Origin of the sequence: Pantoea sp. R13S299, assembly GCF_048515925.1 — a bacterium.
In the GTDB taxonomy this organism is placed as follows: domain Bacteria; phylum Pseudomonadota; class Gammaproteobacteria; order Enterobacterales; family Enterobacteriaceae; genus Pantoea.
On record NZ_JBLYEF010000003.1, the window covers coordinates 341,457 to 396,906 of the forward strand.

58 protein-coding genes and 6 pseudogenes (2 of these 64 only partly in view) are annotated in these 55,450 nt (G+C 51.4%); 36 read left to right on the top strand and 28 right to left on the bottom strand.

The features are described from left to right. The 3 genes from ACN1CO_RS15995 to ACN1CO_RS16005 all read left to right on the top strand — a co-directional run. A protein-coding gene (locus ACN1CO_RS15995; RefSeq protein ID WP_419139991.1) for a hypothetical protein crosses the window boundary here: on the top strand, positions 1-357 show its 3' portion. The gene continues 324 nt to the left of window position 1, outside the view; only the last 357 of its 681 coding nucleotides appear in the window; its start codon lies beyond the left edge, outside the window; it ends in the stop codon at positions 355-357. A 185-nt stretch (positions 358-542) separates the two neighbouring features. Next, positions 543-980, top strand: a complete 438-nt coding sequence (locus tag ACN1CO_RS16000) for a GNAT family N-acetyltransferase (protein WP_064690675.1) — start codon at positions 543-545, stop codon at positions 978-980. Between the two features lie 253 nt (positions 981-1,233). Continuing rightward, positions 1,234-2,442: a type II restriction endonuclease gene (locus ACN1CO_RS16005; protein WP_154182335.1), complete on the top strand. Its 1,209-nt coding sequence runs from the start codon at positions 1,234-1,236 to the stop codon at positions 2,440-2,442. A gap of 34 nt (positions 2,443-2,476) precedes the next feature. On the opposite strand, the gene ACN1CO_RS16010 is transcribed toward ACN1CO_RS16005, so the two are convergent. Further along, positions 2,477-3,910 (bottom strand): DNA cytosine methyltransferase, encoded by a 1,434-nt coding sequence (locus ACN1CO_RS16010; protein ID WP_154182333.1) that lies wholly within the window; start codon positions 3,908-3,910, stop codon positions 2,477-2,479. A gap of 601 nt (positions 3,911-4,511) precedes the next feature. Between ACN1CO_RS16010 and ACN1CO_RS16015 the strand changes: the two genes are divergently transcribed. Further along, positions 4,512-5,129 carry a TetR/AcrR family transcriptional regulator gene (locus ACN1CO_RS16015; protein ID WP_419139797.1) on the top strand — a complete coding sequence of 206 codons (618 nt, stop codon included), beginning with the start codon at positions 4,512-4,514 and terminating at the stop codon, positions 5,127-5,129. 320 nt (positions 5,130-5,449) lie between these two features. On the opposite strand, the gene ACN1CO_RS16020 is transcribed toward ACN1CO_RS16015, so the two are convergent. The 3 genes from ACN1CO_RS16020 to ACN1CO_RS16030 form a co-directional block, all read right to left on the bottom strand. Further along, positions 5,450-5,767 (bottom strand): hypothetical protein, encoded by a 318-nt coding sequence (locus ACN1CO_RS16020; protein WP_419139798.1) that lies wholly within the window; start codon positions 5,765-5,767, stop codon positions 5,450-5,452. Positions 5,768-5,836: 69 nt separating this feature from the next. Next, entirely contained in the window at positions 5,837-6,127 is a 291-nt protein-coding gene (locus ACN1CO_RS16025) for a hypothetical protein (RefSeq protein ID WP_187495416.1), read from the bottom strand. Between the two features lie 82 nt (positions 6,128-6,209). After that, complete coding sequence (locus tag ACN1CO_RS16030; protein WP_258992449.1) at positions 6,210-6,695, bottom strand: hypothetical protein; 486 nt, start codon at positions 6,693-6,695, stop codon at positions 6,210-6,212. Positions 6,696-6,815: 120 nt separating this feature from the next. On the opposite strand from ACN1CO_RS16030, the gene ACN1CO_RS16035 reads away from it, so the two are divergent. The 5 genes from ACN1CO_RS16035 to ACN1CO_RS16055 all read left to right on the top strand — a co-directional run bounded on the left by ACN1CO_RS16035 (position 6,816) and on the right by ACN1CO_RS16055 (position 10,081). After that, entirely contained in the window at positions 6,816-7,496 is a 681-nt protein-coding gene (locus tag ACN1CO_RS16035; protein WP_419139799.1) for a DUF3313 domain-containing protein, read from the top strand. A gap of 903 nt (positions 7,497-8,399) precedes the next feature. Continuing rightward, a complete protein-coding gene (locus ACN1CO_RS16040; RefSeq protein WP_419139800.1) occupies positions 8,400-8,654 on the top strand; it encodes an EexN family lipoprotein in 255 nt (84 codons plus the stop codon). A gap of 134 nt (positions 8,655-8,788) precedes the next feature. Continuing rightward, a complete protein-coding gene (locus ACN1CO_RS16045; protein WP_419139801.1) occupies positions 8,789-9,274 on the top strand; it encodes a DUF2778 domain-containing protein in 486 nt (161 codons plus the stop codon). A gap of 2 nt (positions 9,275-9,276) precedes the next feature. Next, positions 9,277-9,504, top strand: a complete 228-nt coding sequence (locus tag ACN1CO_RS16050) for a hypothetical protein (protein ID WP_419139802.1) — start codon at positions 9,277-9,279, stop codon at positions 9,502-9,504. A gap of 136 nt (positions 9,505-9,640) precedes the next feature. Then, positions 9,641-10,081: a hypothetical protein gene (locus tag ACN1CO_RS16055; RefSeq protein ID WP_419139803.1), complete on the top strand. Its 441-nt coding sequence runs from the start codon at positions 9,641-9,643 to the stop codon at positions 10,079-10,081. A 234-nt stretch (positions 10,082-10,315) separates the two neighbouring features. Here ACN1CO_RS16055 and ACN1CO_RS16060 read toward each other — a convergent pair whose 3' ends face one another. Then, positions 10,316-10,606 (bottom strand): Bor family protein, encoded by a 291-nt coding sequence (locus ACN1CO_RS16060; RefSeq protein ID WP_136198939.1) that lies wholly within the window; start codon positions 10,604-10,606, stop codon positions 10,316-10,318. Between the two features lie 201 nt (positions 10,607-10,807). After that, positions 10,808-10,942: pseudogene (locus ACN1CO_RS16065) on the bottom strand (molecular chaperone DnaJ); the annotation flags it as partial. A 123-nt stretch (positions 10,943-11,065) separates the two neighbouring features. Between ACN1CO_RS16065 and ACN1CO_RS16070 the strand changes: the two are divergent. Further along, positions 11,066-11,584: a GNAT family N-acetyltransferase gene (locus tag ACN1CO_RS16070; RefSeq protein ID WP_419139804.1), complete on the top strand. Its 519-nt coding sequence runs from the start codon at positions 11,066-11,068 to the stop codon at positions 11,582-11,584. A gap of 61 nt (positions 11,585-11,645) precedes the next feature. Here ACN1CO_RS16070 and ACN1CO_RS16075 read toward each other — a convergent pair whose 3' ends face one another. The 3 genes from ACN1CO_RS16075 to ACN1CO_RS16085 form a co-directional block, all read right to left on the bottom strand. Continuing rightward, positions 11,646-12,266: a LysE family translocator gene (locus tag ACN1CO_RS16075; protein ID WP_419139805.1), complete on the bottom strand. Its 621-nt coding sequence runs from the start codon at positions 12,264-12,266 to the stop codon at positions 11,646-11,648. Between the two features lie 252 nt (positions 12,267-12,518). After that, positions 12,519-13,223 carry a PIG-L deacetylase family protein gene (locus tag ACN1CO_RS16080; protein ID WP_419139806.1) on the bottom strand — a complete coding sequence of 235 codons (705 nt, stop codon included), beginning with the start codon at positions 13,221-13,223 and terminating at the stop codon, positions 12,519-12,521. Positions 13,224-13,225: 2 nt separating this feature from the next. Next, positions 13,226-13,819, bottom strand: a complete 594-nt coding sequence (locus ACN1CO_RS16085; protein WP_419139807.1) for a sugar transferase — start codon at positions 13,817-13,819, stop codon at positions 13,226-13,228. A gap of 574 nt (positions 13,820-14,393) precedes the next feature. Here ACN1CO_RS16085 and ACN1CO_RS16090 point away from each other — a divergent pair. The 4 genes from ACN1CO_RS16090 to ACN1CO_RS16105 all read left to right on the top strand — a co-directional run bounded on the left by ACN1CO_RS16090 (position 14,394) and on the right by ACN1CO_RS16105 (position 19,129). Next, positions 14,394-15,014, top strand: coding sequence for a protein phosphatase CheZ (locus tag ACN1CO_RS16090; protein WP_419139808.1), 621 nt, complete (start codon positions 14,394-14,396; stop codon positions 15,012-15,014). Between the two features lie 284 nt (positions 15,015-15,298). Continuing rightward, on the top strand, positions 15,299-17,227 hold the full coding sequence (locus ACN1CO_RS16095) for a methyl-accepting chemotaxis protein (RefSeq protein WP_419139809.1): 1,929 nt from the start codon (positions 15,299-15,301) through the stop codon (positions 17,225-17,227). Between the two features lie 408 nt (positions 17,228-17,635). Further along, the gene (locus tag ACN1CO_RS16100) at positions 17,636-18,340 is read left to right on the top strand and encodes a glutathione S-transferase family protein (RefSeq protein ID WP_419139810.1); all 705 of its coding nucleotides are present in this window, start codon (positions 17,636-17,638) and stop codon (positions 18,338-18,340) included. A gap of 225 nt (positions 18,341-18,565) precedes the next feature. Further along, complete coding sequence (locus ACN1CO_RS16105) at positions 18,566-19,129, top strand: TetR/AcrR family transcriptional regulator (RefSeq protein WP_419139811.1); 564 nt, start codon at positions 18,566-18,568, stop codon at positions 19,127-19,129. Between the two features lie 192 nt (positions 19,130-19,321). Here ACN1CO_RS16105 and ACN1CO_RS16110 read toward each other — a convergent pair whose 3' ends face one another. Next, on the bottom strand, positions 19,322-20,680 hold the full coding sequence (locus ACN1CO_RS16110) for an esterase-like activity of phytase family protein (protein ID WP_419139812.1): 1,359 nt from the start codon (positions 20,678-20,680) through the stop codon (positions 19,322-19,324). Between the two features lie 117 nt (positions 20,681-20,797). Between ACN1CO_RS16110 and ACN1CO_RS16115 the strand changes: the two are divergent. Together ACN1CO_RS16115 and ACN1CO_RS16120 are read left to right on the top strand one after the other, a co-directional pair. After that, positions 20,798-21,153: pseudogene (locus ACN1CO_RS16115) on the top strand (phage tail protein). Next, on the top strand, positions 21,146-21,595 hold the full coding sequence (locus ACN1CO_RS16120) for a phage virion morphogenesis protein (RefSeq protein WP_419139813.1): 450 nt from the start codon (positions 21,146-21,148) through the stop codon (positions 21,593-21,595). Before ACN1CO_RS16115 ends, ACN1CO_RS16120 begins: the two are co-directional and overlap by 8 nt. A gap of 37 nt (positions 21,596-21,632) precedes the next feature. On the opposite strand, the gene ACN1CO_RS16125 is transcribed toward ACN1CO_RS16120, so the two are convergent. Continuing rightward, a complete protein-coding gene (locus ACN1CO_RS16125; RefSeq protein ID WP_419139814.1) occupies positions 21,633-22,658 on the bottom strand; it encodes a DUF5677 domain-containing protein in 1,026 nt (341 codons plus the stop codon). Positions 22,659-22,746: 88 nt separating this feature from the next. Here ACN1CO_RS16125 and ACN1CO_RS16130 point away from each other — a divergent pair. The 3 genes and pseudogenes from ACN1CO_RS16130 (at position 22,747) to ACN1CO_RS16140 (ending at position 24,425) form a co-directional block, all read left to right on the top strand. After that, positions 22,747-23,321 (top strand): annotated as a pseudogene (locus tag ACN1CO_RS16130) (phage baseplate assembly protein V). A 328-nt stretch (positions 23,322-23,649) separates the two neighbouring features. Further along, positions 23,650-24,105, top strand: coding sequence for an STM2901 family protein (locus ACN1CO_RS16135; protein WP_419139815.1), 456 nt, complete (start codon positions 23,650-23,652; stop codon positions 24,103-24,105). Then, positions 24,102-24,425, top strand: a complete 324-nt coding sequence (locus ACN1CO_RS16140) for a DUF1493 family protein (protein ID WP_419139816.1) — start codon at positions 24,102-24,104, stop codon at positions 24,423-24,425. Before ACN1CO_RS16135 ends, ACN1CO_RS16140 begins: the two co-directional genes overlap by 4 nt. 4 nt (positions 24,426-24,429) lie before the next feature. On the opposite strand, the gene ACN1CO_RS16145 is transcribed toward ACN1CO_RS16140, so the two are convergent. Continuing rightward, positions 24,430-24,726 (bottom strand): hypothetical protein, encoded by a 297-nt coding sequence (locus ACN1CO_RS16145; RefSeq protein ID WP_419139817.1) that lies wholly within the window; start codon positions 24,724-24,726, stop codon positions 24,430-24,432. Between the two features lie 141 nt (positions 24,727-24,867). Here ACN1CO_RS16145 and ACN1CO_RS16150 point away from each other — a divergent pair, with 141 nt between their 5' ends. Both ACN1CO_RS16150 and ACN1CO_RS16155 read left to right on the top strand, forming a co-directional pair. Next, positions 24,868-27,075: a DUF4401 domain-containing protein gene (locus ACN1CO_RS16150; protein ID WP_419139818.1), complete on the top strand. Its 2,208-nt coding sequence runs from the start codon at positions 24,868-24,870 to the stop codon at positions 27,073-27,075. Then, the gene (locus ACN1CO_RS16155; RefSeq protein ID WP_419139819.1) at positions 27,068-27,598 is read left to right on the top strand and encodes a GDYXXLXY domain-containing protein; all 531 of its coding nucleotides are present in this window, start codon (positions 27,068-27,070) and stop codon (positions 27,596-27,598) included. Before ACN1CO_RS16150 ends, ACN1CO_RS16155 begins: the two co-directional genes overlap by 8 nt. A 152-nt stretch (positions 27,599-27,750) precedes the next feature. On the opposite strand, the gene ACN1CO_RS16160 is transcribed toward ACN1CO_RS16155, so the two are convergent. Then, positions 27,751-29,187, bottom strand: coding sequence for an MFS transporter (locus ACN1CO_RS16160; RefSeq protein ID WP_419139820.1), 1,437 nt, complete (start codon positions 29,185-29,187; stop codon positions 27,751-27,753). Positions 29,188-29,316: 129 nt separating this feature from the next. Between ACN1CO_RS16160 and ACN1CO_RS16165 the strand changes: the two genes are divergently transcribed. The 6 genes and pseudogenes from ACN1CO_RS16165 to eptA all read left to right on the top strand — a co-directional run bounded on the left by ACN1CO_RS16165 (position 29,317) and on the right by eptA (position 35,596). Further along, positions 29,317-29,673 (top strand): ArsR/SmtB family transcription factor, encoded by a 357-nt coding sequence (locus tag ACN1CO_RS16165; protein ID WP_419139821.1) that lies wholly within the window; start codon positions 29,317-29,319, stop codon positions 29,671-29,673. Between the two features lie 316 nt (positions 29,674-29,989). Next, positions 29,990-30,316, top strand: coding sequence for an NIPSNAP family protein (locus ACN1CO_RS16170; protein ID WP_419139822.1), 327 nt, complete (start codon positions 29,990-29,992; stop codon positions 30,314-30,316). 241 nt (positions 30,317-30,557) lie between these two features. Continuing rightward, a pseudogene (locus ACN1CO_RS16175) lies at positions 30,558-31,078 on the top strand (GNAT family N-acetyltransferase). A 263-nt stretch (positions 31,079-31,341) separates the two neighbouring features. Next, a complete protein-coding gene (locus ACN1CO_RS16180) occupies positions 31,342-31,950 on the top strand; it encodes a dTMP kinase (RefSeq protein ID WP_419139823.1) in 609 nt (202 codons plus the stop codon). Positions 31,951-32,114: 164 nt separating this feature from the next. Beyond that, positions 32,115-33,428: an NAD(P)/FAD-dependent oxidoreductase gene (locus ACN1CO_RS16185; protein ID WP_419139824.1), complete on the top strand. Its 1,314-nt coding sequence runs from the start codon at positions 32,115-32,117 to the stop codon at positions 33,426-33,428. A 518-nt stretch (positions 33,429-33,946) separates the two neighbouring features. Further along, on the top strand, positions 33,947-35,596 hold the full coding sequence (eptA, locus tag ACN1CO_RS16190) for a phosphoethanolamine transferase EptA (RefSeq protein WP_419139825.1): 1,650 nt from the start codon (positions 33,947-33,949) through the stop codon (positions 35,594-35,596). A gap of 44 nt (positions 35,597-35,640) precedes the next feature. Here eptA and ACN1CO_RS16195 read toward each other — a convergent pair whose 3' ends face one another. Next, complete coding sequence (locus ACN1CO_RS16195) at positions 35,641-36,399, bottom strand: NADPH-dependent F420 reductase (protein WP_419139826.1); 759 nt, start codon at positions 36,397-36,399, stop codon at positions 35,641-35,643. 100 nt (positions 36,400-36,499) lie between these two features. Here ACN1CO_RS16195 and ACN1CO_RS16200 point away from each other — a divergent pair, with 100 nt between their 5' ends. Then, positions 36,500-36,868, top strand: a complete 369-nt coding sequence (locus tag ACN1CO_RS16200; protein WP_419139827.1) for a winged helix-turn-helix transcriptional regulator — start codon at positions 36,500-36,502, stop codon at positions 36,866-36,868. 61 nt (positions 36,869-36,929) lie between these two features. On the opposite strand, the gene ACN1CO_RS16205 is transcribed toward ACN1CO_RS16200, so the two are convergent. Both ACN1CO_RS16205 and ACN1CO_RS16210 read right to left on the bottom strand, forming a co-directional pair. Further along, a complete protein-coding gene (locus tag ACN1CO_RS16205; RefSeq protein WP_419139828.1) occupies positions 36,930-37,496 on the bottom strand; it encodes a DUF4142 domain-containing protein in 567 nt (188 codons plus the stop codon). Positions 37,497-37,733: 237 nt separating this feature from the next. Beyond that, entirely contained in the window at positions 37,734-37,919 is a 186-nt protein-coding gene (locus ACN1CO_RS16210; protein WP_419139829.1) for a general stress protein, read from the bottom strand. Positions 37,920-38,302: 383 nt separating this feature from the next. Here ACN1CO_RS16210 and ACN1CO_RS16215 point away from each other — a divergent pair, with 383 nt between their 5' ends. Next, a complete protein-coding gene (locus ACN1CO_RS16215) occupies positions 38,303-38,800 on the top strand; it encodes an anti-virulence regulator CigR family protein (RefSeq protein WP_419139830.1) in 498 nt (165 codons plus the stop codon). A gap of 85 nt (positions 38,801-38,885) precedes the next feature. Here the strand turns inward: ACN1CO_RS16215 and ACN1CO_RS16220 are convergent, their stop codons facing one another. Next, positions 38,886-39,788: a LysR substrate-binding domain-containing protein gene (locus ACN1CO_RS16220; RefSeq protein WP_419139831.1), complete on the bottom strand. Its 903-nt coding sequence runs from the start codon at positions 39,786-39,788 to the stop codon at positions 38,886-38,888. Between the two features lie 89 nt (positions 39,789-39,877). Between ACN1CO_RS16220 and ACN1CO_RS16225 the strand changes: the two genes are divergently transcribed. Then, positions 39,878-40,894 carry an NADP-dependent oxidoreductase gene (locus tag ACN1CO_RS16225; protein WP_419139832.1) on the top strand — a complete coding sequence of 339 codons (1,017 nt, stop codon included), beginning with the start codon at positions 39,878-39,880 and terminating at the stop codon, positions 40,892-40,894. A gap of 331 nt (positions 40,895-41,225) precedes the next feature. On the opposite strand, the gene ACN1CO_RS16230 is transcribed toward ACN1CO_RS16225, so the two are convergent. Beyond that, positions 41,226-41,618, bottom strand: coding sequence for a RidA family protein (locus ACN1CO_RS16230; RefSeq protein WP_419139833.1), 393 nt, complete (start codon positions 41,616-41,618; stop codon positions 41,226-41,228). Between the two features lie 141 nt (positions 41,619-41,759). Between ACN1CO_RS16230 and ACN1CO_RS16235 the strand changes: the two genes are divergently transcribed. After that, on the top strand, positions 41,760-42,353 hold the full coding sequence (locus ACN1CO_RS16235; RefSeq protein ID WP_419139834.1) for a TetR/AcrR family transcriptional regulator: 594 nt from the start codon (positions 41,760-41,762) through the stop codon (positions 42,351-42,353). Positions 42,354-42,420: 67 nt separating this feature from the next. Here ACN1CO_RS16235 and ACN1CO_RS16240 read toward each other — a convergent pair whose 3' ends face one another. Continuing rightward, the gene (locus tag ACN1CO_RS16240; RefSeq protein WP_419139835.1) at positions 42,421-42,990 is read right to left on the bottom strand and encodes a TetR/AcrR family transcriptional regulator; all 570 of its coding nucleotides are present in this window, start codon (positions 42,988-42,990) and stop codon (positions 42,421-42,423) included. Positions 42,991-43,126: 136 nt separating this feature from the next. On the opposite strand from ACN1CO_RS16240, the gene ACN1CO_RS16245 reads away from it, so the two are divergent. Continuing rightward, the gene (locus tag ACN1CO_RS16245; RefSeq protein WP_419139836.1) at positions 43,127-43,834 is read left to right on the top strand and encodes a glutathione S-transferase; all 708 of its coding nucleotides are present in this window, start codon (positions 43,127-43,129) and stop codon (positions 43,832-43,834) included. Positions 43,835-43,970: 136 nt separating this feature from the next. On the opposite strand, the gene ACN1CO_RS16250 is transcribed toward ACN1CO_RS16245, so the two are convergent. The 8 genes and pseudogenes from ACN1CO_RS16250 to ACN1CO_RS16285 all read right to left on the bottom strand — a co-directional run bounded on the left by ACN1CO_RS16250 (position 43,971) and on the right by ACN1CO_RS16285 (position 49,590). Further along, on the bottom strand, positions 43,971-44,750 hold the full coding sequence (locus ACN1CO_RS16250) for an ABC transporter ATP-binding protein (protein WP_419139837.1): 780 nt from the start codon (positions 44,748-44,750) through the stop codon (positions 43,971-43,973). Next, positions 44,747-45,433 (bottom strand): ABC transporter permease, encoded by a 687-nt coding sequence (locus tag ACN1CO_RS16255; protein WP_419139838.1) that lies wholly within the window; start codon positions 45,431-45,433, stop codon positions 44,747-44,749. Before ACN1CO_RS16255 ends, ACN1CO_RS16250 begins: the two co-directional genes overlap by 4 nt. Before the next feature lie 9 nt (positions 45,434-45,442). Further along, positions 45,443-46,168, bottom strand: a complete 726-nt coding sequence (locus ACN1CO_RS16260; protein WP_419139839.1) for an ABC transporter permease — start codon at positions 46,166-46,168, stop codon at positions 45,443-45,445. 6 nt (positions 46,169-46,174) lie between these two features. Further along, complete coding sequence (locus tag ACN1CO_RS16265) at positions 46,175-47,023, bottom strand: substrate-binding periplasmic protein (RefSeq protein WP_419139840.1); 849 nt, start codon at positions 47,021-47,023, stop codon at positions 46,175-46,177. 21 nt (positions 47,024-47,044) lie between these two features. After that, positions 47,045-48,232 (bottom strand): M20 metallopeptidase family protein, encoded by a 1,188-nt coding sequence (locus ACN1CO_RS16270; RefSeq protein WP_419139841.1) that lies wholly within the window; start codon positions 48,230-48,232, stop codon positions 47,045-47,047. Between the two features lie 260 nt (positions 48,233-48,492). Continuing rightward, a pseudogene (locus tag ACN1CO_RS16275) lies at positions 48,493-48,768 on the bottom strand (alpha/beta fold hydrolase); the annotation flags it as partial. Positions 48,769-48,796: 28 nt separating this feature from the next. Continuing rightward, positions 48,797-48,925 (bottom strand): hypothetical protein, encoded by a 129-nt coding sequence (locus ACN1CO_RS16280; RefSeq protein ID WP_419139842.1) that lies wholly within the window; start codon positions 48,923-48,925, stop codon positions 48,797-48,799. 50 nt (positions 48,926-48,975) lie between these two features. Continuing rightward, positions 48,976-49,590: pseudogene (locus ACN1CO_RS16285) on the bottom strand (TetR/AcrR family transcriptional regulator). Between the two features lie 147 nt (positions 49,591-49,737). On the opposite strand from ACN1CO_RS16285, the gene ACN1CO_RS16290 reads away from it, so the two are divergent. The 3 genes from ACN1CO_RS16290 (at position 49,738) to ACN1CO_RS16300 (ending at position 51,862) form a co-directional block, all read left to right on the top strand. Further along, a complete protein-coding gene (locus tag ACN1CO_RS16290) occupies positions 49,738-50,181 on the top strand; it encodes an antitoxin Xre/MbcA/ParS toxin-binding domain-containing protein (RefSeq protein ID WP_419139843.1) in 444 nt (147 codons plus the stop codon). Then, positions 50,178-50,648: an RES family NAD+ phosphorylase gene (locus tag ACN1CO_RS16295; protein ID WP_419139844.1), complete on the top strand. Its 471-nt coding sequence runs from the start codon at positions 50,178-50,180 to the stop codon at positions 50,646-50,648. Before ACN1CO_RS16290 ends, ACN1CO_RS16295 begins: the two co-directional genes overlap by 4 nt. Positions 50,649-50,830: 182 nt before the next feature. After that, positions 50,831-51,862, top strand: a complete 1,032-nt coding sequence (locus ACN1CO_RS16300) for an AI-2E family transporter (protein WP_419139845.1) — start codon at positions 50,831-50,833, stop codon at positions 51,860-51,862. On the opposite strand, the gene ACN1CO_RS16305 is transcribed toward ACN1CO_RS16300, so the two are convergent. After that, positions 51,851-54,580: a cation-transporting P-type ATPase gene (locus tag ACN1CO_RS16305; protein WP_419139846.1), complete on the bottom strand. Its 2,730-nt coding sequence runs from the start codon at positions 54,578-54,580 to the stop codon at positions 51,851-51,853. The genes ACN1CO_RS16300 and ACN1CO_RS16305 overlap by 12 nt on opposite strands. Positions 54,581-55,094: 514 nt before the next feature. On the opposite strand from ACN1CO_RS16305, the gene ACN1CO_RS16310 reads away from it, so the two are divergent. Continuing rightward, on the top strand, positions 55,095-55,450 hold the start of the coding sequence (locus tag ACN1CO_RS16310) for an efflux RND transporter periplasmic adaptor subunit (RefSeq protein ID WP_419139847.1). The gene runs 733 nt beyond the window's last position; only the first 356 of its 1,089 coding nucleotides appear in the window; its start codon is at positions 55,095-55,097; its stop codon lies off the right edge, out of view.

The following is a 55,450-nucleotide window of genomic DNA, read 5'->3' on the forward strand; positions in this document are numbered from 1 at the left end:
TGGACCGAATTTGATGCAGAGAGAATCGTTATCCGAGATCTTCGCCTGGTTGCATTGCCCAGCCAGTTGTTGATTGCGGGAATCCCTGACAATCCCGCAATAGACATGCGCCAGTCATTCTGCGAACAGGTTCTGAATTCTCAATGGAAAAAGGAGTTGCAGTTGCGTCATAGCGGCAGCCCATTACCCGCACCTTTCTGGCACAGCACCCTTCTGCGCTACGGCGCCGATTTTTTACCTGCATCCGTGCGGCAGTTTATTATCGAACGTCAGGCTGTTAATTTTGGCGATGTTTCGGGGGAATTAAAACTGGCGAGGGTTAACTACAACTGGACAACGTGTTATCCGTTAAGATAATTCGCATAAACGCTAACCCAACTCGTTTAGCGCTCACAGCGTAAGGTTCGGATAAATGTCCGCTCTGTGCCAGAAGCGGAAGTTGACCATGCGGCTTGAACGCAAACCATAAATGACAAGACTCTTGTGCCTGTATCAAGGAGCTGTATATTTAAACACCACTTTAATTTTTAAGGACATTTCAAATGAATGGCATTTTTGAAGGGTTAAATTTAGAGGTCTGCGAAAATCCTAACGCTAAGCAATTGATTCCGATTGAAGAAGGTCTTAACGATTTCAATGATTTAATGACGGGAATGAGTGATCGTCTGCCATTATCTGTATTAATAAAATCAAAGACAAACGGTGAGGTACTCGGAGGGATGCAGGGGCGTTCTTCGTTGGGTCTACTTTTTATAGATCTGTTCTATCTTCCACCGGAATTGCGGAGTAAAGGGATTGGTACAGAAATCCTTTTACACTTCGAGGAGGAAGGAAGAAGAAGGGGCTGTACCGCAGCATTTTTATACACAATTAGCTTTCAGGCCCCTGACTTCTACAAAAAGCATGGTTGGGAAGAATTCGGACGTATTGACTGCAAACCCGAAGGAACAAGCCGTATCTTTATGAAAAAGTCTTTATAAAAAGTGTGCTATTCGCACATAGCGGACATCAGCCGGCCGTTAGTCCGCTTTGTGCCAATAGCGGAAGTAGCTAACAACCCTTTGTGCGGCGCAATAGGGAGCATGTCAGTGGTGGTGGAGATTCTTAGCGGCCGCCCGTGTGTTGATACCCCTTTCGGTGATTGATGCTGTGATTCATATGGCGTTCTGGCTGCAGCTGCAGATATGTGCAAAAATCCCCTTGAGATTTCTCTGAAGCAAGGAAAGGATATTCATGTCGGTTTTTCACAACTGGCTGCTTGAGAAAGCAGAACATAATAGTTTTCTCTACGTAAAGCGCCTCTCTGCAAACGATACTGGCGCTACCGGGGGACATCAGGTCGGCCTGTACATACCTTCTGGAATTGTTGAGAAAATGTTCCCCTCCATCAATCATACCCGGGAACTTAATCCCTCATTGTTTCTCAATGCACACGTTTCATCTCATGAGTGTCCGGACAGCCAGGCTCGCGCCATTTACTACAACAACCGCGCTTTTGACGGAACGAGAAATGAAAAACGGATAACGCGCTGGGGCAGAGGAAGCCCGCTTCAGAATCCGGAAAATACCGGTGCGCTGACTATCCTCGCGTTTGCTCTGGATGAGAACGCAGAGGACTGTACTGGCGTTGATATCTGGGTATGTGTGAATCCGGATGAAGAGGATGTGATTGAATCCGCGATGGGGGAGGTTTTGCCGGGGACATACCTGTTCGGCCCCGCCCATGAAATTGTCGGTGGTCTTTCGCTGCAGCATGGAGCTGTGAGCGGTAAATACACACTCCCGGATGCATGGAAGCAACAGTTCCCCTCAGGAAGCGAGATTATCCAGTATGCAGCCGATCACTTTGCCAGAAATTCCGATGACCCGGATGAACAGCTGATAGACAGGCGAAGAGTCGAATACGACATCTTCCTTCTGGTGGAAGAGCTGCACGTACTGGACATCATCCGTAAGGGTTTTGGTTCAGTGGATGAATTTGTGGCTATGGCCAACTCCGTAAGTAATCGCAGAAAATCAAGGGCGGGAAAATCGCTTGAGCTGCATCTCGAACATCTTTTTATCGAGCATGGCCTGAGGCATTTCGCCACTCAGGCGGTGACGGAAGGAAATAAAAAGCCAGATTTCCTCTTTCCATCATCGGGGGCTTATCACGACGCCACCTATCCGGAAGAAAACCTGCGCATGCTGGCCGTCAAGACAACCTGCAAAGATCGCTGGCGCCAGATCCTCAATGAGGCAAACAGAATCAGGCAAGTGCACCTGTTTACCCTTCAGGAGGGTGTGTCGATCGCTCAGCACAGAGAAATGCAGGACGCTGGCGTTAAGCTGGTGGTTCCGTCGTCATTACACAAGAAATATCCCGAGGCGATAAGGGATGAGCTGATGACGCTGGGCGGATTTATTGCGGAACTGACCGGACTGTACGCAGACTTATCATAAAAGTGCTCCCGGCAGAACAGGCCGGGAGCTGCATTCAGATCTGCTTCGCCTTTACGTCTTCAGCAGCAACGGCCCTGAGAATGTAAGGCTTTAACAGTCTGGCCACGGCTTCAAAGACCGGAACGACCACAGAGTTACCAAACTGTCGGTAGGACTGCGTGTCGGAAACGGGGATGCGGAAAGGTTTACCGTCGGGCTTTTCAAAGCCCATAAGGCGCGCGCATTCGCGGGGCGTCAACCTTCTTGGGCGTAGAGCCTGGTTGGCTTCATCGGCAAAATTAACTTCACCGGTGGCCATATTCCAGCCGCGATCGATCAGGATCTCCGACCCGTCTTTGTGATAGCGGGCAGAAAGCGTACGGGCCACGCTGTCAGGATTCGTCGGGTCAACCAGACCAAAACCGAAACCATTGCCCTTCGCAGCATGCTTTTTAGCGTAATTATAAAGGTATTCCCAGAGCTTAGGCGTCAGAATATATTTGCTGTCTACAACGGGCTCCAGCAAATCGCCAAAGCCAGGACGTCGCTCCGGATACAAACGGCTGACGTCACGCAGGGTGAAACCTTCGTGAATGTTCAGATCCCGGCGGAACCCAACCAGAACGATACGTTCACGGTGCTGCGGAAGGAAATGCTTCCCGTCGATGACTTTAGGATCGCCTTTACCCATGTCCCCGGCATCAGCGACTTCATAGCCCAGCTCGTCAAGCGTCTCCATAATGACTTTAAAGGTTTTGCCTTTATCATGGCTTTTAAGGTTTTTGACGTTTTCCAGCACAAAGATGGCTGGCTTTTTCGCCTTGATAATACGGGCGACGTCAAAAAACAGTGTGCCCTGTGCCTCGCACTCAAATCCGTGCGCGCGTCCCAGCGAGTTTTTCTTGCTTACGCCTGCAAGACTGAACGGCTGGCAGGGGAAACCGGCCAGCAACACGTCATGGTCGGGCACAGTTTCATCAATGTGCGCGTAGGCATCGTCCTCAGAGACTTCAGGCTTATCACTAAGGGTAGCTTCCCGGATATCAAGATTGAACGTGTGCGCCTGGTCATCGTTATACCAGTTAGCTTTGTAGGTGCGCACAGCCTCTTTATTCCATTCACTGGTAAATACACACTGGCCACCAATAGCTTCAAAGCCCTTACGTATGCCACCGATGCCGGCAAACAGGTCAATGAAGCGAAAGGCATAGTCCGGATGATTTGCGGGCGCCTCAGGCAGCATTCTTTTAAGAAGTGATTCTTCTGCCGAAGTCAGCGATTTCGGAGAGCATTTACCGTTAATCCAGCGGTTAAGCGTTTCCCTGCTCCACTCGTTTTTACCTACTTTTCTGAGCAGTTCCGCTACGTATTTCTGGTCATAGATCTCCAGAACCCGCTTTATCAGATTCTTGTCATTTTCCTGCTGATGCTTCTCCTCAACCTCTGCTTTTTCAAGCAGGTCCTGAGCAAGCAATTCAAATTCAGACATAACGCCTCCAATGGGTCTTATGGGTCTTATGGGTCTTATGGGTCTTATGGGTCTTATGGGTCTTATGGGTCTTATGGGTCTTATGGGTCTTATGGGTCTTATGGGTCTTATGGGTGAAACCTTATCACTCATTTGACCCAGAGTGAATTTATTTATCTGGATATTTAACCAGTATAATTATTGAGCACGCTCATGTGGCATGGACTGGCCGCTTAACTTCTGATTGTGCGACGTTACCCTTGTGCTGAACGAATGGCGGTGATACGAAAGCCCTACGCACAAGGTGTTCGGGAAGATATAGAAATATTGAAGGACTTGCATGAACACAACGAAACAGTACACCAAGACCCTCCAGAGGTCGCATGCGACAGGTTAACGCAGTTGGGCCGAGCAATCGGTAACACCGAAGAGCTGTAGGGGGCCAGAAGATTTCTAATGGGGATGGCAGCTTCGTGCCAGAAGCGGACGTTGCTGAGTCTGCATTCCATTAATTATGAGGAGCAGTTCAGAGTCAGTAATCTTGATACTGAAACTAAAAATGCATGCCTTTAATGAACCATGTGGTTCTGTTAACATGAGCCTGTTTACAGGGAGAAACCACATGCGAACACTGACTGAAAAGAAACGAACTGACATCCTTAACGCCGCCACGACCGTCTTTCTCGAGCAGGGTTACGAACGCGCATCCATGGATGCTGTGGCCAGAGCAGCAGAGTGCTCCAAAGCCACGCTCTATAACTATTTCTCCTCCAAGGAAAGCCTTCTTGACGCCGTCGTCAGGACATACGGCACCAATTTTCTGACGCGCGCGGCGGACGATATTTACAGTCAGGACAGTCGTCATCTGCCCCTGGCTGAAAGGCTGCAGCGCTTTGGTGAGGGCATGCTGGGTGCAATGACATCGGACTGGAAGGGGCTCCAGCTCTATCGCATGGTTATCGGCGAGGCCGGACATTCCGGCATCGGCGATATTTTTTATGAGTCCGGTGTCCGCGAAAGCATGAACGCTCTGGCAGCGCTGATGAAACAGCATATCGCGGCTGGTGACCTTGTTCCCGCCCGCCCCGACCTTAGGGCGAAACAGTTTTCTGCGCTGGTAAAGGCCGAGGCTGATGAGCTTTTTCTCCGTTACAAGATGCCGGTTTATACACGCGAAGATATCATCGCTATGGTGAAAAGCGCTGTAGAGGTATTTATATCTGGTGCATCACCACGCTGACCTGACGAGCAGAGACGGATTATTCACCATAAGCAGTTGACTAATCTCCGGGCGCATATAAACTGATACGTACAGTTTAATTATAGGGAGGTTAAGTCAATGCTTAATCGTTTTATTTTGGTGGCAGGCCTGACCGTGTGTTCGCTTCTGCTGAGCGGCTGCGTTTCTTTATTCTGAGGAGCTAATATGCGTCTTTTTTACAGCCTCATTACCGGCATGGCCGTACTGATGCTCACCGGGTGTCTTTCCATCGGCAGCCACATCTGAACCTTATCAGCCCGCCTTCAGGCGGGCAATTTTCTGATACCGCCTGTGCACGGCTAAAATGATACCTCCGACAGCATGACCACAATCAGGGTGCTTATGGCCATAGCCACCATAATTTCTGCAACAAGCAGCGTCATTAACGAGTTCTGGTGGACTCCCCAGGCCCCCTCTGTATATTTTCTCCCGCGGCGGGCTTTCAGGCGCCGGATATGAACGATTTCTTTTACGTTAATGATGACGTGCCACCACATAATCATGACGGTCACCGCGAGAGCACCAAATAAAATCAGGATGCTCAGGATGCTCCAGTCCATCCAGGAATCCCCGCCGTTAATCACTGACAGTTTCTCCATCTTTGTATTCTCTTTCATGTAAAGTCTTCGATTATGGGATTCTGAAAACACGAATTCCTTTGAGCCGGGACAGATGCTGCAGGATTTTCACCAGAGGGTGACATCGCTGAGCACCAGTAGCAGCAGCACAGAAAGCGCATTCACAATGAGGCATTCAGCCACCAGAAATATTTGCACCGGCCCTGATGAGGCCCCCCACACCCTGATGGCATAGTATCCGGCCCGGCGCTGCCCGAACCGGCGTAGACGGCGCAGTTCAGAGAGATTACCGGCGGTTCTGAGGAGGGTGCCTGCCACGATCAGTAACATGACCCAGTATACGAACCATTGCCGCGCCGGCGTATTTTCCAGCGCACCGGCCATCAGCCAGCCATTCATCAGCTGACCTGGGCGTCAAATGCAGTGAGAATGCCGCCGGCAATAAACACAAGCGCCAGGACGGCCCAGATAAGCAGCAGCTTCATTCTCCTGCACCTGCCGCATACAGCTGCAGAAAATCAGTTATTCTGCGCCTCACTTCTTTACGGAGCAGCGCCTTATCCTGCTGAAGGCCAGCCATCAGACTCCGCAACTCCTCCGTCAGCTTCAGGTAGGCATGAGCCATTTCGCCAGAGGGCCGGCAGCGCAGCTCTCCACGCAGCATTGCCGTATCAATAACGCTCCGCGCATAGTCCGCTGCCGGTGTAAAGGCGTCACGTCCCGGGCTGTCAGGACTGCACCTGGCTTCGCCATATTTTTGTAGCGTCAGCATCATTCTTATCAGCCTCCGCCGCACCGGCAGAATGGAATAGCGGAGCGGCAGGCTCAGGATAAAACAGGCGCGCTCAGCACTTTCTTCCCGCATGGGCTCCGGCATGCCCTCCATCAGTACCGGCGTGATGGCCAGCCGGGAACGGGGCCAGCACTTAATGCCTGACGACGAAACTTCTGGGTTGAAATAAAGCATTCCGTACTCCTCATGTGAAAGTTACCGACACGCGCAGAAACATTTCTTGACAGGGTCAGGATAAACCATATTAACTGTACCGTACAGTTCAATATATAAAAAAGTAACCGGAGAATATTTATGGTTGGCATCACAAAACAACTGTCCCGCTCGCTTATCCTGATCGCCGTCATTGCCGCCGCGGGATGTTCGTCCACGTCACCGGTAAAATATTCCGGCATTCAGGCCACGTCCCGGATGACGCCCAACACAGCTGATGACAGCGACCGGATCCCCTTCCGCTACGCCGCCCCGGTTGACTGGAGCAAATACCGCAGCATCACTATCGATCCCGTTGAAATCTATGGCGGCAGCGACGCACAGTTTAATGACCTGTCACAGGAAGACCGGCGCAATCTGGCAGATTACATGCAGAAGAAGTTTGCCGACGTGCTGCGGGAGAAGTTTACTGTCAACAACAGCGCCGGGACCCCCCCTTCTCTCCGGCTTAAGCTGACGCTGACCGGCGCGGACACCACGCCACAGGTTGTGGGGACCTTTACGAAATTCGACCTGGCAGGCGGCCCTTATAATATCGTTCAGTCTGTGCGAGGCAGGCGCGGACTGATGAGCGGTTACGTCAACTATGCTGTAGAAGTGAAAGATGCCACAACCGGTGAACTCCTGCTGGCCTACGTGGCGGAACAGTACCCCAATGCTATGAACGTGGGTGCAACGTTTGGCTCAATGAGTGCGGCAGAAACAGGGGTGGACAAAGGCGCAGAGCAGCTGCTGGAAAAACTGCGCCAGGGCAGGCGCTAACCAGAACATGACTGCTTATGGGCATGGGAATCAATCAGTGTAGCTATCGCTGCACTGATATAGGAGATGATTTCAGGCATTGTTCATAAAAGTTATCCTCGCATCAAAAAGGGCTGTGTTATGTATTCCCAATGTCCGCTTTTCGCTCTTAGCGGACGCGCATCATCTGCAATCACTGCGCGTCTTTGAAACATCCCTCTGGATTGATACCAAACAAAACTGCTCACCTGTTCTCCGCTTACCGCGGAACATTCAGTCCGTTCCGGCTGCGCATGCGGCTTCCGGTGTACCTTAGTCGTTACTTCGGCGAGCGTTGTGGATTCACTTATTAAAGGCGGATTTTTTGCTTACACCCGGGACATGCCGTGTTCTGATTCAATTTTAATTCTTCTAAAAATCATATTCTTTTCCTGTACCATCTCCCTACTCGCGGAGTCACTTTTTGAAGACGTTTCAAATGTCTCCAGCCCCCAATACAGAGAACTAAACCAGTTACGAAAATAGCTGCAGCAATGAATGGGCGTCTGAGCGCCAGTTTACTGATAGCGGGCGCACAAAATAAGATGATTATGCCTGCCAGCATCGGCAATAACAGCCTGCATCCCGTACTCGCAGGCCCCAGTCTGTACACAGCGTGGCAGCCCGTGCAAACGGTATAATTATCAGGTACATGTGTACCACAAAATCCACATTTCATTTCCAGACCTACTCCTTGTGAAAGTCCGGCAAGGATACATCAATGAAGTATGGTACTGAGATGCTCTTTGAGTAACTTTAGGCGCCAGCTTCCTAAATAAATGAATCATGCATTCGGGCAGGCTGCACTCCGCTTTTTTGCTTCGTGCGCCCGACCGCGCAGATGGTCTATAATTCCTGCCGCAATTAAATCAATAAAAGGAAGATATGATGAAAACAGGACTGATTTCACTGGGTTTACTGGCAACCCTGCTTACAGGTTGCGATGCTGGCGCACAGAGCCTTGAATGGTATAAGGCGCACGATAAGGAACGTAACGCAAAAGTTGAAGAGTGCAAAAAAGCGTCCTACCCACGCAGCACCGAGGACTGCCGGAATGCGATAGATGCTTCTGTTCGCGCTGACGACAATATTACAGAGAGTAAACCTAAAGAGTGGACTCCTGATGGTTCCAATAGTTAGCTGAGAATGAGCCCGCCGTCAGGCGGTTTTTTTATGCCCTTTCCCGCACAATTAGCATTGCACTACTAAATGGCAACATTTAACTTTATCATCAGTTGGTCCTACTATATTTGCACATAAAGAATGGAGTTCTCATGTCATATAGCTGCTACTTTCTTCTCAACCGTCGGGAAATGGCGAGCCTCAACTGCCCCGGCATTGGTACTTTTCCAGCCTTCTCAGGTCAAAAAGAAGGCCGGAACAATCCAGAAAAAACTAACGTACCTGATATAGGGCCGATTGTTCGTGGCCGCTATTTTATCGTTGAGCGGCCTACAGGAGGACGGTTAGGGCCGTTCAAAGAACGTTTGCTGAAAGATATCTATGGAACTGATCGCTCAACGTGGTTTGGGCTCTTTCGTGACGATGGGAAAATTGATGACTACACGTTTGTTCAGGGAGTTAAGCGTGGTAATTTCCGTCTGCACCCTATTGGGCCATTAGGGCTGAGTGAAGGCTGCATTACTCTTCAACACCCAATTCAGTTCAATTACATGCGTGACATGTTCCTGAAATCCGGCCCGACGTTGAACATTCCGGGTAGCCAGCTCAAAGCCTATGGAACGATAAAGGTATACTAACGATGCGCATTATTTTACTGGCTTTATTGTTTGTTCTATGTGCGATAGCAATCTCAAAGGCTATTGCTGTCATAGTACCGGTTACATTCTTCTATGTCATCGCCGGTATTTTCAATATCAGTGGCGATGAAGCAACCATCGACTTTGTACTTACAGCCAATATCATTCTTTCTGTCATTATGTCTTTTGTACTGGTATGGGTGCTGAAAGGTTTGTTCAGAAAACGTTGAGCATGGCTGTATGAGTATCACTGATTAGAAAAGTGACTCTGCTACCAGGATATTCAATGAGTTGAGTAACGTGTTTGTGACCAAACACTCTCATTTACCTTCAAAGCGCTCCAGAGAAAGGGAGATTACGTTAAGAATGAAGCGCTTAGAAGCGTCAGAGAAACATCTGGCACAAAAAATGAAGGTAGTGAGTGAAGAAAAGCGAAGAAGGACAGTCAGAGTGGCGTGCGAAATCGCTTTTCAAATCTGTCCGGTAGACCTGCCTTTCGTGGACGAATCACTCAGGCAACTGCTATCAGGATATCAGTTATCGATCGAGCAGGTTTCAAAACTGGAATGGCTGGTCGCACAGTTAGATGAAGAATATTTTAACCTGCAGGATATTCAGAACGAAGATATGGAATTAAATTCCCAGGCTTTGCATTTTTTTAGCCAGGCACGTGCAGTATCTGCTCTTGCTTGCGCCGGGAGAGAGGATTCAATTGAGTCAGCAACCGAAGCAATATATGAAGCAGCCTCAGCCATTGAGGATGGATTGATTTTGAATGCAGTTTTTGCGGTTCTGTCAGAGATTTAATCGACAGCTATATCATGGTTCTGCAAGGTCCGCTCCTCGCTCAAAGCGGAATGACATGCCTCAACAGCTTACCACTGCTTTACCAGGCTGGATTACGTCGCATGAACTCATTTCGGGTAATGTCGTCAGCAGGCAAGCTGCGCAGCGGTGCGACAGCAGAATTTAATAGTGACAATATACTAATGCGATTTAATAACAGGCAGGATTAGGCCGGCGAACCGGCCTGAGGCATTATCAGATGGCGCAATAAACGCGCGCTTCACGTGGCGTGTAGATACCAAACGTCACCACGCTCAGTAAGCCATTAACAAACGTCTGCTGCACTTCAACCCGACTAACTTTTTCCGGGCCGCCGCACACCTGCGCCGCATCAATGCTCTTACGCTGACCGATACCTGAAACAAAGAACGGCTGGCTGGTGGTTTTCGTCGCCGCGCCAACCTGATTCTGTTTCATTACGAAAGTCTGCTGCGCACAGCCGGTTAAACTCAATGCCAACAATGCCGCAACACAAAGCTTGTTCATAAATATCCTTATCAACTGAAATGAAAAAATAAATGCTGAGTGAAATCGTCACTCAGCCAGCAATCAGGTTATCGACAACGAAAGCGAAAACATGAGAAAGATTTTTAAGTACGCCTGACGGATACGTTTTGCTGAATAGTACAGCAATAAAAAAAGCCTCTGCACAGCAGGAGCTTTTTATGTTTACCGCAGCGTTTCCGCTTAGTGAGTCAAATCGTCGAAGAACTCTTTGACGCCATCGAGAAAGCTTTTTGAATGCAGACTGTCCTTCTCGCCCGCCACACCACCAAAGCTCTATTCCAGCTCACGCAGCAGCAAATTATGCTTCTCGCTCATAGCGGACCCTGGCCTGCCGTCAGTCCGCTCTGTGGCAGAAGCGGACATTGCTTACGTCGTGATAGCGTGATTTATGTGGAGAAGTAAGCGAAAGTAATGCCTTCAGGTAAAAAGGAGTGTCGGATGAACTTAGAAACTGCGCGTTTAAGGCTTGAGCCCTATCATGACTCACACTATGAAGGCTTAAGGGTAATGGAAAACGATTCCGGCGTGATGCGGTATATCAGCAACGGCATTGTTAAAACACCAGAAGAGACCTGGGAAAGTATCAGGCGTGTTCAGGCCAGATGGCAGAAATATGGATTTTCGTGGTGGGCTATTATAGAGAAGGCTTCCGGGGCCGTGGTTGGGGCAGCATGCCTCCAGTACCTGGCAAACGTTGAAGGTGCCCCCTTAGAGATTGGCTGGCGGCTCGTCCCGGAACACAATGGCAAAGGCTATGCAACAGAAGCGGCTAAAGCGATTATTGATTTCGCAGCAGAGCAGATAGGCGCGACGTATTTAGTGGCTGTTGCCGACCCTGAAAATGCGGCTTCTCAACGAGTGATGCAGCGATTAGGCATGACTTACAAAGCAATCGAACAGCATTATGATGTGCCTTGCGTAGTTTATGAACTTAGCATTCAGCCCGCTCAATCATAATGAGTATATGAACACAGGGTCCGCTTTGTGCCAGAAGCGGACACATACAGCCTGCCCAACGCTATCTCGTGCTGATAGCAAGTTTAGCCGCGAAGCATAAAAACAAGCCGCCTGTTGCTCTGTCCATGACTCTGACAACGCGACTTTTCTTCAATATGCCTGACGCAAAATGCGTGGATAAAATAAGGGTGACTGCCCACAGAGTTCCCATTGCAACGTGGATGCTGACAAGGATAAAAGTCCATATTAAAGGAGAGTGACCGGCAGGGATAAACTGCGGCAAAAAAGAGACATAGAAAATGCCCACTTTGGGATTGAGCACATTCCCCAGCATTCCCCTGATAAACCAGTTTCCCTGAGAACCATTATTCTCATCGCCATCACTGAACGATGATCGGGGACGTATCAGCAGTTGTAAACCCAGCCAGCTCAGGTAGACCGCGCCACACACTTTAAGCACCGTGTAAGCCATCTCTGAAACCGCCAGCAGAGCACCGAGGCCTAACGCGACCAGCGCGCCCCATATAAAACAGCCAGCATCAATGCCAAGCGCAGCGTGAAAAGCTTTTTTGCCGCCCTCAGCACACGCGGTGCGCAGAATAAGGGCCGTATCGAGGCCGGGAGTCAGGGTAAGTAACAGTGCAGCTAGAGAGAATGCGAGGAGGGAATCGTTAACAGTCATTTTCTATCTCCGAAAGAGCAGATGCTAATCATTTAGCGCCCTTCGATCAATCCATCAAGGTGTACTTTTTAAAACGGCTGCTTTTGACCATAAGAAGATTTGAATCATTCTAAATTCTGTCTACCCTCTGCCGAATTTATCGGCCGAGGGTTATAACTGCTCACGCCTGGTAATATCGCCTTTACAACAAGTTTACCCGTCCAGAAGCTCCTGATTCTTGCCTGATGCCCGATGTTTTCACCCCAGCCTGGGTTAATCTATTCGCCCGCGCATGAGGTAAATCACCTCTGCAAAATCGTAACCTGCCTCCAGGCCGCGGAATGAAGCCAGCCTTTTCACCCCATCAACCGATATCAGGGCATTATCTGCCACAGACATCTGCGATTTGTGCTGTTCCAGCATGGCGATTTTTGCCGGCAGATGACGGCTGATGTTGATATAAATCGCGCCGCGCGAACTATCCCAGGAAGAGGAATTTCCCCAGCCTGCTGGCGGATATTCATAGGCGGCTATCAGTCGCAGCGGATTACCTGGCTTTGTCGGACGAGTGGCGGCTACGCAGCATCCATATACCCACTGATGCTCCTGATGAAAAGAGGGAACCGGCATCATTATCAGCTCGGGCTGTATCTCATCTATCAACCTATCGAGCTGGCTAATGCACGATGACTGGTCAGATGAAGCAAGATCAAAACTTTCCCCTTCTTTCACATAATTCAGTACTGAGTACTTTGCCCCTGCGGTTTCCATGGCAGCGTCAAGCTCCTGATGACGCTGCGAGGCGGAAACGTAGTGCTTGCCGCGCAGATGGGTTTCGCCTTTCAGCACTACCACAGCAATATGAACCTCAATGCCAGCCTCGGTTGCCCGAGCGATACTGCCGCCCAACCCAAGCTCTGCATCATCGGCATGCGGACTGATAATGAGCCAGCGCTGGCAGGAGAAAAGTTTTTCCATGCTCAGTTAACTCCTTTCATGCCCGCAACTACGCCAAAAGTCTTCATAAAAATGAACATGTCCATACGTGCCTGACGGCGGCGGCTGTAATAACGATCAATCGCAACCCGGCGCTGATAAGGCAGATCGTCACGTCCTGATACCTGCCAGAGACCCGTAATACCAGGCTTTACCGAGCAGTAGTGGCGATAGCTACGGCCATACTTATCTTTTTCGTAAGCCGCGATAGGGCGTGGGCCGATAACGGACATGTCGCCCAAAAGGACATTTATAAACTGGGGAAGCTCATCAATGCTGGTTTTTCGGATAAAGGCACCAAAACGGGTGACACGCGGATCGTTTTTTACCACGCTATAAATCTGTAGCTCATGGCGGATACGCGCCTGTTCGCTTTCTGAGACCCGGTCCATTGGCAGCATTGATGTAAATTTGATGCAATGAAATATCTGTCCGTTCTGTCCCATTCTGGGATGACGGAACAGCGGGTTCATTCCGGTCAGAAACAAAATCAGTCCGGTGAACAGCATCACTGGCATAAGAAGCAAAAGGCAGAAGCCAGCAACAAGAATATCGAAGAATCGCTTTTTTCCCGTCATGGGGGTCTCTTTAATAAGAAGGTTTGCATAACAGAAGCAAACACATTGAAATCTTAAGACACAGATTGAAATTATAACTAACATATGTAAAGAGGTCAGTGCCTTACTGACTTCGCCTAAGTTAAATTAATGTTGTTAATCATGATGTTAAAGCAGATCGCTACAGTATTTTTCAGAGTTTACTCAGATTGGATTTTTGCAGCAGGATTTCAGCAAATTGTTGTTTAAAAACCTTTTGATGGATTTCTAAGTGAACAACTCACAACCGAGTTCAACAATGAAGTTAATAAAAAATCAAGCTGCCTCAACATTACGTTGAACGCCAGATGCTCGGTCATAATGAAGATCACCCAGCACACTTCCGCCTGATACCTCAGAACCCTCTTCGCCTGAAAAAAAGGGTTCTCCCGCAACACGTTCTGCCTTTCACACACCTCATAACATTCGGCCAGTGCCGCCTCGTTTACATCATGTCACTTTTGATACCAGGAAAAATCTCAGGGAAATTTAAAAAAACGCTGCGGCCTGCCGATAACCTCAGGTATCGACACTCTGTACGCAGGAAACAATATCCATGTCACCACCCGACACCCATAGTAAACATCAGGAAATTGGCGAAATCACGGCGCGTGCTGGCTACATCCTGCGGCAGCTTCGCGACAGTCTGCAACAGCTGGGGCTGGATAAAACCATTGCCGATGTGGCGGGAAGTATCCCGAATGCCCGTGAAAGGCTGGGTTATGTCGTCACAATGACCCACGACGCAGCAGAGGGCGTTATCAACAGCGTGGAAATGACGCAGCCTCTGCAAACGGAGCTGGGAGAAAAAGCGGAGAAACTCACGCAACGCTGGGATGCCACTTCCGGTTCGCCGTTAGACAAAGAACAGACCCAGGCACTAGCCTCAGATACCGTTGCCTTGCTGAATGACGTCCCCCGTGTGACAGGTCTGACACAACAGCAGTTGCATGCGATCATGATGTCACAGGGCTTCCAGGATCTCACTGGGCAGATTGTGCAGGCTATGATGGCCGTGCTGAATCAGGCTGAGCAGCAACTGATCCAGGTCATCCGTGATAACACCGGCTCACATGTCACAGCCGATCGCACTGCGCCGTCTAAACCCGCAGCTGCATCAGAAACCCCTGCCAGTCAGGATGATGTGGACGACCTGCTGGCCAGTCTGGGCATGTAAGGCGACGGGAAGAAAAGCCAGGTAAGCACTCATGATTAATAAGAATTGAGTCTGCGCCGGGGGAACCCGCAAACATTTTATTAAATGTCCGCTTTATGTCAGAAGCGGACCTTGCTATTAACTGTGATTTAATCACTTAGCGCAGACCAGCTAAATACACTGCTCATTTTCTGAACATTCCTCCACGCCTGCCGATAATAAATCAGCGGTACCTCACCAGGTTTCTTTCCGCAGAATTCTTTCTGATAAATAAAAAAATAGTTTCATGATAAGTAAGGGTAAATATGTTTCCTGCACGTATTGCTACAAAAATGACATTGGGTGGTGTCCTGCTGTTAGGCGTGACTATCGCAATTGTCTGTCTTGTACTGTTGTTACGTGGGCAACCACGCATTATTGAAGCCAGCAATAAATTAATTGAGCAAGCCGGTGGAAACCTGGTCAGCAAGCTGGATCAGCAGCTGGCGGGAATTCAGGGAGAGGCAGTCAGTATGGCGCGTCTGGCAGAAGTTCTGCCACACGATGTTTCGCTGTGGCAAAACAGTTTCCCACAAATGATTGACAGTAACGGTAACCATACTATCGCCGGTGGCGGCATCTGGCCTGAGCCGGAGGCTTATGTTGCAGGCACTGCACGGCGCAGCTTTTTCTGGGCGCGTGAAGAGAGCGGCAAACTGGCTTACTCCGACGGATATAACCAGCCCGCGACCGGCGATTACCACCAGGAAAGCTGGTATACCCAGGCACGCAATGCGCCACGCGATCGCTGTACCTGGTCTGATGTTTATCAGGATCCGGTTTCAGGCGTCAAAATGGTGACCTGTAGCGTACCCTACTATGTCGGCGACCGTTTCGCGGGCGTCGCTACACTGGATGTTATGCTGAATAACCTGGCACAGTTTGTAAAAACCCAGGGCAATGTGACGGGTGGTTATGCCTTTGCAGCAGACAAAACGGGTACGCTGCTCTACTTTCCTGGCGTGGATAACAAGGTGCTGAATACCTTGTCCACAGTTGCCGAGAAAGACATCTGGCTGCAGCCGGTTGTGTCGCAATTAAAAAGCCTCGGGCCTGATGCGACCCTGGCCAGACTCGACCGTATTGATGATTCACACCTGAATCAATCCGCACAGTTTACTCTGTTCCGCATGCCGGGAACCGGCTGGATCATAGGTCTGGTTACGCCGGAGAAAGTAGTCAGTGGCATGGCCCGCACGATCATGTGGGATATTTTCATATTCCTTGTTCCTGCCATGATTATTCTGCTGATTCTTACGTGGTGGTTTACCCAGCGTATTGGCCAGCGCCTGCGTCATACCTATGATGCCCTGAATGAGATTGCGACAGGCGATGGTGATTTAACGCGCCGCCTTGAGCGTACTGGCCGCGACGAACTTGCCGATATTGCCGGAGCTTTCAACATTTTCGTTGACAAGATTGCGGGTGTCATCACCCGTGTACAAAGCAGTAGCGAAACAGTAGCGATCAATGCATCAGGTCTGGCCCGCAGCAATCAGTTATTTTCAGACAAGATTGCAGAGCAGGCGGCCGCGCTTGAACAGAGTGCTGCCGCTATGGAAGAGCTGAACGCAACAGTACAGCAGAATGCTGAAAACTCCCGGCTGGCTGATACGGTCGCGGAAAACACATCACAGATAGCACAGACCAGTTCAGGAACAATGGATGAAATGATGCACACCATGGAAGCCATCCAGAACTCCTCAAAACGCGTAGCTGAAATCCTGGGACTCATCGACAGCATTGCTTTCCAGACCAATATTCTGGCGCTGAATGCCGCTGTTGAGGCCGCCCGGGCAGGTGAGCAAGGCAGAGGATTTGCCGTCGTCGCTGCAGAAGTTCGTGCCCTGGCGCAGCGCAGTGCAAGTGCCGCGCAGGAAATTAAAGTGCTCATTTCCGATTCCGACAGTACTGTGATTGCTGGCAGCAAGCTGGTGAAAGGCGCTGGCGAGCAATTGAACCAACTGGTTAACGATGTGCATCGCGTCAGGCAGGTTGTGGGGGAAATGCGGGTCGCCGGTGACGAGCAGAGTAAAGGTATTTCTGAAATGACGCTGGCTGTCTCACAGATGGAGCGCGGTATTCAGCAAAACCTGTCGCTGATTAATCAGACCGCCGAAAACACTCAGGTTCTGCGTGACGAGGCGGCGCAACTCGCACAGGAAATATCCGTATTTAAAGTGGTTAACGGATAGCGCAAAGAGCAGTCTGTATCAAAGAGCGTATCGGTGATCAGGGTTTGACGGCGATGCGCTCGTAAACAGATCTCTCGTTACTGCCCGGCCCGGTTATCTGGCGCCGGGCGATTCAGGAACCTTTGATCCCTGCTGCACGTAAAAGCACCCTGTTCCGGTGTTCTGAAGCATTTACCTTCAAAGCATTTCCCCAGCCTCTCCACTCATTAGCATTCGTTCATCCTTCCGTCCTCTTTCTCATCCACTTTCAGCTATGCATTCGCTGAGATCTCATATCAACCATTGAAGCCACCAAAAAAATTAACCTGACAACTGTTAGACAGATATTGACGCGTGTCGATTTGCCCGCTAAGGTTTACCTAACTAACGTTAGTTAGACGATTCAACCACCCACCTAAAGGATCGACCATGACTACTAAACTCCAGCTTTTCACATCACCTTCGGCCTTTCCTAATCCCCAGCGCCTGCGGCTTTTCATGCACGAAAAGGGCATCGCTGATCAGTTTGCCGAGACCATCTATGACATGTCCCCAGGAGGAGAACAGCGCAGCTGGCGTCATTTGAATATGAATCCGTGGGGCGAAACGCCTACCCTGCAACTGGCTGACGGGAGTTACATTTCAGAAACGGCTGCCATCGTTCGCTATCTTGATCAGGCGTATCCGGGGCGCAGGATCATGGGAGAGACTGCACTGGAACAGGGTCTGGATAATATGTGGGATAACCGGGTGTGGGTGCATATCCTGTACCGCATCGTGACAGCCTTCCACGTTTTACATACCGGGCTGGGCTTTAAGCTGGAATTGACCAAAAATGAGGCATGGGGCGAACACTGCCGTAAGGAAGCTTTGGCTCACGCCGCGCTGGTCAATCGTCATCTGTCAGACGGCCGCGAATGGCTGCTCGGCGGCGATGCCCCGACCTTCTCAGATATTACGCTGGCAACCGCGATCGCCTTCTCAAAATTCCCGGTCAACGCCACTCCACTGGACGAGCGTTTTGAGTTCTTAGATGCGTACTGGCAGCGCTGGACAAAACGTCCTGCCTTCCAGGCGGCCTACGCCGATCGCAACAGCGGCATTCCTGAGCTGGATTCGCCAGCCAGCGAATAGCCTCTCAATGGACACTCCGGTACGCCGGGATCGTTATCCGCTGACTTTCCCGGAGACCAGAGGGTTCATGACAGGGTCGGCTGTCGATTGAGCCATGTCTGCCTGAGCATGCTGGATGCATTGAACTCACTGTTCTCCCTGACAATCGACCTGTCACCCGGTAAGCGTTTGCTGTAAATTAGCGTTCCCTGTTTAAGAGATCATCCCAATACCAAAGGCATTAAGATGAGCGTCAACTCCAAAGAAGCCATTTTGCTGGCGGCCAGGAAAATTGCCCAATCGCAGGGCTACCACGGTTTGAATTTCCGCGACCTTGCGCAGGAAGTGGGAATCAAAGCGGCGAGTATTTACTACTATTTTCCAGGCAAAGCCGAATTGGGTATTGCCGTTGCCAGACGATACTGGGAGGACGGTGTGCTCGCACTCGAGATGATCGAATCAGAAAGCCCATCCCCCATTGATGCGCTGCGTCGTTTTCCTGAAATCTTCCGACGATCACTTGAGGCCGACAATTGTCTCTGCCTTGGCAGTTTCCTGGGCGCTGAAAAAGACACCTTACCCGATGAATTAAATGCAGAAATACAGAAGTTTTCTGATGTGAACATTACCTGGCTGAACAAGCTTCTGGTGGCTGCGAAAGTGTGCGAATCAAATGAGAGTGAATCCAGAGCGCGTGCCATTTTCACGGCGATTGCCGGTGCCCAGCTTATTGCCAGAAGTCGCTCGGATATCTCGCTTTTCGATTCACTGGTGGATTCATACCGCGCTTTCGGACCCCTGCCAGCATAGCGCGACGCGATTCAGCGATTGGGCGCCTTTCTGCATACGCGCCCAATGCGGAGCGGCGAACGGTAGCGAGCGTATGTGCTTTTCTACTCAGGAATCCACCCCTTTGGATCGATGCGCGACGGGCCAGGGTAAATGGTTTACGCCATATCATCACCTGCGATAAAGGGGTGGAGCTTCTTGTCTGGAAAGGGCTTACTTCAACGATTCAGGCAGCGTAACAATCCACAATTCACTGTCCGACTCCGGTTTCTTCAGTGGCTTCAGGCCGATAGTCGTGGCAACCGGCTTATCATCAACCGTAAGCGTCCCCTGCTCCGTTACCCGATAATCCTTGCGCTTCTTACCTTCCACCGGATTTTGCATGACCGTTTTCACGCCAAAGTCATTGTCATTGGTGATCGCCAGCGTTTTGTTGTCGATCAGCGCCAGTCCTTCGGCCTTCTCCTGCTGCCAGCCGAGCTGACGTAAATCGACCACCAGCTTTTTAGCGGCGAATTTAATGCCGCGCTTCACCAGCGCTTTCTCGTCGTCAAACTCCGGATAGTCGCCAGATTTATCAAATGCTGAAAGCTCGGTAGCCGGGCTGAGATCAACCTTATAGACAAGGTTGCGTTGCGCATCGTTTTTATCGGTGCCCTGTTCTATCAGCAGGATATGCTGATTGTCGATCGCCACGATATCGCCAATTTTTGCGTCACTGTTTTTACTGTAAGCCTCGCTGTCGATAGGGTAACCATACATTGCGGTTTTCCCGGTCGCCGGATCGAAGCTCACCAGGCGGGTAAAGCGCGCCTGCTTCTTACTTTTACCGTCGATATCCAGCGTGCTCTGCACTGCAGCGATGATACGCCCATCCGGCATACGGGTGATCCCCTCAAAGCCGCGATTTGGCTGACGCCATTTGAGAATATTCGGCAGACCGCCCGCGATGGATTTCTCCCCCTCTGCTGCCTGAGGCCCATGCATCGCCAGGATTTTACCGCGCTCATCAACGTTAATCAGGAACGGGCCATACTCATCGCACAGCCAGTATCCGCCCTTCCCATCCGGCGTAATGCCTTCGGTATCCAGACCGCGGTTATCGCCGTGCAGCACTTTCAGCGTATCGCTTAGCGCGATTTCATTGGTCGATCCGATGACGCCATCCTGCAACGGCAATCCGTTAACGTTGCCCTTGTTATCATGCAATGGTCGGGCATCCGTGGCCTCCGCTTTGCCGTTCTGCACCCGAATGTTCATCAGCATGGGAGCGAAATCTGGCGTAACGAAAATTTTTGATTCTTTCTTACCCACATCAGGCGAGTCTGCATTCGGTCCGCGATCGGTGACGGTCACGAAGGTCAGCGCATCCCCCTGCTTGCTGGTAAACAGCAAACCGGAACCGATCCCCATCGGCAAACCATGAGGAAACGCGCTGGCGAACGCTCCGTTGTAGCTCACGCGCGTCCCTTCGGGAAAACTGACGATGTAGTGTTCGACCTTCGGCTGTGCCGCTAACGTTGATAAAGAGAGCGAACAACCGATAACCAGAGAAATCGCTTTTATTTTCATATTTTTATATCCATGAAGGAAAGCTGTGAGCCTAAAGAATAAAAATGACAGAAAAATGAAATCACCGGGAAACATGGGCTGTTAACAGGTTGATTATTCCACCGTTACAAGAGTGGGATAAAACTGTTCGTGGACAGCGGTCAGCTGGTCGCCACATCCGCCGCGTCCCTGTCGTGGGAGTATCGCTACACACTGAACGTGGTGATCACCGACTTCACCGGCGACCAGAATCTGCTGATGGCCCCGGTGCTTTTGTGGCTGCGGGAAAACCAGCCCGACGCGCTGCAGAACAGCGAGGCGCGAGAAAAGCTGTTTTCGTTTGAGGTCGATATTCTGGCAAATGACCGCTGTAACATCAGCATGGACCTGAAGCTGACCGAGCGCGTGATAGCGACGGTTGAGAACGGCAAGGCACATATCGAAGCGGTGCTGGAGCCGCGCCGGAGGAATTCTGGACGGTGAAGCATGGCTGAACTGCATGAAGTTGATGCCTGGCTGGCTGCGCTGCTGTCACAGCTGGAGCCTGCAGCCCGGAAAAAAATGCTGCGGGAGGTGGCCCGCGACGTGCGCCGCATTCAGCAGGCGAACATGACCGCGCAGCGTTCACCGGACGGTACCGCATGGGAGCCGCGCAGGGTTACTGCCCGCACAAAACAGGGTCGGGTTAAACGCAGGATGTTCACAAAGCTTAAAACGTCTAAATATCTGAAAATTAATGCCAGCCCCAGTGAAGCTGAAGTAGCGTTCATACCTTCAGTGCAAAAACTGGCCCGCGTTCATCATTATGGCCTTCGCGATCGAGTCAATAGGAATGGAAGAGAAGTTAAGTATCCAGAACGCCCACTGCTTGGATTAAATAACGAGACTGAAACCATATTGCAAAATGCCCTATTGGATTTTTTAAAAATAAATTAGAAATTAGTCGATAAATAAAAACTGAAATTTTACTTAATTAATTATCATTTAACTTTTTCGCTGTATCGAGAAATGTGATTCCGACTTCATCAGTCAGAAAGGTTAAGGCTTTCATTAAAACTACACTTTCAACTTCAGAGTTGCGCGCCAAAATAAAACATGTTGCTTGCACCAAGCTTAAAGCAGTTGAGTGTGCAGGGTCAACCAACCCATAATTACTTGGGCCAACATTAATAATATTTGGGTCAAACTCGGGTAGGGTTAAGGTTTTTGTTAAAGTTTTAAAGCTAGTGTGAATGTTCTGACTAGCCCTTTTAAAATATATTCTCATATGGTCTAAGCCCACATCTTTTTCCATACTTTGGAATCCGGGGTTATTAATCCCGGGAAAGAAAGGCTCAAGCCAACCATATTGTTTTTCAAAGCCTTTTCCGTATTTTTTTATTACTTCTTTATAATGAAGCGTTAAAACCTCAACTTCTTCAACAGATGGTCCTTTAGCCTGCATTTTATGCTCATATTTTTTATGAATTTTCATTCCGTTGTAAGAGTCTACAACTTCATGTTCAATAAACCTTTGAGCGCATGTTAATCCATGCTTTGATATGAAAGCTAAGGTAACATTTGTTTCATGTAAAGCTCTCCAGCGAGCCTGAGAAGCATCAGCAAAGCCACCTTTCAATAAATATAAAATTTCATTTGCGATTGCACAGCTTTTCGCATGTAGTCTTACCAGTATTTCTAAAAGGAAATCCTCAGCATCACTCTCACTCCGCCTCCTGTTTTTATTGAAGTTCGACCCGGCATCAATGCAAACCTCAATTAATATCTCAAGTTTTTCAAGCCCTGCTCTCCATATTTTCTTATGGTTTTCAAGGAAAATATTATCCTCAATCCCTTTAGAGCGGATGTGCTTTTCTGTATTTTCATAAAAGCTTCCAATCAAAATATTGGCACTAGCGTCAATAAATTCATTAAATTTCCCTACAAATTCTTCTTGGCTGATTTCATCAGGATCAACTTCTAGTTTTAATTTTTCCATAAACAAATTAAACATACTCATAGAGCACCTCTGCTAGATGAATCTTGTGCCATTGATGCCACAAGAGTAACTAAATGACTCATGGAATCAAATAATTCATTTTTGCTGTATGAACGAAAAACTTACCGAAATCATGCGCCTTATCACCAACCTGATCCGCACCGGCATTGTGTCCGAAGTGGATCCGGTGAACTGGCTGTGCCGGATGAAAACGGGCGTTCTCGAAACAAGTGAATTAACTGGCTCACCCTGCGCGCCGATCATACGCGCACACGGTGGCAGTCCACTTTTGTGTAACAGGTTGTGCAGCTGAGCCTGGGCGGCAATATTGAAACCACTTTTGCGCTGCCCGCCATTTATTCTGAAGGCTTCCCGCCGCCCGACTATTCGTAAGGCGGCACCACCACCGTGTTTAAGGATGGCGGCTGGTTTCAGTACGAGCTGGAAACTAGCCAGCTGCTGATAAAGCGTGCGCATTGAAGCGGCTGACGATATTCAGATGATCACTGATTCGCTGGAGATAGATGCCAGCCAGACCCGCATTAACAGTGATACGGTGATACGGTGATAAATGGCAATGTCACCCACGGCGGCGGCTCAATGAGTTTTAACGGCGTGATTGCTGATAAGCACTTACATAGCAAGGTGAAGAACGGCACAGATATGTCAGGAGGCCCGCAATGATGTAACTGGGCATAAACCGCGACACCGGCGAAGCTATTACCGACATCTAACGCATCCGGCAGAACGTGCACGCCATCCTCATGCCCCCCAAAACAGCCGCATCGTCGGGCGTGATTACGGTGCTCTACTCTCGGTGCTGATTGAACGTCCGCAGAACGATGCGATCCGCCTGCAGGTTTTCCAGTTGCCTGCATCGCAGGTTATTGAGATACCGGACTTTGAAGCGCAAAAGCCCGCCTGACTGGCGACCCGGTAATGGATTAACAACCTGTCATACTGATGGTAAAGTTCAGGTCTGTTAACCATCTGAAGAAAGGGATTTGCAGGTATGGATACAACAGAGCAACTGGACGGTACGTATTATTTTAACCAATTGCCAAACCTGACTCCGCAGGAACTGCTGTTCTGGGTGCTGGTTGATGAGACACAAAAACAGCTGGGCGTGCAGGATATCGTGGCCGTTACGGGACTAATTTTAGGCAACAATAATATCGACGTACCGGGGAAACCCAACACGGCAACTCCCGGTACTTCCGTTGCGTCTCTCTTTTTCCGCAAACACCTTTCTTACAAATTCCGGCGCCGCATTCTGCCAACGCTAACCGCCAAATCATTCAGTATGCGTGGGCTGAAGATTTTCTGGGTGAACAACCTGGGCGCATTCGTTGGCAGGGCCGTACCTGTTGTCGGATGGGTGATTCTTGCAAACGATGTTGCACAAATCAGTTTCCGAACCGTCCATCGCTATAACCTGATTGTGCGGCCGGAGGATAAAATCTGGTGAATAATATGACAGTAACCCCTGATGCGGTGCGCGAATTCATTTTGCGTGAACTGCCGCTGGTAACGACGTTCCTGTTAAAGAAAATTGAAGTCGGCGACGATGACATTTTGCAGGAACAGTATGAAGCGGATGATATCGCTGAAATGGCGAAGAAGTTTTTTGATGACTTTGATGTGCAGCCAGCAGGCTTTAATCCTGGCGCTTATTTCCCCTGGAAAACCTCTTCGCTGTTCTCACGAGTCCCCGTAAAACAGAATAAAAAGCCACTGACCATAAGAATGTTTATTGAGTCAGCCCGTGCAGGACGATGGCTTTTTTGATTGATCACAGCGGGTGATAAAGTTGCATGTTGTCGCAGCTGAGCATCTTCAACAATGACGATAGGTGAGACTGGCCGTTTTCAACCAAGCGAACGGCAGCCAGTGAATGAACAGTTGCGGTCTTATCTCCCAGTATTTCAGAAATACGTTCAATGCGGCATCCCTGAAAGTAAACCAGTAAAACCCGCCCGTGGGGATCGAGTTCGCCGAGGACGGGTGGCATGTTCATGCAGCCAAAATAGAGCACAATACTCACGATCACAAGAATGCGACAGATCGCGCAGCGATCACTCTTAACCATTGATTTACGCTGTTATATCCCGGAAAAGATGTTTACATTTGTTCAGCAAAATTATCAGCCGCTCAGCTAAGTGTCATCGCTGGGAAGAACGGTGGTTAACGTCATCATCAAAGTCACACCGCAAACAGAGGCAGGGAAAGTATGAGGGAGATTGCACCCGAGGGCATAACCGGGATGCCGTCACGTACGGCAGCGTATCTTTGCCGTCAAATCGGGCATCTGGTGCAAGCCGGGAGCCTGACGCCGGAGACCTGCGAGCGTATCTATGCTTTCTGTGGTATCAGACCGTCAGATTCTCAGTGGCGTCAGTTTCTTATCCCGGTGCTTTGCTTTCTGGGATTACTGTCACTGGTTACCGGTGCGGTGTTCTTTGTTGCCTGGAACTGGGCCTGGCTGCCGAAGATGGCGAAATTTGCCCTGGCCGAACTACTGATCGTCGCGCTGGCGGTAGTGGTCTGGTGGCGCTGGTACAGCACGCTGGCACGCAGTGCCTTGCTGGCGACAGGGTTAGGATTCGGCGCCCTGTTTGCGCTTTACGGGCAGATTTATCAGACCGGGGCTGACAGCTGGGAGCTATTCCGGGCCTGGTTCTGGGTTCTTTTGCCGCTGGCGCTGATTGCCCGGCAAAATAGCCTGTGGTTTTGCAGCTGGCTGGTCGCTAACCTGACGTTCCAGCTCTATTACACAACGTGGGCGACCTCACTGCTGGATGTCGCCGTGTCTGACAGCTTCACCCAGCTCCCGACGGCTGTGCTTCACGGCTATCTGGCAATTCTGGCAGCCTGCCTGATTCTTCGGGAAGCGCTGGCCTGGCGGGCAATATCCCATCATCCAGAGAGCTGGCTGGCAAGCCGCTGGTTCTCACGCGTCATGGCGGGATTTTTACTGTTGCTGCTGACCACTATCGTGGCTGGAAACGTCTCTGACTGGCAGGGTGCTGAGCACTTTACGTCTGTTACGGGCGGCTGGGTGATTACCCTGCTGGCAGGCTATTACCTCTACCGTTATCGCTATGTGGATCTTTGCATGCTGACGCTGGGCATCGCCAGCCTGACCGTTGTGGGCTGCGCGCTCATCATGCAGTTATTCCTTTTAGGCTACGATACGGGTGACCTGTTTCTGACCGGAGCACTGATGATTCTCTGGGTAGTAGCAAATGGTTCTATCCTGTTGAAGTGGCAGCGCAAACTGGTTGAAAAGGGGCCGATCGATCTGGCTCCAGCCAGGCTGACATTACTGACAGATACCCTGCGTCAGCAGAACTTGCTGAGCGTCTCACAGGTTAATGAGATTCACCAACGCGGTCATGCGTCGGATCTGCCCTGGTATCTGCGGCTGGCGCTGAGCGTTGGAGGCTGGGTCGCAGCGATTATCACTCTGTTACTGATGGCGCTGGTGCTCTATTCCGCTGATCTGCTCGACGACCCGAATGCTGTCACCCTTATCCTTCCTTCATTGATGCTCGCCGTCATTGCACGCAGCCTGTTACGCAGTGATCGTGACGGTAAACATCACCTCGGGCTGGCATGGGCCATTGCGGCGACGTGCGGGCTGATCTTCGGCGTTTTGCTGCAAATCCAGAGCAATGACGTCAGCTTTATGATGCTGAGTTCACTGTGCGCACTGCCGATCCTTGCCGCGATGGCAGTGGCGATGCCTGACCGCACTTACCGCTTTATGGCCATGACTGCCCTGACCTTTTATCTGGTGCTGGCGGCATATTCATTGTCCCGGCTATACCTGTCACCAACGGTGGGCCGCCTTGTTGTTTCCACACTGGTGGCGGCGGTCATGTTTGTGTGGCTGTGGACTGTCCGTAATCAGCTGAGGTTACAGGCAGGGCCGTATGCTGACGCGGTTCATCCTCTGCTGTATGGCATTCCAGCTGGTCTGATGTTGCTGAGTTTCCTCGGGATAAACGCGGCGTATCTCACAGATATGTTCTGGTCCACTGCGCAGTTTTCTGTGCTTCAGACGGCGACAGGCACAGGGATCGCGGCAGGTTTAGTGCTGAGCGCGCTCATTCAGAAAAGGAACGGGCAGCCGGTGTTTTCGATAATCTCCCTGCCCGTCGCCCTTATCTGCGGGGCTGCCGCCCTGTATGCACCGGGTATCGGGCTGGGCTTGTGGTTGATTCTGATGGCGCGTTATCAGGGCAGTAAGGGACTGCTGGTGGTCAGTGGCGGTTTCATGGTGCTGTATGTCATTGGCTGGTATTACTTCCTGGAGGTGACTCTGTTGCAGAAATCCCTGCTGCTACTGGCTGGCGGTCTGGTTTTACTGGGCCTGGCATGGGGCGTCAAACAAGTGTTACCCGCACAAATCGGAGGTGCTCGTGAGAATGCGTAAACCGAGCCGATGGCTGGCAGGCGCGGTGATAGCGCTGGCACTGGTGGCCGTTAATGTCAGCATCTGGCAAAAAGAGCAGTTGCTGAAACAGGGCGCGGTCATGATTTTACCCCTTGCCCCGGTTGACCCGCGCTCCCTGATGCAGGGTGATTACATGGCGCTGAATTATGCCCTGACCCGACCGCTGGAGCAGACGTTGTATCAACAGGCTGAGAACTGCGGCGCAACCCTGTCAGCATCCTGTCTGCCCACCAGCGGAACCCTGATTGTTGACCTCGATACGCAGCGTCATGCGACTCAGGCCCGGTTCGATCAGGGTGAGCCTCTCCAGGCGAATCAGCTGCGGGTGAAATATCATCAGCATTCCGGCTCACTAACCGTCGGCACTAACGCTTATTTCTTTCAGGAAGGTCATGGCGAGCGTTTCGCGCAGGCACGTTTCGGGGCATTCCGCGTGGGAAGCGATGGCACGGCACTCCTGACGAATCTGCTTGATGAGCAGGGTAAGGCGATTCAGCCTTAACGAGACACTTACATGCAGGCCAGCTCAGCTCAGCATCATGCTGAATTTCACGCCTCTTCAGGCACGGGATGGTAATGAAAAGACCTGTCACATAGCAGGTCTTTTACATGAATACTTTTTATCTCAAGCCATTAGCAAAGAATATTCATTTACTATCGGGTTAATTCTGCTGGCAAATCAGTTACAGCTTTGCAGGGTAACAGGCAGGAAACTAAAAGCCCTGTAATTTGGCCCGCTGCAGCCAGATAAAAGGCAATTTGTAAAGCATTTTCGAGACTTTTTGCAGAGTTTTCCGGATGAAGACTCACGGTCCCGCTTCCGGAAAGAGCAACTAACAGAGCAATGCCAACAGCATTACCAATATTCAGGGTTGTAGAAGCCATACCTGAAGCAACCCCTTGCTCGTGATGCTTTACGCCTGAGCCAGTAGCGACCCACATTGCCGTCCAGACAATTCCCTGGCCTACTCCTGAAATGAACAGTCCCGGTAATACAGTCAAATAAGATGCACCTGAAAAGGCTGAGGGTACCAGTGCCAGTGTTCCCGCAATTCCAGTTAAAAAACCGATCAGTAAAACTTTGCGTAACGACAGACTATTTGCAAGTAGGGCTCCAAATTGCGTTCCGGCAAAAATTGCCAGCGAAGGAACTATAAATGCCAGGCCGGTCTGCAAGGCGCTGTATCCCATAACATTTTGAAACATAACCGTCAAAAAATAAGGCAAAGCTCCGAAGGTTCCCATATAAATAAACGTAATCACCATGCCTGTGGCCAGACTGCGATTCCTGAATAATCGTACCGGCATTAACGGTTCGGGGCTGCGAAACTCTATGGCAGTAAACGCCAGTAGAAATACGACCGCTAGACTAAGTGATAAGAGAATATGTTCTGACAGCCAGCCCTCTTCAGGTCCCTGAACCAGGGCATAAACCAGCAGAATTGCTCCTATGGTGACTGTCACAGCACCCGGAAAATCGAAGCGGCCGCGATCTTTCTGAAAGCTGTCTTTAGGTAAGACAAAAAAAGCTGCACATATTGCCATCGCTGCCAGCAAAACATTGATGAAAAATACCGATGGCCAGCCATAGACGCTTGTAAGTATGCCACCAGTGAGCGATCCCAGTGTAAGACCACTTGCACCTGCGCCGCCCCAGACAGCCAGTGCCCGATTGCGCGGCGGACCTTCCTCGAAAAGTCTGTTAATAAGCGAAAGCGTGGCAGGAAAAAGTAATGCTGCGCCTATACCTTGTATGGCTCGTGCCATTATGATGACAACAGGACTCCATGCTAAACCACCGGCCAGTGAGGAGAGCGCGTAGAGCCATAAAGCGCCGATAAAAATGCGACGTTGTCCCAGAAGATCTGCTGCTCGTCCACCGAACAATAAAAACCCCCCACAGCATACCGTATAAGCGCTGACCACCCACTGGAGCGTGTGCGGCGAAAAACCCAGCCCCGCTCCAATTTCCGGTAATGCAACAAACACGATATTGATATCCAGAGAGTACATGAGTTGGGCGAAGGCAAGCAGCGCAAGGCTAAGGTGCTGAAAGCGAGGTACACCCGATTTCTGTAAGACAGTAACCATCTAAAAATCTCCATATAAACTAATGTACGAGTACATACGTACATTTAATGTATGTATGTACTCGTACATTAGTCAACCGATAAAATTTAAAGTAGAGTGTTGGCATGTTTCCAATCTGATGAGAACCGTATGCTTTCGAAACACCCTGATGCGGAACAAATACGTCTTGAAAACGTGCTGACCGCTTTAGGAAATCCATTACGTCTGACTGTGGTGCGCGTGCTGGCGGGCGGTGGTGAGCATGCCTGTAGCGCCGTATTGAGCGGTATTCCTAAATCAACGCTTACTCACCACTGGCGAGTATTACGGGATAGTGGCGTTATCTGGCAACGCCCTTACGGACGCGAAAATTTACTATCACTTCGCCGGGAAGATCTTGATGCCCGCTTTCCTGGGCTGCTGGAGGCTTTGTTGGTTGCGGTGGAAAACGATGCACTAACGCAGGAATCAACAACAAAAAATCTGCCGACGCCATTCACAGAATAAAAGGCTCCTGCAGAGGAGAAGTGAAAGGAATTGAAAACATAAAGTTACCTTTTCGCTCATAGCAAAAATCTGGTGAAATATGAAATCCTCTTTGTGCCAAAAGCAGACGTTATCAACATCGGAACGTATTAATCTGCGGGGACACAGACATACAATCGTACCGAAATTATCAGAGGCGTTTTTTCACGATTCGTACCGGGTATCAGGTTGCAAGAAACGGCCATCCTGCTGCATAAAAATGCTGCGGGAATTTGTTCGTCCTCGCACAGAAGACGTTGTGCTAAATACCAGAACATAAACCAATTGAGTTAATTTGATGAAAACAGTCGAGTTATTGCAGTACACCTTGAAAGCAGGCACTGGAAGGGAATTTCATCAGATCATGGTTGAGGAAAGTATTCCCCTCCATCGCGAGGCGGGCATTGACATCATTGCCTTTGGAAACTCATTGCATGATGAGGATTCTTACTACCTAATCCGAGCCTATGATGATCCAGAGCATCTGGATGCATCACAGAGAGCATTTTACCGTAGTGATGCGTGGAGGTCAGGACCACGTGATGCCATTATTGAACGGATTCAAACCAGCTTAAAATCGGTACTGATGCTTACTGACACTGCAACAGACGGACTGAGGAAGTGAGCTGATAAAAGCTTAAAAATCGGAAGTTATGATTAATTCACATGCTTGTGGAGATTATCAGAAAGTACGGGGTATCGCTCAGATGTGAACTCGGAATGTCCACTCTTCGCTCATTGCGTACCTTAGCTCCATGTCAGTCAGCTTTGTGCCCTAAGCGGACATGATTACACTTGTCAGGAAGAGAAGAACCGTGCAGGGTGTCAAAGAAGCCGCATTAAAAATCCTAAAATCAGGGGATATGATGACTGTCCAGCAAGTACCTCGACTTGAAACAAAACGACTGATTTAAGGCAATTTACGCTCGACGATTTTCCCGCACTTATGGCGTGCTGGGCTACTCCTGAAATGGCTAAAATTAGTGGCGGTGAAAATCCAACAGCAGAAATGGTCTGGGCTCGCTTATTACGTTATATCGGGCACTGGCATGCGCTAGGTTATGGCTATTGGGCAATTACTGAAAAAACAACAAATCGTTATATCGGTGCTTTTGGTTTTCAGAATGCTCATCGTGATATCACACCTGAGTTAATATTCCCTGAAGCTGGCTGGACATTGATTCGTGATGTTCGAGGCAAAGGCTATGCGTCCGAAGCACTGGCCGCAATTTTACTATGGGCCGATCAGGCATTATCCTCTCCGGTGTGCTGTATCATTGATGAAGAAAATAAACGTTCCAGTTATCTGGCAGAACGTTTTGGTTTCAAGTTTCAGGAGTATGTCAACTATCGCGACAAGCCGGTGCGGTTGCTTATACGACAATAAACAATCAACCATAACCGCAAATTTTTATACTGGCTGAGCTACTCCTCTGTTAACGGCTACGCGACAAAGGAAGCAGAACTTCCTTGGGCGAAGCCGGTCCAGTGAAAGCATCAGACGCTTCCCTTAAACTACACCGCGCAGATCTCAACCCATGTGCTTAAACGGCCCCAGCAAAGGACTTAAGCTCAGCTTTATCAGGAAAACACCATGCCTTTGGCAGTTACCCTCGTTAAAACACCCCTGACTCCAGCGTCATTCCAGCCATGAGTCGTCAGCTGTTCATCTCTCTGGATGGTCCCAAGGGAGCCGGTAAAACCACGTTGCTGGAAGCCATTACGCAAGTGCTGAGGGCAGAAAACAGAAAGGTGGTCCGGCTTAGCGAGAAAAAGAGCGATCCTTTCAGGGCGAACTCCATGGCGCTGGTTAACCGGCTAGCCCGAGATCCCTCCGTTGATCTGGAATGGGAGATCTGTGAGCGCTTTGCTTTAAGCCGTGCCTGGATTTCACAGAACGTACTCGCTAAACAGCCACCTGACAGCATTATCCTGATGGATCGCTGGTATCCGTCGGATGCCGCATTTCGGCGGCTGGTGCCTTTCACAGAGATATTGCAGCTTAACATTGAGCACAATGTACGAGCGCCAGACCTGCATGTCGGGGTGGTCACAGCACCAGAGGTTTCATGGGAAAGAGCCGCAGCGCGTTCGCGGGGTCTGGGAAGTACGGTGATTCATCGCCTGGAAGAGCATATCGCCTGTACCCGTGCGTTTGAGCAGGAAGTTGCCAGGCACGGCTGGTTTTTATGCCGCAATGAAGGAAGCATCGAAGAGGCGACATTGCAGGTAGTTGCTGAAATCAACAAAGTGCTTTGACGCCCTACAGGCATTTTTACGGGTCGGCGCTCTTTACCTGTTGAGTAGTAATCATCCACCGGAATTTAACTTGTCCAAAATCAACAATGGTCAGTTTATCGCTGGTACAGACCTCCTGATTTCCCTTATAAAATTGCTTTAATATTCAGATAAGGCACAGGGAATTGCGCTACTCATCAATACCATTCAATCATAATCAATCAGGCTGGCCTGCGGGTGAGCCATGTTTTCCCTCGCAGCCTATGCTGCGAGGAGATATCACCGCCGACTGGGTCATCGTCGGCGCGGGGTTTGCCGGTGTTGCGTTTGCGCGTCGCCTGGCTGAAATTAATCCCACCCTGAAAATCATCATCGTTGAGGCGCATACCACACGTGAAAGCGCATCGGCACGTAATTCAGGTTTCGTTATCGGCCTGCCTCATAATATTGGCAGCTCGACCGCCGAATTAAAAAAGGCCAACGCCTACCGAAACTTGCTTCAGGAAGGCATTCGTCAGCTGGAGCAGGTCATTTTACAGCATGATCTTAAATGTGACTGGGAACAGGTGGGTAAATATCACTGCCAGGCGGAGCGTGGCAATGATCGTATATTGAAGGAGTACGCCAGCCATCTCGATTTAATGGATGAGCCGTGGCAGAGGTTAAGCAATGAAGAGCTGTACCACAAACTCGGCACACGCTTTTACAGCAAAGGGATATTCACGCCGGGCTGCGTGCTGGTTAATCCGGCGCAGCTAATTGCAGGCCTGAACCATTACTTGCCGGAAAATGTTCAGCGCTTCGATAATACGCCGGTGCTGGGGATTCGTTACGGCAGCATGGCTGAAGTGCTGACACCTTTGGGGGTCATTAAAACGCCAAAGGTGATGCTGGCTACCAACGCACTCTCCCCAGAGTTGCGTCCTGGGCTCTCGCGTCAGGCAGCCATGGCCACCTTCGCCAGCACTACCGATCCGCTGACGGATGAACAACTGGCTACCCTTCCTCCGATGCAGAGCTGGGGACTCACGCCCGTTAATGCCATTGCCGGAGCGACCTTCCGTTTCACCTCCGACCGTCGTTTCCTGATTCGCCAGCACGTGATCCCCGCCCTGAAAGGAAAAGTGAGTAGCGCACAGACTGATCGGGCGACCCAAATGCATCAGCGCTTATTCAATAAAGTCTATCCAACACTGAGCAGCCTGAAGATAACCCACACCTGGTCTGGCACCATCAGCGTCACGCGGAACGGTGCGCCGGAATGGGGCATGCTGAACAAGTTTGTCTGTACGGCAGGTGGCTGTAACGGTGCAGGCATCTCAAAACAGACGATAGCGGGCAGTCTGCTGGCTGATTTTATGATGAAGCAGGATAACCCGCATATTGCGGATATGCTGTCGCTGGGCAAAGCTAACTTCATGCCGCCCTCACCCGCGCTGGATATCGGCATTGCGCTTTCGCTGATGAAAGAGCGTTATCTGGGTCGTAAAGAGGTGTAGCTTTCCGTGATGAAGACGGACGGGGAAACCCGTTCGCTTTCTATCCGGATTAGGGCTTTCCGGATTAAATCTTTCGTGACGAAACCAATGGCACAGGCAGTGCGACTGATATTACAGCTCTGAAGCATCAAAGGTCGCTGACCCTGTTTATTTCCTATGTACCTGACACATATCAGAACGACACTTAGATTTTTCTGCAATCCCACAGTCACACTTATCTATTTCAGCGCCTCAATCTAATAAATGTGAATCAGATCACGAAACTCTGACGATTACCGCACAAACTGTAGCAATAAGTTCATTTTAGATTAACATTAATAAATGTGAACAACTGGTCCATCAGGCATCCGGCATGCTCAAAATTTCATCAAGTGAATGTTTTTCAGTGGCTATTTCAGTGATTACTGTCCTGGGCTTCCTCTATCTGTGGTTTACGGCACATAATTTTTATTAACGGTTACTAATCAATTTAAAATAATCGTTTTAGCTCTACCTCTTCAAGGTTACGGAATACCTTTATGTCACGATTCAGAATCAATCAGCCTGTATTGCCCCGCGTTACATTCATTCTGTTATTCTCGCTTTATATTTCGGTTTTTCTCAATTTCGCCTTTTACCGGCAGGCTTATTCGCTCATAGAGATGAATGGGCTTAGCAATATTCTGTTTTTCCTCTCCATGCCGATTGTCGCTTTTAGCGTGATTAATATTGTGGTGACGCTGGCCTCGTTTTTGTGGCTGGACCGAATAACCATTGCGCTATTTATCATTGTCTCTGCGACGGCTCAGTATTTTATTCAGCATTACGGCATCATCCTTGATCGCTCGATGATCACCAATATGGTGGATACCACGCCAGCAGAGAGCATGGCGCTGCTGACCCCAAAGATGATTGCGGTGATATTTTTCACCGGCATTTTTATGGCGGTACTGGCCTTCTGGCCCGCCTTTAAAAAGTCGGTTCCGGTGTGGAAAGGGATCATTCAGCGCGCTGTCAGTCTGGTGATTTCCGTTGCGCTGATAGCCGTGATAGCCATGCTGTTTTACAAGGATTACGCCTCACTGTTTCGAAATAATCACGAACTGGTGAAATCTCTTAGCCCCTCTAATTTCATTGCTGCCTCGCTCTCTTACTATAACCACCGCGAGCGGGCTAATCTTCCGCTGGTGAAAATAGGCGAAGATGCGCATCAGCTTCCAACCACGCTAAACGGACCTAAAAAGAACCTGACGATTCTGGTGGTTGGTGAGACATCTCGTGCCGCGAATTTTTCTCTGGGCGGTTATCCACGACCGACAAATCCTTTGCTGGCGGAAGATGACGTGGTCTATTTTCCTGACGTCTCCTCCTGTGGCACTTCCACGGCGGTCTCCGTTCCCTGCATGTTCTCGAACATGCCGCGCAGGCATTACGATGATGCTCTGGCCAGCCATCAGGAAGGATTGCTGGATGTGATTCAGCGGGCAGGTCTGAGCGTTCTGTGGCATGAGAACGATGCGGGATGCAAAGGGGCGTGCGATCGTGTGCCTAATCAGGATATGACCGCCCTGAATCTTCCCGGAATGTGCATTAAAGGCGAGTGCTATGATGAGGTGCTTTTCCATGGTCTGGAGGAGTATATCAACCAGCTTCAGGGCAATGGCGTGATCGTGCTGCATACTATCGGCAGTCATGGTCCGACCTACAATCACCGTTATCCTCCGGAATTCGGCAAATTCAAACCCACCTGTGAAACTAATCAGATTCAGGAGTGTTCGCAGGAACAGCTGGTTAATACCTATGACAACACCATCCTGTATGCGGACTACATCGTCGATAAAGCGATTGAGTTACTGAAGGCCCATCAGGAGAAGTTTACGACCAGCCTGGTTTACCTGTCCGATCATGGTGAGTCACTCGGAGAGAAAGGGGTTTATCTGCATGGACTGCCCTATTCAATTGCGCCTGAAGCTCAGACCCACGTGCCGCTGCTGATCTGGCTGTCACCCGATTACCAGCAGCGTTATGCCGTGGACTACAAATGCCTGAGCCATCATGCCAACACGCAAAAATATTCTCAGGACAATCTGTTTTCAACCATGCTGGGTATTACCGGTGTTCAGACCCGCGAATATGTTGCGTCGGACGATATACTGGCGACCTGCAGGAATAAGCCTGGCGAAAAATAAGTGATGAAGCCCCGATACGGGGCTTTTTACTGGCTGGATACCTGCTATGAAGCTGAATTAACCGGCCAGTTTATTTCGCGATTGTTTTCGATAATATCCTGATGCGAAGGTGCATTACCCAGCGTTGCAAAGCTGGCGTAAAGCAGTGGCAACCGGGTCTGCCCTTCTCCCTTGTTTGCTAAAGCCAGAGCACGGAGCATAACGGGTGCATCCCAGTCACAGCAGTAACAAGGCGTGCAAGGCTGCTGACGCCATGATTCAGCGATCGATCCTGAGAACACGGGATCAAAGCCGGTATCGTTGACCAGTGTCATCGCAGTCTGCACCGCGTCAGGATGATCCCCGGCGACGGCAATCGCCAGACGGCCCCGACTTTCCTGCGGCTGCCCCAGATCGGCGAGCGAGTCAGCGAGAATGTTGTTAAAGGCTTTAACTACAGGATGCCCGATTTGATCCTGAACCCATTCACTTTCGGTTTGCCCATTATCCAGAGCCGCAATCGGTGCGTCGCGCAGGCCCGGATAGTAGTTGCTGGTGTCGATCACCGGAACGTGGGGGGATAAATGAGCGAAAAGCTGATCGGGCAGGCTGCTGAGTGCTGGCAGCGGAATGGAGAGAATGACGGCTTCCACGTCAGTGACTGCTCCCCTGATGTCTGTGGGTTCTGCATTGATTTCAGCCGCGAAAACTCGCACGCCATCCACCCCGCGTGAATTAGCTATTTTTACTGTATGCCCCGCTTCACTCAGCTTACGTGCCAGGGTACCGCCGATGTTACCAGTACCGATTACGCCGATTTTCATATTTCACTCCTGATGCTGTAATGAAGTGAGATACCCTATATATTCACTGAACAAACAACAAGAACCGACAAAATAGTGGGTTACTCACCTGAAGGTAAGTATGGAAAGAGACTGGCGTTGTGATATCCCGGAACAGCGGCTGATATGGGCGCAGGCGACCACAGAAGCGCTGAAGAGTATTGAAGGTAAATGGAAGACAATTATTATCTGTCAGCTTTTCGCCGCCAAAGGCCCGTTGCGCTTTTCAGAGCTGGAGCGACGGATTGAGGGCATCAATCAAAAAATGCTGATCCAGCAGCTTAAGCAACTGGAACAGGATGGAATCATCACACGCACGGTTTATCCCGAGGTTCCACCGCGTGTTGAGTACTCACTTACCGATCTGGGAAAAGCGCTTGGGCCATCAATGGCAGCGCTGATTGACTGGGCCTTATTACGTCGTGAAACCCTGGGTCTGGATCACTCCTGAGACGCACAACTAACGCAGGGTTACGCGGATAACCAGCTCAGTTAACAAATGTCGAATCCGGTCACATCGACATGTGCCGGGCGGATTTCAGATGCTGTTCGACAACAGGGGTGTGCGCGTCGGCCAGCGCCTTCACATCCGGATCCTTAATCATCGTCGCGTCACTCTTCAGAGTCGACAGCACCCTCTTATGGTCCATGACTCCGGCGTTTTCCATATACATTTTGTCAAAGGCCTTGCCGCTCTGCTTTTCCAGCTTCCCGGCCATGGCCTTATGTTTAGCGTCGGGCGCAGTCGGTAATGTCACCTCTTTTTGCTCAGCAACTGCCTGAACTTTTGTCAGGGCACTGCTGTGATCGTCGACCATCTTCTGTGCAAAGCTTTTAACTTCCGCGTTTTGTGTTTTATTCAGCGCAATTCTGGCGGCGGCAATTTCATTAATATTAGCCTGAGCCATATCCTTCAGTGCTTTTTCGTCACCCGCGCTGAGCTTGTCATTCTTTACGGTCTGCGGCGCATTCCCGCCCTGAGGGGCGCTTGTCTGCGTCTCAGCCTGTACGCTGGCAGTGCCGAACAGAGCAGCGACGGCTGATATAGCCAGCAATCCTTTATAGATTTTATTTTTCATTTTGTACTCCAGAAAATTAAGGGAAAGACCGATATCAGATAAATTCTGCTCAGCCTTACAGAGAGATAAGTAACGTATTAATCCGTGAGTGAACCCGAATCTGGATACCAATGTTTAGTTTGTAATACCGGAAAGGATGGCAGGGAATAACGGAAGCAAAGAGATGGAAATTGCAGTCGCGAAGTGTCGGAAAGAGCATCCTTTACCCCAATTCGACACCGCTACTGTAGAACTTATTCACATACTGGCTTCCTGCGCTTTGCCCCGACGACTGACTGAGCCGCCTTTACGACCGGCCTCAACAGCTCTGTCTGGATTATTTTTGAAATTTCCGCTGCTGGCCTTTCCGCCTTTGCTTCCCGCTTCCGCAGCCCGCTGTGGGTTTTCCGCGAAATTACCTGATCCGCCTCGATGCGTCGTCATGTTTACTACCTCGCTTAAGGTGTCTTATGTTGCAGAGTTATTAAGCGTCGTAGTGATTCCCACTAATAGCAAATATAAACAATGAATTGCGGAAGCATAAAAATAAAGAAAATTCATTCCGTCTCGCTTAAGCCCGAATTTTTATCTATTATAAGCAAAGGTTTCAGCATGAAATTTGTACGAAATATCAAAACATCGTACAGCTTTTTACTGGAATGTTTTAAGATGATTCTTAAGAGTACGGTGCAACTGCCGGTTCTTTAATCCTGAGTAATAACTAACGTACAGCATAATAAGGTGATGAGGTTCAGCACAATTGAACTTCATACTTCACATTTAAATGTGCTGGTTCAGATTATTGAAGAATATTAAGGAAAGATAACATGCTCAGATCCCACGCTTTAAAAGCCGCATTTTCGATAGTCATATCTTTTGCCGTGCTGGCTGCGCCAGTTTCTGCAAATCCGGGCAACGGTAACGGAAACGGGGGTGGCGGCCAGGGTAATGGTAATAATGGCAAAAGCGGAGAGCATGGAAATAAAGGGCATGGTCATGCCGGTCCTAAAGACAAACAAGGAAATCGTAAGAACGCCGGCCGACCCGATAATGTCGGATCAGATATCAACTTCTCTTTTGCCCGTAATCTTGCCGTCAATTATGGCCTTGTCGGCTATCAGTCTTTGCCGCCTGGAATAGCTAAAAAAGTTGCGCGTGGTAAACCTTTGCCTCCGGGTATCGCCAAAAAAAGTTTGCCGGCATCAATGCTAAATGAACTGCCCTATTATCCTGGCTACGAATGGCGAGCCGTCGGAGATGATTTAGTGCTGATAGCCCTGAGCACCGCTGTCGTGACCGCCGTAATCAATGGCGTTTTCGACTAACCTTTAAAACTTTTTCGTACGGGTCAACATTCCTGGAGGCGCGCCAGTCACACGCTTAAAGGCTTTTCGGAAGGCGCTCTCCGACTTACAGCAACTCAAACAACATATCCAGAAAGGCGCGCACGGCGGGATTTGCCCTGCGGCTTTCGGGCCACAGAACGGTCAGGTTATGTCGTTCCGTGGCAAACTCAGCCAGCACCAGAACTAACGCGCCCCGCTCTACCCACGAAGCCGCCATAAAGCTGGCGGCCATTCCTATACCGGCTCCGGCAGCGACGCTGACAAGCACGGCTTCACTGGCATCCGTCACGATGGCCGACGATGGATGAATCTCAACTTCACGCGAGCCGATCGTAAAGGGCCAGCGGAACAGCTGACCGGTACTTTTGTAGATCAGATTAACCGTCTGATGATTGACCAGCTCATCGGGATGCTGAGGCTCCCCGCATCGTTTCAGGTAGTCAGGCGAGGCGTAGCAACAGAGCTGATAAGGTGAAAGCCGACGCGACAGCAGGCTCGAATCAGCCAGCTCCCCAATCCGTATCGCGATATCCACGCCCTCTTCAATCACGTTTATGCGCTCGTCACCGAGGCGCAGATCAATCTTCACCTCGGGCTGGCGCTGACGAAACAGCGGCAGCAGCGGTGCAAGCAGATGAACTCCCACCGGAAGCGAGGCAGCGATGCGCACCGTGCCGCCAGGTTGTGCGCGCGCACGCTTCGCAGCCTGTTCAATCTCCTCTGCGTCCCGCAACAGCCGCAGTACCCGCTCATGTAGATCGCGCCCTTCCGGCGTCAACGTGATCGACCGCGTGGTTCGCGTAAAAAGCACCACCCCTAAATGCTGCTCCAGCCGCTGGATATTTTTGCTGACCGACGAGGGCGACACTGAGAGCGCCCGGGCAGCCGCCGTATAGCTGCCCAGCGATCCAGCACGCGCAAAAGCGATGAGGCCAGTCAGGCTTTCAAAACCGATTTGTTCTTTCATGGCATAAGTAAAACGAAATTGCAGCCCATTATCAACCTGTGAATACCGTCTTATCCTATCAGCATCAATTCAAATCGAAGGAAGTGGCGATGAGCGAAACAATGAAAGCGGTGCGCCTGCATATGTTTGGTGGCCCGGATGTGCTGTGTTACGAGAATGCGCCCCGGCCACAACCTGCGGCCGGTGAAGTACTGGTTCGGGTGCACGCGGCGGGAATCAATCCACCTGATCTCTATCTGCGCGATGGTTACCGTGCTTTGCCACCCGAATGGCAGCCCTCCCCAATGTTTCCGCTGATTCCCGGCACGGATATCTCCGGCGTGGTGGCGGCAATCCATGAAGATGTCACTGGATTTGATGTCGGGGATGAGGTCTATGCGATGGTCAGATTTCCGGATGACCTGTTCACCGGCAGCGGCGGTTACGCAGACTATGTCGCTGTTCCGGCGAATCAGCTTGCGCTTAAACCGCGGAGTTTAAGCCACGTGCAGGCCGCTGCCGCGCCGATGTCTCTGCTGACAGCCTGGCAGTTTCTGGTTGAAACCGGCCACGAGGCGCCGAATCCTTTTCAGTCGTTCCCTCACGTTCCGATCGCGTTAAAGGGAAAAACCGTGCTGGTTAACGGAGCGGGCGGCGGCGTCGGACATCTTGCGGTGCAGATTGCCCGATGGAGAGGCGCACGGGTTATTGCCGTAGCCTCCGGGCGACACGAATCTCTGTTACGAGAGCTGGGCGCAGAGACGTTTATTGATTACAAAAAGGTCGCGGCAGAAAAGCATATCAAAGATATCGATCTGGTCATTGATACGGTGGGCGGCCCGGACATGGCACGATTTCTCACTGTCATCCGTCCGGGTGGTGCCCTTTATCTGGTCAATCCGCTGGCGTTCACGGCATACGATGAGGCCGCCCGCCGGGGTGTGACTGTGTCATCCATTCAGGTTCGTTCCAGCGGAGAGCAGTTGAAACAAGCCGGTGTGTTGCTGGAAAACGGCACCTTGCGGGTCGTGGTTGAGAATACCTGGCCGCTTTCAGCAGCGGCGCAGGCCCATGAACGTGCTTCGCGGGGCAGCATTCAGGGCAAAATTGTTCTGACGATTGAGTAAATAAAGGCTCAGTCTCCAGAGAGACTGAGCCGTTTACGGGCGAACGACCGTCAGTTTAAAGGGGCCGCTGTTTTCGGCAGCGTGCGTAACAGCATGATTAATCTCACTCAGTGCAAATTCCGTCACTGTGTAATGGCTGAGATCCAGCAGGCCGGACCGGATAAGGCCCACCATCGTGTAAACAGCCTCGGGTTCAATTCGCGGAAGTTAACCTGACCCCCCACTCTCCCACGGGATAGCCGCCCGGATGAGCTATCGTCCTGTTGAAAGTTTGCTGGCCTGGCGGATGATTGCCCCTTTAGATGTCCTGCGACAGACTACGTGCGTCACGCTATTCCGGAATGCGGGCAATCACTTTGATCTCAAAATCAAACCCAGCCAGCCAGGTCACGCCCACCGCTGTCCAGTTTGGATAAGGCGGCTGCGGGAAAACGCGCTGCTTCACCTGCATGATGGTTTCGAACTGATTCTCCGGATCGGTGTGGAACGTGGTGACATCGATCAGGTCGTCAAACGTACAGCCGGCCGCCGCAAGCGTGGCCGCCAGGTTTTCAAACGCCAGTTCAACCTGAGCAGCAAAATCGGGTTCCGGCGTGCCATCGGTGCGGCTGCCCACCTGACCCGAGACAAACAGCAGATCGCCAGAGCGGATAGCCGCGGAATAGCCATGCTGCTGATAGAGAGCGTGACGATTGGCAGGAAAAATGGGTTCGCGTGTGATCATAGAATTTCCTTAACAGCCTCAGTGGGATTACAGGATGCAGCGCATACGGGTTTGATTTAATATACGCGGCGTATGTCACATTAATCATACATACGCGTCGTATGTCAATTAATATACGTCGCGTATGTGAAAGGAGAATCCATGGCCGTAAAGCGTCGTGCAGAATCAATGGAAGAAAACCGGGCAAAACTGATCGCGGCAGCGCGCACTGCCTTTGCCGAAAAAGGCTTTGCCGCCGCGTCAATGGATGAGCTGACGGCCAGCGTGGGTCTCACTCGCGGGGCGCTTTACCATAACTTTGGCGATAAAAAGGGGCTGCTCGCGGCGGTCGTCGCGCAGGTTGATGGTGAAATGGCGCAGCAGGCTAAAGCGGCAGCGTCCGGCGTGACGGATGAGTGGGAGAAGCTGGTGGCCGAAGGCATCGCCTATATCCGCATGGCGATGGATGCCGAAGTGCAGCGTATTGTGCTGCGTGATGGCCCGGCTTTCCTGGGCGATCCCGCGCAGTGGCCCAGCCAGAACAGCTGTCTGGCAGCCACCCGCGAAACGATTGTAAGGCTGATCGACAGCGGATTGATTAAGCCGATTGACGCCGATGCCGCCGCACATCTGCTGAACAGCGCGGCGTTGAATGCCGCACTCTGGGTCGGCTCCAGCAGCGATCCGGAAAACGCGCTGCCAAAGATGATCGCGGTATTTACCCAGCTGGCAGGCGGCTTGCGCCAGAGCGTTTAAAGCCGGACTCTGAACCGGCAGCCCTTAGCGCACGCCTGAAACCGGGCAGAAACTTTTAGTTCTTCATTTAGCGCGACAGCGGAATCAGACCGGTCTCCTGATACGTCGCAATCAGGCTATCAAAAATTTTAATATCCTCGCGTGTGCGGGCAATTAACTGCGCACCCGCCACCGCGGTGTAGATTGCCAGCGCGCGCTGAGCATTTTTCTCTGTGTTATCAGGGTCCTTTTCGCTCAGAACCTGAGTCAGCCACTCAACGTTCGCGTCGACGAAACACTGTACTTCACGCTTCACTTCCTCCGGCAAATCGTCATATTCCGCTGCCATAAAGCTGGAGAGACAGAGCCGGTTGGCATCTTCCAGCGACATACGGAAAATCTGCGGATAGCGCTGCAGCGCCTCATCCGGTGAGGCACTTTGCTCGCGGATAGTCTTTAAATTCTGCGCCGTGTCCTGCCAGTATCGGTTAGCGACGGCGGCTCCCAGATGGGCTTTGCTGGCGAAGTGATAATAGATACTGGCATTCTTAATCCCCACCTCATCAGCGATGCTGCGAAAATTAATCCCGTTATAGCCATGATTCTGAGCAGCGCTCTTTGCTGCTGCCAGAATAGCTTCACGTGCGTTCAGGCTCATAATCCTGTTTTCCTTAAAGAGGTGAAGGCCCATTATAAACAAAAAAATTTTACCTGCCAACTGGTAGACAGAGATTGACAGCCTGAAAGTTCAGCGCCACAATTAAACTACCAATTGACAGGTAGGTAAATTAACCATGACTGATATCAACAATGCAACTGTAGCTTCTTCACTCCCATCCATGAAAATCTATGACTGGTATGATGGCCCTTATCCTGCACGCGTCAGAATCGCCCTCGCGGAAAAAGGATTACTTTCTCAGGTGGAATTTATTCCGGTAAATCTGTGGACAGGTGAGCATAAAAAGCCTGAATTTTTGGCCATCAATTACTCAGGCACCCTGCCGGTATTAGCGCTGAATGATGGAACGCTGATCGCAGAGTGCACCGCGATAACGCAATATCTGGACGTACTGGATGACAATCCTGTTCTGACTGGTGTCACGCCGGTAGAAAAAGGCGTTATCCATATGATGACCAAACGGGCTGAAATCGAATTTCTTGATGCGGTCAGCGTCTATTTCCACCATGCCACCGCAGGACTGGGGCCAGAGGTTGAGCTTTATCAGAATGCGGAATGGGGTGAGAAGATGCGCGAAAAGGCCATTCGTGGCATGCACTATTTCGATGGCGTTTTACGCTCGCAGCCTTATGTCGCGGGCAATACGTTTTCGATGGCCGATATCGCTGTAACAGGCGGAATGATTTTCTCGGCTCTGGTGAATCTTGCTGTGCCTGACGAATGTACTGCACTGAAGGCCTGGTATTCAGATATCCAGCGCCGTCCCAGCTATCAGCAGTGGCAGGCACTGGTTGAAGCGGGCCGCCCGGTGTTTAATCCTTAATTTCAGGATACTGCGTTTACAGGCTTGTCTGAATCACGAAGCCTGGCAGATAAAAAACCCCGGAAATGCTTCCGGGGTTTTCTGTTTTTAAGACGCGCAGTCTCAGCGCCGCAGTCAGACTACGTTGCCTGTCTCTCTAGCCTGCATTGCGCTCAAAGTGGCTGTTCACAAAGGCACGGCAGCGCGGCGAGATGGGGTCCAGGAACACCTGCTCAGGCGAACCCGATTCCTCAATCATGCCCTGATGCAGAAACACCGCTTTGTTCGACACGTCTCGGGCAAAGCCCATTTCATGCGTCACGATAATCATGGTGCGCCCTTCTTCCGCCAGGCTGCGGATCACCCGCAGCACCTCGCCCACCAGCTCCGGATCCAGCGCGGAGGTCGGCTCATCAAACAGGATCGCTTTCGGCTGCTGGGCCAGCGCCCTGGCAATCGCTACTCGCTGCTGCTGTCCACCCGAAAGCTGCGACGGCCAGGCGTCGCGTTTTGCATAGAGTCCCACTTTATGCAGCAGCGCTTCGGCTTCTTCAATCGCCTCTTTGTGGCTGCGCTTCTGCACATGAACCGGTGCTTCAATGATGTTCTGCATCACCGTTTTATGCGGCCACAAATTGAAGCTCTGAAACACAAAGCCGAGCTGCATCCGCATCAGCTTAATACGACGGCGTTGCTCGCGGCTCAGTTTCTCATCGGCGTTATCCAGCGTGACGTTAATGTCGCCGACCGCGATTTCGCCCGCCTGCGGTACCTCAAGAAATGGTATGCAGCGTAACAGCGTACTTTTGCCCGACCCACTGGCACCAATCAGCGAAATCACATCGCCATCCTGCGCAGTCAGGCTGATGTCGTGCAGCACTTCGTGTCCCGCATAACTCTTTCTGAGATGACTCAGCATGATGGTGGGTGCGGTCATGAGCGTGCTCCAAAATAGTAAGGTGATAAGCGTCGTTCCAGTATTGATACCCCTTTGCTCACCAGCATGGTGAGTATCAGGTAGATCACCGCCGCACTCAGGAACACCTCCAGCGCCCGGAAGGTGGAGGAGACAATCGAGTCCGCAATGCCGGTCATCTCCATCAGGCTGATGGTACTGACCAGCGACGTCGCTTTGATCATCGAGATGATTTCATTGCTATAGGCGGGTAGCGCCTGGCGAATCGCAATCGGTAAGGTGATGCGGGTGAAGATCTTATACGACGACATGCCCGAGACTTTGGCGGCCTCCAGTGACTGCTGGCTGACCGCGCGCAGCCCGCCACGCAGGATCTCCGAGGTGTAAGCCGCATCGTTGAGAATCAACGCCAGCAAACCGCACCAGTAGGGATCGCGCAGCAGCGGCCAGAACAGACTGTCGCGCACCGCCGGTAAACTGCCGAGGCCGTAATAGACCATAAAGATCTGGATCAACAGCGGCGTACCGCGAAACAGCCAGACATAGAAACGACAGAAGAGACTGCCGGCGCGCGTCATGCGCAGCAGATTAAGCAACAGCGCCAGCACGCCGCCACCCAGTAACGAGAGCAGCGCCAGGTTAATGGTCAGCGGCAATCCTTTCAGCAGCGCCAGCAACGTCTGCTGTAAAAACATCATATCCACGTGGACTCCTTATCCCTTCACGCGCTGTTGACCGCGCATCGCAAACTTTTCCACGTAGCGGAAAACCATATCGGAACAGGTGGTGATAATCAGGTAGATCACCGCGCCTACGCTGTAGAAGAAAAAGGACATCTGGGTGGAGTTAGCCGCAGTAGAGACCTGGTTCATAGTTTCCACCAGCCCGGTCACCGAGACCAGCGCCGACTCTTTGATCACCGATTGCCACTGGTTGCCCATGCCCGGCAGCGCGGTGCGTAACGCCTGCGGCACGATGATGCGACGAAACATCATCAGCCGTCCCATGCCGGTCACGGTCGCGGCTTCCAGCGTCCCGCCCGGAATGGCGTAGAACGCCCCGCGAAACACGCCGCTCTGATAGGCACCGGAGATCAACCCGATGGCGATCGCGCCCGCCACAAAACCGTTCACATCGAACGGTCCCTGCAAGCCCAGCGCGGTGCCCACCGTGGAAACGACCTGCCGTCCACCGAAGTAGAACAGGTAGATCACCAGCAGTTCCGGTACGCCGCGAAACAGCGTGATGTACCCTGCCGCCAGCCGTTGCTGCCAGCGCGAACCGGCAATCTGCATCCAGCAGAGCACGCTGCCCAGCACCGCACCCAGCAGCCAGGCGCAGAGCGATACGCTGACAGTGACAGCGGCGGCGCTAAGCAGCACGCCGCCCCAGCCCTCATCCCCGAAACCCAGTATCTGCCAGTCAATATTCATCAGCATCCGCGATTACGCTTTTGGTGCGACATCTTCGCCAAACCATTTCATCGACAGTTTGCTCAGCGTGCCGTCTTTGATCATGGAGTCCAGCGCCTGATTCAGCACCTGCTGCAGCTCGCTGTTGCCTTTACGCAGACCAATCGCCGAGCCTGCGCCCAGCACGCCACCCGAGAAGCCATAGCCGCTGCTGCTGATCGCATCGCTGTTCTTTTTCACAAAGGCGTTGAGGTTGGTACGTGAAGCCATGACCGCATCCACACGGCCATTCATCAGGTCAGCAAAGGTTTCCGGACCGGCCTGATAGGTACGAATGGTGGCGACATCGCCCAGGTATTTCTGCAGGAAGTCCGCCTGAATGGTGGCGACCTGCACCGCAATGGTTTTGCCTTTGAACGTGGTTTTCAGTTCGTCGATCGCTTTTTTCATGCCAGCGTCATCATCTGCGGTCACCACCGTGCCGCTGCCTGGCAGCGTGGCAAGCGGGCTCTTTTTCGCGGTCACAAAGCTGGAGACGCTGACGGTGTACTGATGAGTGAAGTCAATCGCTTCCGCGCGTTTTGGCGTCACGGTTACCGCATCGACCACTGCATCATATTTCCCGTCAATCAGTCCCGGGATCATGCCTGACCATTTCTGCGCGATGATTTCATATTTAAAGCCCGCACGCTTTGCCAGCTCGGCCACCATATCCGGCTCATAGCCGACGATTTTGCCGCTCGGGGTGGTCTGGTTGAACGGAGGATAAGCCGCTTCAGTCGCAAACTTCAGGGTGCCGAAATCTTTCGCCTGGCTGAATGCCGAAGTGGCGAGCAGCGCCACGGTCAGAGAAGCCGTGAACAGGCGGTTACGCATCATCATATAAACCTCATTTATTTATTATTAAGAGAGTAAGTCAATTGCAAGGCGGGTCAGCGCCTGCGTCCCGGCGGCAATGCTGCGTTCATCCGGCTGATAGTCGGAGTTATGCAGATGATCGTCACGGCCCGGCGTAGCCGATCCAATATGGATCTGACAGCCCGGTACCCGTTCGGTAAACAGTGAAAAATCTTCGGCTCCAAAGCTGGCGCTGGGCTGCGCGATGATCGCCTTATCAAACTGATGCGACAGAATCTCTTCCAGTGAATCGATCAGGCGATCGTCATTCATTAATGGCGGCACACCACGCTGGAAGTTAACCTCCACCCGCACGTTCTGCGCCAGTGCGACCCCTTCGCACATCCGTTTAAATGACGCTTCCATGGCGGCGCGCACTTCCGGCGATTTGGTGCGGATGGTGCCCTGAAACAGGCAACTGTCAGGAATAATGTTGTGAGTCGTGCCGCCCTGAATGTGCCCGATGGTTAACACGGCAGAGTGAGCGGGATCGCGTTCACGTGAGATGATGGTTTGTAGCTGGCTGATGAGATGCACGGTGGCGAGTATGGGATCGGTGCCCATATGCGGACGTGCCGCGTGGGTCGATACGCCATGTACCGTCACGTCGAATTCATCGCTGGAGGCAGTGCTGGCGCCGCGCGTCAGGGCGACTTCGCCCGCCGCCAGTTCAGGCTTGTTGTGCAGCGTCACAGCCCAGTCGATGCCGTCTGCCACGCCGTCGGCGATCATCGCCTCCGCGCCACTTTCTGGCGTCTCTTCCGCAGGCTGGAATATCAGCCGGACCCGGCCTTTGAGCTGCTGACGATAGTGCGGCAAGATGCTAGCCACTCCTAGCATCGTGGCCGTGTGAATATCGTGACCACAGGCGTGCATTTTTCCGGGATAGCGGCTGGCAAAGGGCAAACCGGTCTGCTCATGGATCGGCAGCGCGTCCATGTCGGCGCGCAACAGCAGGGTTTTGCCCGGCTCTGCGCCGTCGATATCGACCACAACACCGCTGCGGCCCACGCCAGTTTGCGGCTGAAGTCCCAGCGCCCGCAGGTAGTCAGTTACCAGACTGGCGGTGCGCAGCGTATCAAAGCCTAATTCCGGATGCGCATGGATATCACGTCGAATCGCCACTAATTGAGATTCAAGTTCATTAACTCTGGCTTTTATTTCCCCGGCCAGTCGTGCTTTTTCCTGATTCATAGCAGCCCCGGCAATATGCAATCGGCAGTCTGTTGCCGACCGTTATTTTTATCTCATCCGGATGTCGGATGGTGACGACCGTTTATTTATTCACAGCACGTCACAGAAAGCAACGCGTAAGAATTCAGATATAATTATTAAAAATCAGAAGGATAGCGTTATTTATTGGAAAGCCGTATGAGATAGCAGCGGATCAGCAATAATATTAATAATCCGCTTCGTGATATTAATTTGCCTGATTTACAGAGGGATTTGTCGCTTTAATTCAGCGACCGGGTAAAGAAGTCTGCGAGTATTTCCGCTACTTTCTCCGGTTGTTCATCGGGAATAAAATGGCCACAGTCAGGAATCATTTCACTGCTTACCTGCCGCGCCACGGCACGTAACGGGGTGGCCATGTCGGGTATTGAACCCTGGTCGGCGCTGACGGCCAGCAGCGGTGCGCCCAGTTTGCCATTCAGCGCACGCTGGCGATTCTGCTCTGCCGACTGTGCGAATGCGCGGTAAAAAGCCAGTCCGGCCCGCAAAGCGCCTGGCCAGCCGGGGAATAACGTCCCGCCATGCTTAACTGCTTTGCGGGAAACCCGCGAGCAGCACCACGACTTCTTCGTGTTCACGGCCTGCGCAGAGGTAGTGCAGTCGCTGTGAGCCAATATGCGTGAGGTGGTGCTGGTAAAGTGAATGTGACTGCATAAAATCTCCGGATAATAAGGAAACGATCGATTCCTTAATGGATAAAAAATTTAGTCGAGTAGTTTCAGAGCCAGGGGGATGATGCTGGCATCCGGCCGGGTAGCCGCAACTTTACCGGCCACCCGCATCCCCAGCACGATGCAGAGCATCAGTGAAGCGGTGGCGTCACAATCCAGTTCAGGATTGAACGAACCATCCTGCTGGCCCAGCCTGATAATCTGCTGCAGATTGTGCATATTTCGCATGAGCGCAGCGCTGACCGCACCTGCCAGCTCTTCATCCAGCGTCTGCAACTCCACGGCGCTGACTGCGACCAGGCAGCCGCGTTCTCCTTCAACATCGCGCACTGAATCCACGTAAAAATTCAGCAGCGCTGCCAGTTGCCCACGGCCGTTTTCACATTGCGCCAGCCGCGCAGCTAAGTTGCTGTTACGCTGTGAGAGATAGCGGGCAAAGACCGTAGCAAACAGCGTTTGCTTGTCGGTGAAGGCTTTATAGATGCTGCCGGTAGTGAGTTGCATAGCCTGGCCCAAATCACCGATTGAGGTGGCGTGATAGCCTTTTTAACGGAATACCAGCATCGCATTGTCCAGCGCCGCATCGGTATCAAAGGCGCGTGGTCGTCCCCGCTCTTTATAGTGGCTGTCGTTCATTGAGGACACCATTAGGAAATGAGTGTTTCCTTAAAGATAGAGTGATTTGTCGGTGAGTTAAAGTACCTGTTCTATTTTTTTAATATCTTTCATCAGGCTCCAGAAATTGCACCCCTCCAACCAAACGGTTATAATTAAATGACCAATTGGAGGTGACGAATGAAAACATTCAGCTTTTCTGCGGCTAAGACCAGACCGCCACGCTTATGGCAGGCTGCAGGCCTGCACAACGTTGATGGGGTCGCTCTGCTGGGTCAGATCAATGAAGGCCTTGATGGCAACGTGGCTCACCTCATCATCGACTGGGCGAAGATTACACAAAACGACCTGCGCAAAATGTCCGGGATTCCCTCCACGACGTTTAGCCGTGGCGTGAAAGCGAAATTCAGCGCTGAACAAAGCGAACGACTGGTGCGTATTATCCGCGTGATCGATCGGGCGGTTGAACTGTTCGAAGGTGATAAGGATGAAGCGCAGAAATGGCTGAATGAGCCTAACCGGGCGTTGAGCTGGAAAATGCCAGCAGAGCTGATGGCATCTGAAACCGGCGCTTACGAGGTCATGAAATTAATTACGCGCCTGGAGCATGGAGTTTACTCTTGATCCTCTACAGGCTGACTAAGACAAAGTATCTTTCGACAGCCTGGACCGGATTCGGCGCAAAAGAGGCGGGCGGCCGCTGGAACAGCATCGGCATCTCCATGGTTTATGTCTCAGAAACCGCCTCACTGACGTTGCTGGAAACACTGGTCCATCTGCACTCAGCACATATACTGGATGCGTTTACCCTACTGCGCATTGATGTCCCGGATGCGCTGATTCAGACCGCGGATATCAGTGAATTGCCTGCAAACTGGGCCGATGAAGATGCACCAGCGGAACTGGCTGAGTATGGTGACGCCTGGTGTTCTGCCTGCGATGCGGTTGCGTTGCGTGTACCCAGTGCCCTCTCTCCCGTAGAACACAACTATCTGTTGAATCCTGAACACCCGGAGTTTTCCCGGATCGTTCAACAGGCTGAGGCCATTCCATTCCGGTTTGATCGTCGGCTGAAACCGGAGCGTAAATAGACTAACCGGATAGCGACAGGTGGCTCATTCATGCATTTAATAACGATTGAGAGCCGACGCTGATCGGCTCTGAAGCCCCTGTCACTCCCCTGCACGATGCCCCCACCCTCTGACCTGACGCAAAGCACTGACCTTTAACCCTCATCTATACTGCAGCTTATCTTTGCTGAAGGAGCCCGATCATGGGACTGAGCTGGTTTACTCTCTGGCCGCCACTGGCACGCGTACTGTTTATCCTGGCCTGCCTGACCATTATTCTCACCGGCCTCTATCTGGCGGCACCGCTCATCAATCAGGTACTGCTGGCGATGTTACTGGCGATCATGCTTGATCCACTCATTACCCGGCTGGATAAAAAGCGGATACCGCGCATCGTCTCATCCCTGCTGGTCATCATGCTGATGCTGCTGATCATGGTGGTCACCACTATCAAGTTAACCGTGCTGACACCCGATTTGATGCAGCTCAGCCGCCAGGCTCCTGTACTGCTGGCAGCGCGACTGGAACAGCTGACGCTGGCCTTTGCCCGGCTGGATATCGGTATGACGCCCGACCAGCTGCTGACCTTTGTGGATGCGGGCGCGATAGTGCGCATCGTCACGGCTTTTCTGACGCAGATCCCTGGCGTCATCTCCTGGTGGATCATGGTGTTCCTGATGCTGCTGTTTATGCTCTATGAGATGCCGCTGCTGAAAGCAGCACTGCAACAGCGTGTCACGGGAAAACATCAGGACTTTTATCTGGCGCTGCAGGAAGGCATTCAGAGCGTGATTGTTTATGCCCGAGTAAAAACGCTGACCAGTATTCTGGGCGGGGTGATCGTCGGGGTGGGTGCGCATCTGATCGGGCTGAAGTTTGCCTTTTTCTGGGGCGTGCTGATGTTCATCTTTAATTATGTGCCGGTGCTGGGTTCATTTCTGGCCGCCATTCCGCCGGTCATTCAGAGTTACATCATGTTCGATTTGCAGGTTGCGCTGGCGGTAGCCGGATTCTTTGTGGTGCTGAACCTCTGCCTGAGTTCAGTACTCGAACCGCTGCTGATTGGTAAACGACTGAACCTGGCGCTGACTACGCAGCTGCTGGCGTTTTTGTTCTGGCAGGCATTACTGGGGATTACGGGCGGGATACTGGCCATTCCATTGACCTATCTGCTTAAGAAGGTCCTGCTGGCGAGCTATCCGCAGCAGGACCCGGAGACAGAATTAACTCAGTGATGGCGTCTTCACCCGCCAGGCGCGGGTAAGACGTTTCTCGATCTCAACGATGATGAAGATCGCGATGCTGACAATCAGCGAAATCAGCCAGTAGTTAATCGGCAGTGGTCGCGTACCAAACAGCGTGTTCATCAACGGTACATAGATAATGATCGCCTGAAGGACAATCAGCACCAGCGTCACCAGCCAGATTCCACGGTTTTTCAGCAGTCCGCGATCCAGTGAGAAGCCATCTGAGTTACGGCAGTTAAGCATGTAAGCCCACTGCGCGGTAACCAGCATCTGCAGCAGCACGGTGCGGATAAACTCAGCACTGTAGCCGCGCGGTTGCAGCCACGCTTCTAGCACAAAGGCACTGATGGAAATCAGCAGACCGACAAACACCACGCGCCAGATAGCGTAAGCATCCATGACGTGTGCTTTCACATTGCGCGGTGGCCGGCGCATCGCATTCGCTTCCGCAGGCTCAAACGCCAGACCAAACGACAGCGTGGCCGACGTCGCCATGTTCATCCACAGAATCTGTACCGGCGTTAACGGCAGCAGATTGCCCATCAGAATCGCGATAATAATCAGCAGACCCTGCGCCAGGTTAGTCGGCATGATAAACAGAATGGTTTTCTTGAGGTTGTCGTAAACGCGACGTCCTTCTTTCACTGCCGCAGCAATGGTGGCGAAGTTATCGTCGGCCAGAATCATATCGGCCGCCTCTTTTGTCACCTCGGTGCCTTTAATGCCCATCGCAATGCCGACGTTGGCCTGTTTCAGTGCCGGGGCGTCGTTGACGCCGTCGCCGGTCATGCCGACGATCTCACCGCTGGCTTCCAGCGCTTTCACCAGACGCAGTTTATGCTCCGGGCTGGTGCGGGCAAAAATGTCATAGGTTTTTGCAGCCTCAGCCAGTTCGGCGTCGCTCATATGTTCAAGCTGGTAGCCGGTAATCGCGGCCTGGCTGTTACCAATGCCCAGCATCTGACCAATCGCCATAGCCGTTTCCTGATGGTCGCCGGTGATCATTTTGACGCGAATGCCCGCTTTCTGGCACTCGTCGATGGCGGCAATCGCCTCCGGACGCGGCGGATCCATCATGCAGGCCAGACCCAGCAGCACCATGTCACTTTTCAGATCGGCATGGTCCAGGTCGGTAACGGGTGCAGAGGTTCTTTTCCAGGCGGCGGCCACGGTGCGCAGCCCTTCGCTGGCGTAGGTGGTGATGGCCGCATCCCAGTAAGCTCGGTCAATTGGCTCGGCACCGTCCGGCGTTTGCTGCTGCTGGCACAACGTCAGCAGGACGTCTGGCGCGCCGGTCAGCAGCACCCAGGATTCACCATTGGCCACACAACTGACCGACATATATTTATACAGGGAATCGAACGGCAGCTTGCTCACGACGTCGACCGGCTGCGGGGCGGTCATCCCTTTAGCCGCCAGCACTTTCAGCGCACCTTCCGTCGGGCCGCCAACAATCGTCCAGTGCCCCTGATCTTCCTGACGCAGCTGGCTCTCATTACAGGTGTCCACCGCGTGCAGGAATTGCTGGAACAGCGGATCCTGGGCAGCAGTCGCTCCGGTGGTTTCGCCCTGCTCAGCTACAATCTCCCCTTTAGGTTCGTAGCTGTTTCCGCTGACGCGCCAGCGGCTCTTTGCCAGCACGACCGCTTTCACCGTCATCTCATTCATGGTGAGCGTGCCGGTTTTATCGGAGCAGATCACCGACATTGCGCCCAGCGTTTCGACCGTCGGCAGCTTGCGGATAATCGCCTTGGTACGCGCCATCGACTGCACGCCCAGCGACAGAATAATGGAAATAATAGCGGGCAGACCTTCCGGCACAGCCGCAACCGCCAGGCTGATGACGGACAGCGACAGCTCACCGAGTGGGATGTCACGCAGCAGATAGCCGAAGATAAACAGAGCGACCATCATCAGCAGGATGATGAAAAAAATCGCTTTACCGAGTTTGTCGATCTGCACCAGCAGCGGGGTTTTGGCCTCTTTTATGCCGCTGATCATTTCGTTGATATGACCCAGTTCAGTATCACCGCCGCTGGCGATCACGACGCCTGCGGCAGTGCCGGAACTGACGGTGGTGCCGGAGAAAGCCAGATTCAGACGGTCGCCCAGCGATTTTTCACCGCTCAGCGTATCGATGTTCTTCGACACCACCGTCGACTCCCCGGTGAGAATTGCCTCTTCAACCCGCAGGTTATTGACTTCAAACAGCCGCAGGTCAGCCGGAATTTTGTCGCCAGGCCGTAACATCACCACGTCACCAACCACGATATCGCGCGTGGCGACTGTGACCTGCTTACCCTCGCGCACCAGCATCGCTTCGCTGGCGAGCATGTTCTGGATACTTTTCAGTGATTTCTCGGCATTACTCTCCTGAATAAAACCGATCAGGGCATTGATGACGGCCACGCCGATAATGACAAAGGTATCGACCCAGTGGCCCATGATCGCGGTGATGACCGCCGCGGCCAGCAGAATGTAGATCAGCACATCTTTAAAATGCGCGATGAATTTGAGCAGTGCAGATTTTTCCGCTTTTTGCGGAAGCGCGTTGGGGCCCTTTTTCTGCAGACGTTCCTGTGCAGTCGCAGTGGATAATCCTGCAGGTGAACTCTGAAGGTCAGAAAATATCTCGGTCACACTACGCTGATACCAGGGGCGCTCAGATAAAGCTAACGCTTTATCCTGCTTATCATTATTTAGCATATATAAACCTCGTGCCATTTAGCGATGAATTAAAGGCGCAATTAAAAGGCAGGCATCTTGCGGCATACCTCTCCCGCCGGTAATGACCGATATCATATTTACGTAAGAAACGTCTGATGAGTAACATTAAATGACTAAAATAAATCTAACCTATATTATGAGAATGACAACGTTGTTTTTGTTTAGCTCTGGTTTAAGTATGCTGATGCAGTGTTCAACGGCTTATTCTCTGGCTCGCAAAAGGAAACTCTAATGAAAAAACAGAGCATTATCATGCTTTGCGGTTTCGTTATTCTCGCGGTTGCCGCAACCACGCTGGTGGGCTTACTCACCTGGCTAGTCGTCTCACAGATGGCAGCCTAACCCGATTCAGACGAAGCGGCGTTGCCGTCTCGTTAAAATATTATTACGAACATTCAAAATAATTTTATCCCGGTCGCGATAAGCATCAGGGCTAATGACGCCTTAACGCTTATTAAAATGCTGTGAAATAGCTGATGTTAAGGCGAAGAAAATGATTAAACGCAAGGTTATCCCCCTTTATCTCTGTTGTTTATTTATGACAGCGTGCGATCAGAAAAAAGTACCGGAGGCTCCGCCGCCGCGCGTAATTAAAGTATTCACCCTTGAATCGGATATCGCGCAGAATATCCGGGTTTTTCCTGCACGTATTCAGGCGGGTGATAATACCGACCTCGCATTTAAACGCGCAGGCCAGCTGGTACAGCTCAATATACGTGACGGAACGCCTGTAAAATCAGGGCAATTGCTGGCCACCCTGAATGATGCGGATGCAAAACTGCGGGTACGCGACCGTCAGACCGCACTGCAACTGGCGGAGCGACAGTTTCAGCGCTTTAACACGCTGGC

Coding starts and splice junctions, on each gene's coding strand:
- eptA (WP_419139825.1), top strand. CDS start 33,947: ATGTCACGATTCAGAATCAATCAGCCTGTATTGCCCCGCGTTACATTC.
- ACN1CO_RS16030 (WP_258992449.1), bottom strand. CDS start 6,695: ATGCTTTATTTCAACCCAGAAGTTTCGTCGTCAGGCATTAAGTGCTGG.
- ACN1CO_RS16110 (WP_419139812.1), bottom strand. CDS start 20,680: ATGAAAATAAAAGCGATTTCTCTGGTTATCGGTTGTTCGCTCTCTTTA.
- ACN1CO_RS16045 (WP_419139801.1), top strand. CDS start 8,789: ATGTCATATAGCTGCTACTTTCTTCTCAACCGTCGGGAAATGGCGAGC.
- ACN1CO_RS16035 (WP_419139799.1), top strand. CDS start 6,816: ATGGTTGGCATCACAAAACAACTGTCCCGCTCGCTTATCCTGATCGCC.
- ACN1CO_RS16015 (WP_419139797.1), top strand. CDS start 4,512: ATGCGAACACTGACTGAAAAGAAACGAACTGACATCCTTAACGCCGCC.
- ACN1CO_RS16280 (WP_419139842.1), bottom strand. CDS start 48,925: ATGCAGTCACATTCACTTTACCAGCACCACCTCACGCATATTGGCTCA.
- ACN1CO_RS16290 (WP_419139843.1), top strand. CDS start 49,738: ATGAAAACATTCAGCTTTTCTGCGGCTAAGACCAGACCGCCACGCTTA.
- ACN1CO_RS16230 (WP_419139833.1), bottom strand. CDS start 41,618: ATGATCACACGCGAACCCATTTTTCCTGCCAATCGTCACGCTCTCTAT.
- ACN1CO_RS16135 (WP_419139815.1), top strand. CDS start 23,650: ATGGATACAACAGAGCAACTGGACGGTACGTATTATTTTAACCAATTG.
- ACN1CO_RS16210 (WP_419139829.1), bottom strand. CDS start 37,919: ATGACGACGCATCGAGGCGGATCAGGTAATTTCGCGGAAAACCCACAG.
- ACN1CO_RS16245 (WP_419139836.1), top strand. CDS start 43,127: ATGACTGATATCAACAATGCAACTGTAGCTTCTTCACTCCCATCCATG.
- ACN1CO_RS16020 (WP_419139798.1), bottom strand. CDS start 5,767: ATGAAAGAGAATACAAAGATGGAGAAACTGTCAGTGATTAACGGCGGG.
- ACN1CO_RS16205 (WP_419139828.1), bottom strand. CDS start 37,496: ATGAAAAATAAAATCTATAAAGGATTGCTGGCTATATCAGCCGTCGCT.
- ACN1CO_RS16075 (WP_419139805.1), bottom strand. CDS start 12,266: ATGACTGTTAACGATTCCCTCCTCGCATTCTCTCTAGCTGCACTGTTA.
- ACN1CO_RS16150 (WP_419139818.1), top strand. CDS start 24,868: ATGAGGGAGATTGCACCCGAGGGCATAACCGGGATGCCGTCACGTACG.
- ACN1CO_RS16195 (WP_419139826.1), bottom strand. CDS start 36,399: ATGAAAATCGGCGTAATCGGTACTGGTAACATCGGCGGTACCCTGGCA.
- ACN1CO_RS16180 (WP_419139823.1), top strand. CDS start 31,342: ATGAGTCGTCAGCTGTTCATCTCTCTGGATGGTCCCAAGGGAGCCGGT.
- ACN1CO_RS16250 (WP_419139837.1), bottom strand. CDS start 44,750: ATGACCGCACCCACCATCATGCTGAGTCATCTCAGAAAGAGTTATGCG.
- ACN1CO_RS16170 (WP_419139822.1), top strand. CDS start 29,990: ATGAAAACAGTCGAGTTATTGCAGTACACCTTGAAAGCAGGCACTGGA.
- ACN1CO_RS16160 (WP_419139820.1), bottom strand. CDS start 29,187: ATGGTTACTGTCTTACAGAAATCGGGTGTACCTCGCTTTCAGCACCTT.
- ACN1CO_RS16005 (WP_154182335.1), top strand. CDS start 1,234: ATGTCGGTTTTTCACAACTGGCTGCTTGAGAAAGCAGAACATAATAGT.
- ACN1CO_RS16265 (WP_419139840.1), bottom strand. CDS start 47,023: ATGATGATGCGTAACCGCCTGTTCACGGCTTCTCTGACCGTGGCGCTG.
- ACN1CO_RS16100 (WP_419139810.1), top strand. CDS start 17,636: ATGACTACTAAACTCCAGCTTTTCACATCACCTTCGGCCTTTCCTAAT.
- ACN1CO_RS16010 (WP_154182333.1), bottom strand. CDS start 3,910: ATGTCTGAATTTGAATTGCTTGCTCAGGACCTGCTTGAAAAAGCAGAG.
- ACN1CO_RS16125 (WP_419139814.1), bottom strand. CDS start 22,658: ATGAGTATGTTTAATTTGTTTATGGAAAAATTAAAACTAGAAGTTGAT.
- ACN1CO_RS16055 (WP_419139803.1), top strand. CDS start 9,641: ATGAAGCGCTTAGAAGCGTCAGAGAAACATCTGGCACAAAAAATGAAG.
- ACN1CO_RS16025 (WP_187495416.1), bottom strand. CDS start 6,127: ATGAATGGCTGGCTGATGGCCGGTGCGCTGGAAAATACGCCGGCGCGG.
- ACN1CO_RS16155 (WP_419139819.1), top strand. CDS start 27,068: ATGCGTAAACCGAGCCGATGGCTGGCAGGCGCGGTGATAGCGCTGGCA.
- ACN1CO_RS16260 (WP_419139839.1), bottom strand. CDS start 46,168: ATGCTGATGAATATTGACTGGCAGATACTGGGTTTCGGGGATGAGGGC.
- ACN1CO_RS16000 (WP_064690675.1), top strand. CDS start 543: ATGAATGGCATTTTTGAAGGGTTAAATTTAGAGGTCTGCGAAAATCCT.
- ACN1CO_RS16225 (WP_419139832.1), top strand. CDS start 39,878: ATGAGCGAAACAATGAAAGCGGTGCGCCTGCATATGTTTGGTGGCCCG.
- ACN1CO_RS16120 (WP_419139813.1), top strand. CDS start 21,146: ATGGCTGAACTGCATGAAGTTGATGCCTGGCTGGCTGCGCTGCTGTCA.
- ACN1CO_RS16080 (WP_419139806.1), bottom strand. CDS start 13,223: ATGGAAAAACTTTTCTCCTGCCAGCGCTGGCTCATTATCAGTCCGCAT.
- ACN1CO_RS16270 (WP_419139841.1), bottom strand. CDS start 48,232: ATGAATCAGGAAAAAGCACGACTGGCCGGGGAAATAAAAGCCAGAGTT.
- ACN1CO_RS16235 (WP_419139834.1), top strand. CDS start 41,760: ATGGCCGTAAAGCGTCGTGCAGAATCAATGGAAGAAAACCGGGCAAAA.
- ACN1CO_RS16090 (WP_419139808.1), top strand. CDS start 14,394: ATGTCACCACCCGACACCCATAGTAAACATCAGGAAATTGGCGAAATC.
- ACN1CO_RS16215 (WP_419139830.1), top strand. CDS start 38,303: ATGCTCAGATCCCACGCTTTAAAAGCCGCATTTTCGATAGTCATATCT.
- ACN1CO_RS16040 (WP_419139800.1), top strand. CDS start 8,400: ATGATGAAAACAGGACTGATTTCACTGGGTTTACTGGCAACCCTGCTT.
- ACN1CO_RS16095 (WP_419139809.1), top strand. CDS start 15,299: ATGTTTCCTGCACGTATTGCTACAAAAATGACATTGGGTGGTGTCCTG.
- ACN1CO_RS16060 (WP_136198939.1), bottom strand. CDS start 10,606: ATGAACAAGCTTTGTGTTGCGGCATTGTTGGCATTGAGTTTAACCGGC.
- ACN1CO_RS16305 (WP_419139846.1), bottom strand. CDS start 54,580: ATGCTAAATAATGATAAGCAGGATAAAGCGTTAGCTTTATCTGAGCGC.
- ACN1CO_RS16050 (WP_419139802.1), top strand. CDS start 9,277: ATGCGCATTATTTTACTGGCTTTATTGTTTGTTCTATGTGCGATAGCA.
- ACN1CO_RS16085 (WP_419139807.1), bottom strand. CDS start 13,819: ATGACGGGAAAAAAGCGATTCTTCGATATTCTTGTTGCTGGCTTCTGC.
- ACN1CO_RS16200 (WP_419139827.1), top strand. CDS start 36,500: ATGGAAAGAGACTGGCGTTGTGATATCCCGGAACAGCGGCTGATATGG.
- ACN1CO_RS16145 (WP_419139817.1), bottom strand. CDS start 24,726: ATGGTTAAGAGTGATCGCTGCGCGATCTGTCGCATTCTTGTGATCGTG.
- ACN1CO_RS16070 (WP_419139804.1), top strand. CDS start 11,066: ATGAACTTAGAAACTGCGCGTTTAAGGCTTGAGCCCTATCATGACTCA.
- ACN1CO_RS16240 (WP_419139835.1), bottom strand. CDS start 42,990: ATGAGCCTGAACGCACGTGAAGCTATTCTGGCAGCAGCAAAGAGCGCT.
- ACN1CO_RS16300 (WP_419139845.1), top strand. CDS start 50,831: ATGGGACTGAGCTGGTTTACTCTCTGGCCGCCACTGGCACGCGTACTG.
- ACN1CO_RS16105 (WP_419139811.1), top strand. CDS start 18,566: ATGAGCGTCAACTCCAAAGAAGCCATTTTGCTGGCGGCCAGGAAAATT.
- ACN1CO_RS16165 (WP_419139821.1), top strand. CDS start 29,317: ATGCTTTCGAAACACCCTGATGCGGAACAAATACGTCTTGAAAACGTG.
- ACN1CO_RS16220 (WP_419139831.1), bottom strand. CDS start 39,788: ATGAAAGAACAAATCGGTTTTGAAAGCCTGACTGGCCTCATCGCTTTT.